This window comes from Bacillus sp. PSXD-155, assembly GCF_049310765.1.
Lineage (GTDB): Bacteria > Bacillota > Bacilli > Bacillales > Bacillaceae_G > Bacillus_A > Bacillus_A cereus.
The window spans coordinates 1-49,992 of the sequence record NZ_JBMOWC010000032.1 but is presented as its reverse complement, the minus strand read 5'-3'; the positions used below and the strand labels follow the sequence as shown (position 1 = coordinate 49,992).

Below are 49,992 nucleotides of genomic sequence, written 5' to 3'. Positions count from 1 at the left end.
AAACAAGTTGGAAAGGTCAACGTTTTTCATTTAATGGTATTAAAGTTACTATAGGGTGAGAAAATTCTTTTAGTGATCTTTAGACAATTTGAGACATTTATTGTAAGTGAATATTTATAGTATGTATTCAAAAATATGTTGTACTTATTACTTGATGTTCTTATTTTCTACGAACTCAGAGAAATTATGAAGAAACTTTAGGATAAATTGCAATTCATCTGCATCTTTTTGATGTAGTAGAGAAGTAATGATACTAAGAGATTCCTCTCTTCGAGGGTTATCGATTAAATTGATATTACCAAAATTTAACACTTTATCAGGTGAAACCTCTAGACCAATAGCAATTTTTTGCAGAGTAAGCATGGAAATGTTCCTTTCTCCACGTTCAACTCCACCGATATAAGCTTGTTGCAGATTGATTTGTTCAGCCAATTCTTCTTGTGTCAATCCTCTTTTTTTTCGTAAAAAGCGGATGTTTTCCCCAACTAATTTTAAGAAATCAGACAAGTGTATCACCTCTCTATCAGATTAGAGAAGTGTACAAATGAATGTAAGAATACTATAGTAATTAAAAAACGTTATATAGAACTTATAAGTACTATTTTTAAGTTGGATCATTTAGTTTATCCGAGGGATGAAAATATAAAATAAACTGTATTATATTCCATTATGTTTAGTTAGTAGAGAATCTGATTATTTTTGATGAGTGATTTATAATAAAGAATGGTTTATGTAATTATTAAATTACCATATCAAGCCATACCATACCAAACAACACCGAACCGAACCCAGCCGGGGGATACCATGCCAAGCCCAACCTGATTAAATGACCTATCTCTTCAGCAATAGGGAGGTCATCTCCTATTGAACAGCTTAAACTGTTTCGACACAATCATGATTTTTGGAGAATGCTTGTGTAATGTGAAATTTGCAGTAATTGTATCTAAATAATTGATTTATAAACAACAGAGTATCAATTAATTATTTGTTTGTTATTAAATATTAATTTAGTTTAAATCCGCATCAAATCGTACCATACATCTAGTCTTGCTTTATAAAATGCATCAATTTAATTATATTTGAATGTCTATATTGTTATTATTTCATTAAGAAATATAAAAAATTGTTCTATTTTTTCAATAGTGATTCTTCTTCCCAAACATATTGACGCCAATCTGCTGTTATAACTCCATCTTTTAAAGCTTTTGCAATCATACCACGATGAAAGTGATCTGCACGTAGAACATGACATCTTCTACAAAGGGTACGTAAATTTTGAAGTCTATTGTCTCCACGTATCCCACTGATGATATGATCTATATGACACTCGTTTAATAGAACTGTCTTTTTACACCGTATACATTTCTTATTATCTCTGTTCCATACAATAGGTCTTATGTTTATCCTCCAAGTTTCATAAGGGGTTCTTTTCTTAGGCATGTGCTTTTTGCTGGATGATGTTAAAATCAGTGACATGGAATCGACCAAATCCAACCTTTCTTGCATCTCCTAATCCGGCGTACGCACCAGCATCTTGGCAAATTGCTCTCATTTGTTCACGGCTAATTAAGGTTCCCTCCCATATTATACTGAACTCTGTTTCCCAGCCGGATGAAATAGCTAAGCGATAACGTATATTTTTTACACCTCTTCGTGAAACGGGGCGTACATCAATATATACATCGCTTTTATCATCCCTTGTAAGTTTATTAATGGGGGGAAGAAATCTATTAATAAAGATCTTATTATCTAGTACTTGGAGGGTTGATGCCACCTCTGGTTCTAAAGTTCCTCTTCCTTTAGATATAAATTTCCCCCCTGCACGTAAACAAGAGAAAATATAAATGGGATCCAAGTATAGTTGGCCTTGTTGCGTAGCTTGAAAGGTTTTTTTCCATTCTTCAGGATTGTTTCCCGGAACTCCACATTTTTCTTGTTTTGTAATAGGGATTGCATCTTCGGTAAACCTGTTGAATAAAAGTGGTCTAGTTCCTAAAATTTTCACATTAGCACAAATTATTGACATTTAAGTAACCTCCTAAAATAAAACTTATAAGTATTAATATCCTTTTTTTAGATGTTTTAAACATTAAAAACATGTATATTTAAAGTAGTTTTGAAAAAGTATGATTATTGTTTATGAAGTTATTATTAGAATCAAATCAAGATTTAAGCAGTAACATACAGAAAAAAGTCGTAATATAAGTTTAATTATTGTAGGAAAATCAGAAATAAAAGGGATATTGGATATTTTGTGGTGAAAATAAAGAGGAATCTACTAGAAATGAAAAAATATATACTATTATATACATAAAATTGTCTAATAATGAGATTGAATAATAAATTGTAAAGGAGAGAGATACATGGCGAAGCGTAAAAATGAGTGGACAGAAAAAAAGATAGAAAAATATATTAAGGAAGGAAGAGGGAGTGGTGAAGTAAGTAACTATAAGCCGTGGCTTACGATACAAAATGTTCCATCTCATGGGAATAATACCCGTTCTTTGGGGTGGAAAACAAATAGAAGGCATGAATTTCTTTCTAATTTAGAAAGAGATTATTTTTTTATTTTGGAATGGATGGACGATATCATTGATATCCGAGAACAATTTCCCTTAAATCGTGAACTTACATATAAGATTGCTGGTGAAAAAGGTATTAATCATCCTATTTGTAGGGAAACTGACACGTTAATCGTGATGACTACAGATTTTTTAATCACGATCCGTGAAGGAAAAGAAATTAAGACTATTGCTAGAACAGTAAAGCCAAGTGAGCAGTTAGAAGATAAGAGGATTATAGAAAAGTTTGAAATTGAGAGAGCGTATTGGGAGAGGAATGGAATAGATTGGGGCATTGTGACAGAGAAAGATATCCCTGTAGTAATGGCTAACAATATTTCATGGCTATATAAATTTTATTATTTAGATGATATTACAGATATAGATTTTATTGTCATTTTTTATAACTATTTATTGTGTGCATCAAGAAATAATAGTACTCTCATTGAACTTTTTAAGCAATTTGACAATCAGTATAATTTGGAAAGCGGGGAAGCTATAAATTATTTTAAGCATTTAGTATCAAGAAAATATATTACTGTAGATATGTCTACAAAGAAAATAAATTTAAAAAATTTAACTATTAAAGACATATCTTTTCAAAAGGGAGAGTATAAAAATTGTGATTATACTATCTGTTAATGAGCAAATTAAAGATATGGATAATTCGAAGGTGTACAGGGTGTTGTGGATTGATGAGGGTAGTGTAATTGTATATTTAATTGATATTTATGACGAAAAAGCATTGCCTTTTGCGGAGACAATAAAAACTATTTATGAAGGTTTATCTAGTGGGAAATATGCAGAAGTTAAGGAACCGTACTACCATTCGGTTACAAATTTTGGTGAGTTGAATAAAAAAGATATTTTGATTCGCGATAGAGCATGGGATTTGATTCGGGACTTAGTTATACAAGAGCCGGAAATCTATAAACCAAGAGAAAGGGGAAAGTTAATTCGAGAGTTATTAAAGAAAGAGGAAATTTCTAATAAAACCATTTATAAGTATTTAAAAAGATATTGGCAACGTGGAAAAGTGAAAAATGGATTGCTTCCTGATTATAAAAATTGTGGGAATAAAGGGAAATCAAAAAACTGGGGAGATAATAAGACCGGTAGGCGTAGAATAAATAATAGTACGGGAATTAATGTGACTGCCGAAATAAAAAGTGTGTTTGAAAAAGCTGTTAAAAAGTATTATTTTACAGATCCAAACAATACCTTAACTTATACTTATAAGATGATGATAAGACAATACTTTCAAGCAGATGTTCGTTATAAAGAAAATATTAAGTATATTGTAATTGAAGATGAAAATAGTATTCCTACGCTCCGTCAATTTAGGTATTGGTTTAATAAAAGGTATGGGACTGAAGAAATTATTTCCTCAAAACATGGAAAGAAAAAATTTGAAAGAGATCACAGGGCTATTTTAGGTTCTTCCACTTTTGAAGTATTTGGACCAGGTTCTAGATACCAAATCGATGCCACAAAAGCAAATGTATACATCATTTCTCGCTATAATTCGCAGTGGATTTTAGAAAGACCAACTGTTTATTATGTTGTTGATGTATATACCCACTTAATAGTAGGATTTTATGTTGGATTAGAATCTCCATCTTGGATGGGTATGATGATGGCACTTTTAAATGCAACTACAAATAAAGTAGAATTTTGTGAAAAATATGGAATGCACATTACAGAAGAGTGTTGGCCAGCAGCTCATTTACCAGAAGTTATTTTAGGGGATAGAGGAGAATTAGAAGGGTTTAATGTAAATCATTTAATTCAGGGTCTTAATGTTACTGTTGAAAACAATCCTGCTTATCGCCCTGATTGGAAAGGGATTGTTGAAAAATTATTTGATACATCCCAAGAAAAAATAAGACCTTTTCTACCAGGCTACGTATCCAAAGATTGGGGGAAAAGAGGAGCTAAAGATCCACGTTTACAAGCAAAATTAGATATAGAACAATATACAAAAATAATTATTAACTTTATTCTACATTACAATAAAAATTTTTACATGAAAGAATATATACGAGATTCAGATATGATAGAGGATAATGTAACGCCAACGCCAACTGAGTTATGGAAATGGGGAGTGATTAACCGCGCTGGAAAGCTACGGACAGTACATCCTGATATTATGAAATTTTATTTAATGCCTAGAGGAACTGCTACAGTAACCCCAAAAGGGATTAGGTTTCAAAAGCTGTTATATTGTTGTGAAACTGCAATACAAGATTCATGGTTTACTACTGCTAGAAGCAAAAAAAGTTGGAAGGTAGATATTTCTTATGATCCTCGTAATATGAATTATATTTATATTCATACCAAGGATGAGAGGATATTTGAGAGTTGTTATTTGTTAGAGCATCAAGAAAGGTACAAAGATAAAGTGTTGGAAGAAATTAAACAGTTACATCAGTTAGAAAGCAGAAATTTTAAAGATAGAGAGCATAATTTATTACAAAGTGAAATTAATTTTATTGATAGTATAGAGGCCATTGTGAAAGATGCGATTAAAGAAACCAATGAAAAACAAGTAGATAATGTTAGTAAAACTAGAAAAAGAGAAAAAATAAAAGAACATACTAAATTTGAGAAAGAAATGAGAAGGAAAGAAGAAGTATTTAATTTGGATAACATTGAAAATAAAGGTAAGGAGGATGTAATTTCTATAGAACAAAAAAATGATTTTAAGCGTCATTCGGTAAAAGATTTATTTAATAACAAAAGAGGGAGAAATAAATGAGTGAAAATTCAAACATAATTCAATTGGATAATGGCATAGAGGCTTTAATTGCTAGCTATAAAGAACAAGAATTAATTGAATATAAAGGTAATCCTTTAATAGAGGCTTTACCAAGTATACTATCGTCTGAAGAGGCTTTTGATCAGCTCAGCTTTTTTTCAGATTATCAAGAAAAAGAAAAAAACTTATCTGCACATCATAGGTATCATGCATTATTACGATTAACTCGTTTCTTTCAACCAATTGGTCAAACCCTAGATTTAGAAAGAAGGTTTTCTCGTTTTTTACGTTATGGTTATGTAAATCGTAATCCTTTACAAAAGCAACATATTCAAGTATTAAATGAGCTACATCAAAAATTGGTTAAAAAAGAAGAAATAGGTTTATCACCAGACATAAGGTCAACTGCATCTAGTTTTACATTAATGGGGTTCCCAGGTGTTGGGAAATCTACCGCTATAGAGAGAATTTTATCTTTATATCCACAATTAATTATTCATCAGTATCCAATTAACACAATTCAAATTGTATGGTTAAAGCTGAATTGTCCGCATGACGGGTCTTTAAAATCATTATGTCAAAACTTTTTTGAAAAGATAGATTCATTGATAGGGACAGATTATTTCAAGAGATATGGTAGATCCCCTAATTCAGTAAGTTCAATGGTAACAAGAATGGGACAAATTGCAAGATTACATTGTCTAGGCGTTTTAATCATTGATGAAATACAACATCTTTTATCTACAAAAGGTGATGCATCTGAGAAGATGATGAACTTTTTCGTGACACTTATTAATGAAATTGGAATACCTGTTATGATGATCGGGACAATGAGAGCAAGGGCACTTCTACAGAAGGATTTTAGACAGGCGCGTCGTGGAAGTGGCCAAGGAGATATGGTTTGGCAGCAAATTGATAATTCTGAAGATTGGGAGGTTTTGATTTCAAGTGTATGGGATTATCAGTGGACAAAAGAATATATCGAACTTAATCAAGATTTTATTAATTTAATATATGAAGAAAGTCAGGGGATTATAGATATAGCAATAAAAATATTTATATTAGCACAGGGGCGGGCTATTGAAACAGGCATAGAAAAAATTTCATTAGGCTTAATTAAACAAGTAGTTAAAGAAGATTTAAAGCTTGTTCAACCAATGTTGAATGCACTTAAATCTGGAATAGAATCGGAAATTGCAAAATATGAAGATATTATAGTTTTAGATTTACAAGAGTATATGTCAAATCAACATTCATTACTTGATATGAAAGCCAGAATTCAAGAGAAAAAGGAAAGAATATCCAAAGAGCGTCAAAGTAAAGAGTTAAATAAATTAGAAAAATTGATTTTAGCTCTGATGAACTTAGAAGTAAATGAAATAAATGCTGAAAAATTAGCTAAGAGCGTAATAAATAAATTTCCTAACCTTACGATTGCACAGTTAATGAAGGAAGCGCTTCAACAAATTAGTAACAATGAAACAAAAAAAGAGAAAAGTAAAAATGAATTGTTTAATGAAAATGTTTTACAAGCACTTATTAATAAGGGGAAAAAGAAAAAACAGTCAGCTTATGAGACATTATTTGAAAATGGTTATATAAAAAAACCTCTAAAATAAATTTCTTAAATGGAAGAGAGATAATATTGGTATTCTTATTTATTATACAGGTTTATAAATAATGCTATGGGGAGTTTTTTTATAGTCATAGGGAGGCGTTTATTTGTTACCGTATTTTCCAAGTTTATATGAAGATGAGCTTATTTATAGTGTTTTTGCACGTTATTATAACCATATAGGCAGTCCAAGTAGAAAGTTGAGTATAAGAAGAAAAGATTTGATTCCAGGTAAATCATGGACAATTAGTACAGATTTACCTACTTCTTTAAATAACATAATGAAACGATTAAATATATTTGCATATCCACCTGTAGATTCTTTAATAAAAAGAAATACTTTGTATTTCTACTATACAAATTTTTTTGGAAAAGAGATAAAAGAAAAAGTATGGGATGTTATGTGCAATGGTGGGAATGTTAATGTAATAAGTCTTATTGGAACAAGAGTATATACAACAATACAAAATCAGTACTTTAAGTATTGTCCGTGTTGTGTAGCTGACGATTATGAAAAGTTTGGAGAAACGTACTGGAGGTTACAACATCAGATACCTAGTGTATTTAGTTGTGAGAGACATGAAACATACTTGTTAGATAGTACTGTGGTATATAAATATAGCAATACTCAATATTTAGAGCCACCTACTATTGAAAACTGTCCAATAGTAAGAAAGGAAGTATCTTATTCTGATAGAACTAAAATGTATCTTAAATATATAACTAAAGAAAGCATTCTTCTAGCTAATAATAATTATAATTTCGAAGATGTGAATCAAATATATCGGACAATCTTAACCCAAAAAGGATACATAAATAAAAATGATTTACTTGATAGAAAAAAGTTACTTAAAGATTTTTTAGAGTTTTATGGAGAAGAATTATTAATTCTTATGAATTCAACAATCAGAGATAATGAGAACTGTTGGCTTATCAAGATAATTAGAACTCATTATACTTCTTTTCATCCTATCCGACATATATTACTTATTATTTTTTTAGGTAAATCTGTAAAAGGTTTAACTGAAAATAATGAGGGGAAAATTAATCCTTTTGGAGAAGGACCATATATTTGTTTAAACAAAGCAGCAGAACATTATAATACTCGAATTATAAAGACAGTCGAAATAAAAAAATTTAAAGATAAAATAAAAGGAATTTTCGAATGTAATTGTGGATTTAGTTATTCTAAATTGGTGCCGGATCATATTTCCGATGAAAAAATGTATTGGAAAATTGAAAAATACGGAAATATTTGGAAGGATAAGCTGTATGAGCTAAGATATGTGGAGAAACTATCATTAGCTCATATAGCGAGCATATTAGATACATCCAATACTACAGTATACTATCAGTTAAAAGATAAATTGTATCTAGAGGATAGACAAGAAGAATTAAAACATCAAAATCGAAGGAAATATTTAGAGTTAAAAGAAAAACATCCTGATTTTTTAATCACTCACCTAAAAAGAATTAATACGAATTTAATCGCCTGGTTATATAGAAATGATAAAAAATGGATAATGGAAAATAAGCCGAATGTTAAATATAGGCGTGATAACAATTCTAGAAGTTATAGAGAAGTGAATTGGCCAAAAAAAGATCAAGAATATTTATATAAATCAAGAGGCATTTTAGATAAATTATACCAGATTGAGCCTCCAATACATGTTACTAAAAATCGAGTAGCAAAAGAGTTAGGTATTAAGGGATTTACAGGGTATGAAAAGAAAACACCTAAAACTGTACAGTATTTACAGATGCATACGGAAGATAGAGAAGGTTATCAGTTGCGAAAAATTAAATATATTATCCCTATATTGATTAATAAAGGAGAAAAAATTAATAAAAATAACATACGAAGTTACGGATCCGTTAAATGTTTCGAGTTTAAAAACCCTGAAATGCAGAAAGAATTTATTGGACTAAGAGAGAAGTATAATTTTTAATATATGTATAGTGTACAACTATGTTGTTTTAATAAATGTCTTGATTAATTATGAAGGCAGTTAAGGGATAAACTCGTTGTAACTATCTGTAAATTGAAACTGAAAAATAGGGGGTTATGTACCTTATGATATATAATTATCTTGAAACAAAGCACTTGTTTCTATAACTTTTTTTGTTACTATTAATAATGAGCAAAAATAAAGTATTAGGGGAAATAAAATGAAAAAAGCAATTGATCATATCGGAATCGCAGTTCGTGATATAGATAGTACGATACGTTTTTATGAACAGGTTCTATCAGGGAAATTAATAGATCGTTACGTAAGTGAAGCACCAGGTGTGGAAAGTGAAGTCGCTATTATAGAAGTGGATGGAGATAGAATTGAACTACTGGCACCGACGAATAATACAACATCACCAATTGCCCGATTTATAAAACAAAAAGGGAAAGGTGTTCATCACGTTGCATATCGTGTCGATGATTTAGATGTAGCTTTAGAGGAATTGAAAGAACAAGGAATTCGAACGTTAGAGCATACACTTCGAATGAATAAACATGGTAGACGATTAATTTACCTTAACCCAGCGGATACAGAAGGAACGATTATTGAATATTGTGATTATCCGAAAGAGAAATAAAGGGATTTTATTATTGAAAAGGGTATTGCATAATAACGTAATACCCTTTTTATTTATGTATTTGCTATGTGCCTACAACAGAAAGATATCTTTTCAAAAGATATCTGTTTTCTTACTATTCAAGTGTGTATTACATATATGAAACACTCCAATGATGAGATACGTAAAGTTTGAATTTGCTTCTAATATATGTGTAGTGTACAACTATGTTGTTTTAATAATTACCTTGATTAATTAATTATGGATGCATATAAGGAACAACTTTGTTTTAACTATTTTAAAATTAAAGCTGAAAAATAGGGGTTTATATACCTTCTGATGTACAACTATCTTGAAACAAAACAAAAATGTGTTACTAGGAACTTTAATAGATCGTTACGTAAGTGAAGCTCCTGGTGTGGAAAGCGAAGTAGCCATTCTTGAAGTGGATGGAGATAGAATTGAATTACTTGCACCGACGAATAATACGACATCTCCAATTGCCCGTTTTATTAAACAAAAAGGTAAAGGTGTTCATCACGTTGCGTATCGTGTCGATGATTTAGATGTGGCTCTAGAAGAGTTAAAAGAACAAGGCATTCGAACGTTAGAGCATACACTTCGAATTAATAAACACGGCAGAAGATTAATTTATCTTAACCCAGCGGATACTGAAGGAACGATTATCGAGTATTGTGATTATCCGGAAGAGAAATAGAAGAGGGACATTTTTTAAAAGGTGTTACGTAATAACGTAATACCTTTTTATTTATGTATTTCACATTTTCTTCACAAATGATTCACGATAACTTTTCTTCTTTGATAACTTACATAAATATATTTTATGATATAATAACAATCGACTTTAAAAATGTAAGTTGTATCTATCGTTATAGTTACTATTATATTGAAAGTTTGGAGGTGGAAGAGAAATAAAGAGTTATACTTTATAGAAATTTATATTTAACCAGGTTAATATTTCTACGGAGAATCAAACTTTGGAAGTTAAAGTAATGAAAATAGAGCAATGAGGAAGAGAGAAGTGAAATGAGTGTGAAAGTAATGAGAAGATTAGGGATATGGCTATTACTTGTGTGTGTGCTTATCATATTGATACCGCAAAGTGCATTTGCTCATGCGTACGTTGTGAAATCAAACCCTACTGAAAATGAAACATTGAAGAAAGCACCATCTGTTGTAAAAATCGAATTCGATGAAGACATACAAGTTTCAAGTTTTAATACATTGTACGTGAGAGATACATCAGGTAAAAGAGTCGATTTAAAAGATGCTCATATTGATAAAAAAAATAAAAAGCTATTAGAAGCTGGATTAAAAGACAATCTCAAAAATGGTCTTTACTCCATTCAGTGGAAAGTGATTTCAGCTGATGGACATCCAATTCAAGGAGTTATCCCGTTTCGGATTGGATTAGCGGAAGCGGAAACAGACGATATACAAGTGGAAGAGATGGGGTATGTCCCGCAAATCGATATGATTATGGAACGTGGGATTCTATATACGAGTTTCTCGCTATTTTTAGGAGTTCTCCTCTTTAATCTTATTATGTATAAAGGGAATGCAACCTCGGTTCGATCAAGGAGTAAGAACATAATATGGATCTCCTTATTTGGGATATTTATTAGCTTGTTATTCAACCTACCATTGCAAGCGAAAATAAATGCCGATGTTTCGTGGCTAGAAGCATTCAACCCTTTACTATTAAAAGAAACATTACAGCTTTCTGTTTTTGGTTATATATGGATCACTCAAATGGTTCTCATTAGTACGCTTATAATTGTTACGTATTTTGCGGTGAAGCATGAGAAGTTTTCGTCGTTTAAAGTATGGAGTATTCCAATACTATTATTTATAGGGTTACTTGTTATGAAAGCATTTAATAGTCACGCATATGGTTTAAAGTTTAAAGACATTGCTGTCGTTATGGATTTTCTACATTTATTCGCAGCTTCATTATGGGCTGGTGGTTTATCATCTATTATTCTTCTTTTACGTAATGAGGATAACAAGTGGCATATGTATTGGGATATAATTAAGCGTTTTTCACCGTGGGCAACAGGTGCTGTCATCGTGATTTTAATAACAGGCCTTTTTAACAGTACATTTTTTATTCCAACAATCCACTCGTTATTTGATACGAAGTATGGATTGGCTTTATTAACAAAGATACTTTTATTCATTTTCATGGGGATATTGGGAATTATTCATTATATGAAAGGTAGAATGCGAGCGCAGCAAGGATTAGGAGCTACGGTGAAAGTAGAGTTTATCATTGGAATTATCATTTTCGTCATCGTAGCTTTTATGACAAACGTACAAACACCACCGATGCCTCCTACTGGACCTTTTACAGAGAGTAAGCAATTAGATAATGGATATGAACTTAAGCTAAATGTAAGTCCGAATAAGGTAGGACAAAATAAATTCCATATTACACTAAAGGATGAAAAGGGACAGCCTATTACTGATATGGAACAAATGATATTGACGACTCAATCATTAGATATGAACATGGGAAAAGGTTCATTTAAAGTTTCAGTAGTTTCACCGGGAGAATATGAAGCAGAAGGTATGTATATTAACATGACAGGAAACTGGAATATACATGTTCATGGATTAACAAAATCTCTTGATAGTTTCGATACAGATTTTAAATTTATTGTCGGTGGCAGATAAAAAGAAGCTATGTATGAAAAGGAGCTAATAGAAAATGAAACGTATAAAAAAATTAGGAACAACAATGATCGCAACAATTATTGCAATGGGAATTTTTTCGTTACCTGTTAGTGCGCACGTCACTGTAAAACCAGCAACTTCTGATATTGGTTCTTGGGAGACTTATACGATAAAAGTACCAGTTGAAAAAAATGAAGCAACGACGAAAGTTACACTGAAAATACCGTCTGGAGTAGAGTTCCAACAGTATGAACCAGTCCCAGGATGGAAAGTTGAGGAGCAAAAAGATACAGCCGGAAAAGTTAAAACTGTAGTATGGGAAGCGACAGGAGAAGGGATTTTAACCGGCCAGTTCCAGCGATTTACTTTCGTCGCTAAAAATCCGGATAAAGAGCAAAAAATAGCTTGGGACGCATATCAACAATATAAAGACGGAGAAATTGTTGAATGGACAGGTGATGAAAAAGCTGAAAAACCGCATTCACTTACTACAATTGCAAAAGGTACGTCATTAACAGGAGAACATGGTGAAGTGTCTAGTATTGAAAAAAATGAGAGTACAAGTAATATGACAACGATAGCAATTGTCTTATCTATTTTAGCGATTGTATCGTCGGTAAGTGCGTGTGTTCTTGTAGTACGTCGTAAAAAGTAAGACGTAAGAAAGAGCCTACAAACAGTAGGCTCTTTCTTACGTTTATTTCATTTCAACTTGCTGCCTTACAGCAAGTGTTTTCGGTTTCATATTTACAAAACAAATACTCACAACAATAAATAATAGTCCGATGAATAAGCTAATGGTAATAGCCTCATGTAAGAAAATTGAACTTACAATAATAGCTATTAGTGGAATGAGGAAGGTATAAGCCCCAACTTTACTTGCTTCACCAGCTCCAACAAGTGTGAAGTATGCAAGCCACCCCATTGCAATAACAAAGAATGAAATAAAGAGAAGTACGCTAACAAATGGCATACTCCAAGCGATACTAGACCAGCTTTCAAACTCTGAACCAAATCCAATTAAGCAAAGGCCACCAATAATAAGCTGAAGTGTTACCATCCAAATGGCATTAACACGGTGACCAGTCTTCTTAATGAATACTGTGCCAAGTGCCCAGCCAATAGCGCATCCTAACGCGAGAAGGATTCCAATAACAGAAATATGTCCTGTTAAACTGCTTGAGCTAATAACGCCTACACCAATAAATCCGAGAACAAGCCCGAAAATTTTCAAGCCGTACATTGATTCTTCAAGCCATATCCACGAGAAAATACCGAGTAAAACTGGTTGTAGAAATACAATGGCGGAAAATAACCCAGCAGGCATATATTGAAGGCCGACAGTTTGTAATCCGTAAAATATAATGATGTTAAGTAAAGAAGAAATAACGTATAAATGCCACGTTTCTTTTAAATGTAACTCTTTGTATTTCGGTAATGCGAACAGGAGTAAAATAAATCCTCCAATTAAAGTTCGAACGCCTGCGAATAAAACAGGTGGTGTATAATGCAGGGCAAACTTTGATAAAGGCCAATTGATTCCCCACATGAAAACGAGAAAGGTAAGGATTATGGCCGTCTTAGTTCGAGAAAGCTGTGTCACTGAAAGACCTCCTTGTTGTTATTCATTTCACTATGATATGATATCGACTGTAATAAATAAAATGAATCTTTTTTATGAGGAGTATAAGTGATTAGTTATGACCATTACACAACTGCAAGTATTAATAAAAACTGTTGAGTTAGGTAGTTTTACGAAAGCTGCCAGGGTATTAAATATGACGCAGCCAGCTGTTAGTCATGCGATTTCAAGTATTGAGTCAGAGTTAGGAGTTACTATTCTTATACGTGATAAACGAAAAGGCCTCCTCGTTACGGATGTAGGAAACAGGATTCTTGTACATATTAGAGAGATTTTGAACGGTGTAGAGAAGATTGAACAAGAAGTTGCGATGGAGAAAGGACACGAAGTTGGGACGATTCGAATTGGTAGTTTTCCGAGTGCTTCTGCACATTTCTTACCCAAAATGATAAACCTTTTTAAGGAGAAGTATCCGAACTTAGAAGTAGTTCTTTGTGAAGGAACGATTAAAGAAGTTGAAGATTGGTTAGTATCGAGGGTTATTGATATAGGAATTGTTATTTTGCCTAATAAAGATATGGAGATTGTTCCATTAACGAAGGGGAAAATGGTTGCTATCTTAAGAGAGGATCATTCTCTCTGTAAGAAGGACTCTATTACAATTAGTGATTTAGAGAATGAACCAATCATATTATGTAAGGGCGGATACGAACCACCTATTATTGATATGTTTAAACAAGCAAATGTACCACTTCGGGCTGAGTATGTAATTTCGACAGTTACTACAGCTTTAAATATGATTCAAGAAGGATTAGGCATTGCAATATTAGCTGAATTATCTTTAACGAATTTACCAAAAAATGTGCAAACGAGAGAATTGGAACCACAAGTATGGAGAGAAATTGCTTTAGCTGTTCCTTCATTAAAGGATTCTTCAATCGCTGTGCAGCTATTTATTGAAGAATTTCAATCGCTATTTGCAGAATAAAAAGAGGTGTCTCATATGTCATAATGGGACACTTTTTAATTTACTTATAAAAAATCTATGAAAAGGATTGACTTATTTTTTAGTTGTAACTATAATGATTACATCGAGGTGGTGATTACGATGAAAATTAGTAGCCGCTTTTCCATAGCTGTTCATATTTTATCTATTTTGAAAAACAATCCATCTTCACTTTGTACTTCAGACTATATGGCTGAGAGTGTCAATACAAATCCAGTAGTCATTCGTAAAATCATGTCGTACTTGAAACAAGCTGGCTTTGTTTACGTAAATCGTGGACCGGGTGGCGCGGGATTACTAAAGGATTTACATCAAATCACATTGTTAGATGTGTATCATGCAGTGAACGTAGTCGAAGAAGACAAGCTATTTCATATTCACGAGCAACCGAATCCAGATTGTCCAATTGGGGCGAATATTCAAGCGGTGTTAGAAATTATTTTAATTCAAGCACAATCCGCGATGGAAGAAGTTTTGAGAAATATTACGATGGGGCAGTTGTTTGAAACTTTGCAAGAAAAAATGAATGCTTAAATAATATTTATATTTTTTTATCATTAATGTAACTAATTTGATTACAACGATAAGGTAAGGTGTAAAAGTTATGACTGTAAAAATGAAAGTATACTCAGATTTTATATGTCCGTTTTGTTTTTTAGCAAAAGGTCCATTAGATGAGGTAGCGAAAGAGAAAGATGTAGAGATTGAATGGATGCCATTTGAATTACGTCCAAGTCCATATTCAAAAATAGATCCATGGAATGAACCAGAAAAATTAGGTTCATGGGATGCTTTCATTCTTCCGACAGCGAAGAAGTTAGGAATTGATATGCGCTTGCCACGTGTTTCACCACATCCATATACACATTTAGCTTTCGAAGGATGTCAATTTGCGAAAGAACGTGGACTAGGTAATGAGTATCATCACCGCGTATTCACAGCATTTTTCCAAGAAGAGCAAAACATTGAAGATATTGATGTGTTAACAAAATTAGCGGTAGAAGTAGGACTTCCTGAGGCGGAATTTAAAGATGCTTTAGTAACTCGTAAATATAAAGAAAAGCATCAAGAAGCAATTCAACACGCATATGATGAAGCGAATATTATGGCTGTTCCAACTGTCATGATTGGAGATGAAGTCATTCAAGGGCTTGCTAGTAAAGAAACACTAGAAAGGGTCATTGATAAAGAAATTGAAAAGGATAAAACAAATTCATTTGAAGGTATGCAATGTAATACCGATGGATATTGCTAATTCGCTTGTTATGAAATAACAAAATAAATTATAAAACAAACATTTGGAGGAATTAAAATGTCAGCAACTACAACAAACTTAAAAGAAGCAATCGTGAACCGCCGTTCAATTCGTAAAGTAACAAAAAACGATGCAATTACGAAAGAAAGAATTGAAGAAGTGTTAAAAACAGCTTTACACGCACCAACATCTTTCAATATGCAAAGTGGTCGTATGGTTGTATTAATGGATGGAGAGCATGAAAAGTTTTGGGATATCGTTAAAGAAACACTAAGAGCCCGTGTACCAGCAGAAAACTTTGAAGCGACTGTAGAAAGACTAAAAGGTTTTCATGCAGGTGTAGGAACAGTTCTATTCTTTGAAGATCAAGCAACTGTAGAAAAAATGCAAGAAAATGCACCATTATATAAAGATCAGTTCCCATTCTGGTCTCATCAAGGAAATGCGATGTTACAACATACTGTGTGGATGCTATTATCTGCTGAAGGAATTGGGGCGTCATTACAACATTACAACCCAATCGTAGATGCTGAAGTGAAAGAAACTTGGAACATTCCGGCAGAGTGGAGCTTAGTAGGTCAAATGCCATTTGGTGAACCAAACGAACAACCAGCAGAAAGAACGTTCTTGCCTACTGAAGATGTAGTGAAATTTTATTAAGAAATACAATATGTAACGAGAAGGAAGCTGTGTTTAAAAACAGCTTCCTTTTTTGTAGTGGTGTTAATTTATGCGCATTTAGGGAAGAAATATAAGAAATAATACGGTGAGAAGGGAATTAGAAAAATGAATGATGAGAAAAAATATACAGTGGTAGGTACTGATGTTGAGGAAGTAAAGCGTTTAAATAAAAATTCAGGATTAACGTATAATCAAGTGAAAGAAATGTTAGCAAAGCAAATGCAAAAAAAGAAGTAATTAGATTGAAATCTTTCATTTTTTTATTTAGCATTTTGATTGGAGAGAGTTAAGTAAAAGGTAACTCTCTTTTTTGTATAGCTAAGCATCTTATAGAGTGGAGGAAGAAACATGAAGAAATGGGTAAAGGTAACGCTGTCTATCACTGGAGGCATTGTCTTATTAGCGTGTGCCGGCGGATATTACGTGTATAAAAATTATTTTCCAAAGGAACCTGAGCGTATTGTATATGATAAAGAAAGAGTGCTACAACCGATACATAATCAGCTTAAAGGAATCAATATAGAAAATGTAAAGATAAAAGAAAAAGAAGTCGTAAATGCGACTGTAGATGAGCTTCAAAAAATGATTGATGATGGAAAGTTGTCATATGAAGAATTAACGAGCATTTATCTCTTTAGAATACAAGAACATGATCAAAATGGAATAACATTAAATTCTATTACAGAGATAAATCCTAATGCGATGGAAGAAGCAAGAAAGTTAGATCAAGAGCGGGGTAGAAACAAAAATTCGAATTTATATGGTATTCCTGTCGTTGTAAAAGATAATGTACAGACGGAAAAAGTGATGCCGACTAGTGCAGGAACTTATGTATTAAAAGATTGGATTGCAGATCAAGACGCAACAATTGTGAAGCAGTTGAAAGAAGAAGGAGCATTTGTTTTAGGAAAAGCGAATATGTCTGAGTGGGCGAACTATTTATCTTTTACAATGCCAAGCGGGTATAGCGGGAAGAAAGGACAAAATTTAAACCCGTACGGTCCGATTACATTCGATACTTCAGGATCAAGTTCAGGATCTGCTACAGTAGTTGCGGCAGATTTTGCGCCGCTTGCAATTGGAACAGAAACGACGGGATCGATTGTTGCACCAGCGGCGCAGCAATCAGTAGTTGGGTTACGTCCATCTTTAGGTATGGTAAGTAGAACAGGAATTATTCCATTAGCTGAAACTCTTGATACAGCAGGACCTATGGCAAGAACAGTAAAAGATGCAGCAACGTTATTTAATGCAATGATAGGTTATGACGAAAAAGATGTTATGACAGAAAAAATGAAAGATAAAGAAAGAATTGATTATACAAAGGATTTATCAATAGATGGATTAAAAGGGAAAAAGATAGGGCTTCTTTTTTCTGTAGACCAACAAGATGAAAATAGAAAAACAGTAGCAGAAAAAATTAGAAAAGACCTTCAAGAGGCAGGTGCGATATTAGCTGATAATATCCAGTTAAGTGCTGAGGGTGTAGATAATTTGCAAACATTAGAATATGAGTTCAAGCATAATGTAAACGACTATTTTTCGCAGCAAAAAAATATACCGGTAAAATCGTTAGAAGAGATTATAGCGTTTAATAAAAAGGATAGTAAAAGACGAATAAAATACGGACAAACATTAATTGAGGGGTCTGAAAAATCTGCTATAACGAAAGAAGAGTTCGAAAACGTAGTACAAACGAGTCAAGCAAATGCAAAAAAAGAGCTAGATAGGTATTTAGTAGAAAAAGGTTTGGATGCTCTAGTTATGATTAATAACGATGAAGTTCTTCTATCAGCTGTAGCTGGTTATCCGGAATTAGCGGTTCCTGCTGGATATGATAAAAATGGAGAACCAATCGGTGTAGTGTTTGTAGGGAAACAGTTTGGTGAAAGAGAGCTTTTCAATATGGGATATGCGTATGAACAGCAGTCTAAAAATAGAAAATCACCTAGTATATAAAAAGATTATATGAAAAATAACTGGAGTCCACCGAAATATGTTGGTGGATTCCAGTTAAACGAATCTAACAATATGAAAAGAAAAAAAGGATTCTTCTCAATTAGTAAGAAAGATTGTCTATAGAAGTTCATAAAATGTAATATATTCAATTTCCATCCATTGAAGGGGGAGGTTAATTCTTAATGAATGAAGTAAAGAGTTTTTTTCGAAGTAGAGGGTTTCAACGGTTTCTCGTTTTAATAATAGTAGCGCTTGTATTATATGCATTAAAAAGTATGATCAATTTAATATTAATTACGTTTATACTGACGTTTTTAATGGATCGATTTCAACGTTTTATTTCAAGAAAATTGAAAGTAAACCGGAAAATTGTTATTGCATGTTTGTATATAATACTAGTTTCCTTTATAGGCACAACGTTATATAAATATTTACCTGTGCTGACGATACAAATTTCACAATTAATTTATCAATTTAAACTATTTTTTCAAAATCCACCTGATAATGAAATCGTTAAATATGTACTTTCGACAATTAATGGGATGGAAGTATCAAAATATATAGAACAAGGTGTAGATGTTATATATCAATCAATAGCAAATATAGGGAAGGTAAGTTTACAAATATTATTATCTCTAATTTTAAGCTTATTTTTCTTATTAGAAAAAGAGCGTATTATTACATTCACATCTAAGTTTAAAGATAGTAAGTTAAAAATCTTTTATGAGGAAATTGCATATTTTGGTGAAAGATTTGCAAGATCGTTCGGAAAAGTAATTGAAGCTCAGTTTTTAATTGCCGTTGTAAATTGTATTCTTACTGTCATTGCATTAATTGTTTTAGGATTTCCACAGCTACTTGTATTAGCTGTTATGGTTTTCTTACTAGGGTTGATTCCTGTTGCTGGTGTGATTATTTCTTTGTTTCCACTTTGTATCATTGCTTACAACGTAGGCGGAGTTATGTACGTAGTATACATACTCGTGTTCATAACAGTAATCCATGCTCTTGAAAGTTATTTTTTAAATCCGAAGTTTATGTCTGCAAAAACAAATTTACCAATCTTTTATACATTTATGATTCTCATCTTCTCAGAGCATTTCCTCGGAATATGGGGGCTTATTATCGGGATACCAATCTTTATCTTTTTATTAGATGTACTTGATATAAATAATGAGGATGCGACTAAAAAATAAGAAATGATAGAAAATCATTAAAAGGTCATAGGGGATAATTAAGATAAAAAAGCAATCCAAAATAAATTGGATTGCTTTTTATCTTAATTAAAGAACCGGAGCCATTGTTTCTTTTAATACTTGAACAGAGTGATCGAATTTTAATTCTTCTTCTTCACTTAATTCAACCTCTAAAATTTCACGAACACCGCCGCGATTTAAAACAGCAGGCACCCCGATATAAACATCTTTTTGACCATATTGACCTTCTAAGTAAGCTGATACAGTTAATACACTATTTTCGTCGTTTAAAATTGCTTTTGTAACACGTAGAAGTGACATACCGATACCATAATAAGTTGCGCCTTTACGCTCAATAATATGGTAAGCTGCATCACGGACGTTTATGAAAATTTTGTCTAAATCTTCTTGATTATACGTGTTGTCTTTTTCAAGCAGTGTTTGTAGTTTTTGGATACCAACGGAAACATGACTCCAAACAGGAAGTTCAGTATCGCCGTGTTCTCCGATAATATAAGCGTGAATGTTGTGTGGACCAATATCGAAGTACTCACCTAACATATAGCGGAAACGAGCAGAATCAAGCGTTGTACCAGAACCGATTACACGTTCTTTCGGTAAACCAGATTCTTTCCAAGTTACGTAAGTTAAAATATCTACAGGGTTTGTTGCGATTAAGAAGATGCCATCAAATCCGCTATCCATAATACTGCGAACGATTTGTTTAAAGATTTTAGCGTTTTTCTCAACTAAATCTAAACGTGTTTCGCCTGGCTTTTGTGGTAATCCAGCTGTAATAACTACAAGGTCAGCATCTTTACAATCTTCGTAGCTGCCTTTCCATACTCTAGTTGGAGCTGGTGCGAATGGAACAGCATGACTTAAATCCATTGCTTCCCCTTCAGCTTTTGCCTCATTTACATCGACTAAAACAAATTCTTCAGCTACGGCTTGGTTAATCATGCAGTAAGCATAACTACATCCAACTGCTCCTGTTCCTACTAATACAACACGGTTAATACCTTTTTTCATTTCAAAATTCCTCGCAATTTCATTGATTTTATTATGTAAGATAATACGTCTTACTTCTATAGAGTCATATCTAGTTTATTACATTTTATAAAAGATATTCAAGTATTTGAAAATGTATCCGTGCAAATCCGCGAACAAAACATAGGAATTCAGTGAACCGAATATAATTCAGTAAAATCCTTTGTAAAAGGGGAAATGGCATGGGGAACCCATTAGCAATGGAAGAAATGCTTCATATTATTCATGCAGGGCTTGTTAAAAAGAATAACCCAAAACGGATTACGATTGCAGGTGCAGGGATTTCTGGATTAGTTGCAGGTTCTTTATTAAAAGAGGCTGGGCACGAAGTAACGATTATAGAAGCAAATAACAGAATAGGTGGCAGGGTGTATACGATTCGGGAACCATTTAGTGTGGGTTTATATTTTAATGCGGGACCGATGAGAATCCCTGACACCCATAAGTTAACCTTAGCGTATATTCATAAATTTAAACTACCTTTAAACCTTTTTATAAATAAAACTTTTGCAGATATCATTTATACGAATAACATTCAAACGAGATTGAATGTGTTTGAAAATGATCCAAGTGTACTTGAATATCCGGTTTTGGATAAAGAAAGAGGAAAAACGGCAGAAGAGCTAATGATTGAGGTATTAGAACCAATACTAAATTATATTAAGAAGGATCCTGATAAAAACTGGCTTATTGTTGAAAAAAAGTATAAAACGTATTCACTTGGTTCATTTTTAATGGAGTATTATTCAGATGGTGCAATAGATATGATTGGGGTACTTCTTGATATGGAAGCTTATATGGGAATGTCCTTAATTGAAGTATTACGTGAAATGATTTTCTTTACTTCAACAACGAAATATTATGAAGTAACTGGTGGAATGGATAAGTTATCGAATGCATTCTTACCACAATTAAGAGAACATATTTTAATGCCGTATAAGGTTGATAAAATCATACAAGAAGATAATAAAGTAATGTTACAAGGAAATCATGAACAAACGTTAGAGCAATTTACAATAACAAGTGATTTTGCTATTATTACAATTCCATTTTCAGCGTTAAGATTTGTAGAAGTTCAGCCATACTATTTATTCTCTTATTTTAAAAAAAGAGCAATTCGTGAATTAAATTATATTGCTGCAACTAAAATTGCAATAGAGTTTAAAAGTAGATTTTGGGAGAAAGCGGGACAGTGTGGCGGTAAATCTATTACTGATTTACCGATACGGTTTACATACTATCCGAGTTATGGCATTCATACTCCAGGACCAGCTATCGTAATAGCAAGTTATACGTGGGCAGATGAGGCGTTAACATGGGATAGTCTCCCGCAAAGAGATCGTATTCGTTACGCATTAAAAAATTTAGCGGAAATATACGGTGACATCGTCTATAGTGAGTTTGTCACTGGAACATCTTTTAGCTGGAGTAAAAATCCGTATTCTTGCGGTGCATTTACAGCTTTCGAACCAGGCCAAGAGCTCGAGTTATTTCCGTATATTACACCACCATCTGGAAAAGTACATTTTGCAGGAGAGCATACGACATTAACACATGGATGGATGCAAGGGGCAATTGAGTCTGGAGTAAGAGTTGCATATGAAGTAAATGAACAGTGAATCTCTTATATTTACAAATGGTCATTCTTTTAATAAAATGATAAATATAAATCGTAATTATTACGCTTTGAATACATTTGAAGTAAAGAAATGGATGGTCGGTTGAATGAATAAAGTGGAGATTCATATATTAGGTGGTTTTTTAGGTAGTGGAAAATCAACATTATTACAAAATTTATTGTTAGCAGAGAAAAAGAAGAATAGAAAAGTTGCAGTATTAATGAATGAAATTGGTGAATACTCGGTAGATACAGATATTATTGGAAAAGAGAATGTTTTAAGAGAACTTCTTAAAGGATGTATTTGTTGTACATTAAAAGAAGAGCTTGAAATACAATTACATTCGTTATACCAACAAGAAAGACCAGATGTAATTTATATAGAAACGACAGGTGTTGCGCATCCAATTGAAGTGTTAGACGCGTGTGTCTCGCCAATTTTAGCTCCTTTTCTGGAAGTAAAATCAATTGTAGTCGTTTTAGATGCAGTAAGGTGGTTAAACCGAAGTATATTAAGTGCAAATGTACAACAGCTATTGCATGAGCAACTGAAATTTGGTAGTCACATTCTTGTTAATAAAGCAGATTTACTAACAGATGAAGATAAGAACACAGTATTTGAAGAAGTAGAGGCAATAAATGATCATGCGAAAATGTATGAGACAAAGTATTGCAATATATCTTTAAAAGATATAGAGGAAGCAGAATTTCCAAATGATGAGGAACATGAGACACTACATGTCAAACAGCATTTACATATACAAACGATGACGTATCAATTTACGAAACCGATTGAACAAGACAAATTATATGAATGGCTTTCGAATTTACCAGATAGTATTTATCGAGTGAAAGGTTTTGTGAAATTCCATGGAGATAAATACCCTCACCTATTCCAATATTCGTTCGGAGTACCAACTTTATTAGAACAAGACTTCGGTTTCCCGACAAACTTAGTAGTAATAGGAGAAGGACTAGATAAGAAACAATTGGCTGAAGGGTTAGAGAAAGTAGAACTTAACTCTAATTAAGGGGAAAAGACTAACTTAAAAATAAGTTAGTCTTTTTGTATGGTCATTACTGAAATGAAACAGTATTTTCAATTGGATTGCAGAATATATATTGATTGTATGTCCGTTTCCATTACATAGGAAGGTGATTATATATTTGTGCCGAATGTAGAGGGTACTACAAGAGTTTTCCATTATCTATCGAATTAGTTAGTCATGATTACGGACAGGGGATTTTGGCGTGTTTGATTCTATCAGAAAGTAAAGTATGGGGAGGATCACAATGTCGATGAAAAAACGTAAGTGGCTAAAGACAATGTTTACTGGTTGTGTTTTAGGTTCGTTATTAATAACGGCAGCTTGTTCAGGAAAGAAAACAAGTACAGAGGATGAAAAAACGATTAAGGTAGGAGTCCTTGCTTCTTTAACAGGACCGCTAGAATCGTATGGAAAACAAACAGTGAACGGATTTGAATTAGGGTTAGATTATGCAACTGGTGGAACTGGGAAAGTAGATGGGAAAAAGATTAAGTTTGTTGTAGAAGATACAGAAACGAAAGCGGATGTAGCAGTTAAAAAAGCTACGAAGTTATTAGAAGAAGAGAAAGTTGATTTTTTAGTTGGATCGTCTAGTTCAAGTGATACGTTAGCGGTTTTACCACTGGCCGGGGAATATGAAAAGATTATGGTTGTAGAACCGGCAGTTGCGGATAGTATTACCGGAAAGAACTGGAATAAATATATTTTTAGAACTGGAAGAAGTTCCTCACAAGATGCGATTGCAGGAGCAGCAGCAATTGCGAAAAAAGATGTAAAGATTGCGACATTTGCCCCAGATAACGCTTTTGGTCGTGAAGGGATTGCTGCATTTAAAGCGGGTGCGAAAAAATTAGGTGCGAACATTGTGAATGAGCAATACGCGGATACAAATTCAACAGATTTTACAGCGAATATTCAAAATATCATTAGTTCAAAACCAGATTATTTATTTATCGTTTGGGCAGGGGCAAATTCACCTTGGAAACAGTTGAAAGATATGAATGTGGAAGCGCAAGGTATTAAAATTTCTACAGGTGCGCCAGATATACCAGCATTAAAAACAATGGATGCATTAGTAGGTATGCAAGGTTTTTCTGTATATTATCACACACTTCCAAAAAATAAAGTGAATGATTGGCTAGTTGAAGAGCATAAAAAACGTTTTAATGGTGCAGTGCCAGATTTGTTTACAGCGGGAGGAATGTCAGCAGCAATTTCTATTGTAGAAGCCTTAAAGAAAACAAAAGGTGATACAGATGTAGATACCTTGATTAAGAAAATGGAAGGAATGGAATTTGATACACCGAAAGGAAAGATGAAGTTTAGAGAGAAGGACCACCAAGCGATGCAGACACTGTATTCTATCACATTGAAAAAGCAAGACGGTGTTGATTATCCGGTGCCAGTGTTAGAGCGAGAATTAACGATGAAAGAAACAGAACCACCAGTTCAAAATAAATAGACTGAATTTTCTGTTGTTTTTGTATAAAGAGGGGGACCCTCTTTATACATATTTCTTTCATACTCACGGCTTTAAAGGGAGGGATTTCGTGACACATTTGCTAGAGACGAAAAATCTTAGCGTATCTTTTGGTGAACATCATGTTATTAAAGATGTAAATTTAACTGTCCAAAAAGGAAAGCTCATTTCTATTATCGGGCCAAATGGTGCGGGGAAGACAACATTATTTAATTTACTAAGTGGACAGATTTCACCCACAACAGGTGAAGTGTATTTTAAAGGGCAAGATATTACAAAACTATCGATTTCAGATCGAACACGCTTAGGAATCGGTCGCTCTTTTCAGCTTACAAACATATTCCCAGAATTAACGGTACTTGAAAATGTCCGTTTAAGTGTTCAATCATTCGTACAAGATTACTATAGTTTTTTCCCGAGTTCAGCAAAATTAAAGCAACAAGTTGGAGAGGCGAGACGTTTCTTAAAAACAGTATTACTTCACGAGAAAGAGAACGTATTAGCGAAAGATTTGGCACATGGAGAGAAAAGAAAGCTAGAACTTGCGATGTTATTAGCTTTAAAAACGGATGTGTTATTACTTGATGAGCCGACGGCAGGTATTTCGGTTGAAGAGGTCCCTGCTATATTACAAGTGATTGAAAATATTAAGAAACATCCAGAGAGCACAATTGTACTTATCGAACACAAAATGGATATGATACTAGGTTTGTCAGATCATCTTATCGTTTTATTTCATGGAGAGTTATTGGCTGAAGGATTGCCAGAAGAAATTATGAAAGATGAGCGTGTACAAAGTGCTTATTTAGGGGGATTATATAGTGGCACTATTACAAGTGAATAATATAGAAACGTATTTAGATCAGTTTCATATTTTGCAAGGAGTATCTCTTGCTGTTGAGAAAGGGACGATTACTGTACTGTTTGGTAGAAATGGGGCAGGGAAAACAACGACATTACGTTCAGTGATGGGGTTTCACCGCATTGCAGATGGTGAAATTTATTATGATAGTGCAAAAGTAAGTGGATTACCTACACATTTAATTTCAAGGAAAGGAATAGGGTATGTACCAGAAAATCAAGGTATTTTTCATGATTTGACAGTAGAAGAAACATTCGCTCTTGCTAGGGGAAAAGGTGAGGAAGTAGAAGGGAAAATAGAGTGGATGCTGGAACTATTTCCGGATTTAAAGCAGTTTTGGAATAAGAAAAGTGGGCTCTTGAGCGGAGGGCAAAAGCAAATGTTGGCTATTTCAAGAGCGTTTATTAATAGTGATGGATTATTACTTATTGATGAACCGAGCAAAGGGCTATCCCCGATAATGGTGGAGAAATTAATGGTAGCTATTTTGAAGATGAAAGAGAAAACAACAGTTTTACTTGTTGAGCAAAATTTTATGATGGCTAGTCAAATTGGCGATTATTTTTACATTATGGATAACGGACGAATTGTTCATAACGGTTTTATGAATGAATTAAAAAAGGATAAGGAAATGTGTCATAAATATTTAGGAATCTCTTAACATGAATCCGAGGTGAAAAGGATGGATGTGTTAATCAATTTATTTGTAAATGGGATTTCAACAGGGATGCTCATTTTTTTGTTAGCATCAGGTCTTTCACTTATTTTCGGTCTAATGAGCGTTTTAAACTTTGCACACGGTGGTTTATTTGCATGGGGAGCATTTACAGGTGTTTGGTTATTTAATATGACAGGAAGTTATATATTAGCTTTAGTTGGAGCAGTAGCCATGGGAATGTTCCTAGGATTTATTTTAGAAAGGTTTCTTATTAGACCGGTATATGGAAATCATGTTCGACAGCTGCTCGTTACGCTTGGAGGAATGCTCGTTCTTAGTGAGTGTATTAAAATATTTTGGGGGCCAAACCCTATTAGTGCAAAATTACCGTTATGGTTACAAGGAAGTTTTACATTCGGAGGTATTATATTAATTAAATATCGTCTATTTGTTATTTTGATTGGGATAATTATTTACATTGCACTACTACTATTACTCAAAAAGACGAAGATAGGTCTTATGATCCGTGCAGGTGTAATGGATAAAGAAATGGTTCAAGCGCTTGGTATTAATGTAAAAGCGATATTTTCTTTCGTCTTTTTATTAGGAGCAGGGATGGCAGCTTTGGGAGGATTCTTATTAGCACCGTATTCGGGCGTTATTTTCGCCGAGATGGGCATGCAGTATGCAATTTTAGCTTTTATAGTAGTAATTATCGGTGGATTAGGAAGCGTACAAGGTTCAGCTATTGCTTCTTTAATTGTTGGATTAGCTGGTGCTTTTACAGCGTATTTTATACCAGATTTATCACTTGCAATTAATATGTTAATGTTACTATTTTTCTTAATAGTGAAGCCAACTGGACTTGTTGGTGAAAAGGGGTGAAATGGTGAACAACACATCGGACCGAATTAAAGTATACTTCGGAGTATGTATGCTCATTTGTTTAAGTGTATTTCCGTTCGTAAATGATTCACGGAGCCTGTTAATTTTGTTCACTCAAATCTTCATCTTTGCTATTTTTGCAATGAGTTTTGATGTATTGCTTGGGTATACAGGAATTGTATCGTTCGGTCATTGTATGTTCTTTGGGATAGGAGCATATGGGGTAGCGCTTTTATTTGATCGACAAGGCGTATCAATAACGAACTTTTTAATTGGAATAGTAGCTGCAATTATCATTTCAGCAATCGTTAGTTATATAATTGGTTTACTTTCTTTACGGCTGAAAAGTCATTTTTATGCGATGTTAACACTTGCTATTTCACAGTTGTTTTTCGTCCTTGCTGAAAAATGGCGTGGGCTCACTCACGGAGGAGATGGTTTTACATTTGGTGTACCAGACGTATTCCGTGATCGTTTTACGTTTTATTATGTAACACTTATATGTTTACTTATCATTTTTGTTCTCTTACGTCTTTTCACCAAATCTTCTATTGGAAAAGTATTAAAAGCAATTTCACAAAATGAGCAACGTGTTGAAGCACTAGGATATAAAGTGCTTCATTATAAAATTATTGCTAGCATTGTTGCAGGAGTAGTAGCTGCGATTAGCGGTGGTTTATTTGTTATTACATTACGCTTTGTCAATACGACTGTATTTTCAATTGAAATGACACTAAATGCACTCTTAATGACAATGATTGGAGGAGTCGGAACATTAATTGGAGCTATTGCTGGGTCTGGGATTATTGAATCACTAAAATATTATTTATCAGAACTAGCGACGGAATATCCGATTTTTGAAAGATGGACGATTATTCTAGGTTTATTGTATATTATCGTGCTACTCGTTTTTCCGAAAGGATTGGTTGGGACGGTTAAGAAATTGAAGAGTTTTAAAAGGAATAAGAAGGAGAAAAGTACAGAAGTGGAGCAAAACGTGTGAAAAATCAATTGTATACAAAATAAAAATCCCTCTTTTATATTCGTTAAAGAGGGATTTTTATTTTGAAAAAAGTATGTAATCAAAGTCATTTTATTAACCAAATAGTTCATCAGGGATTTGTTTAAAAGAGTTTTGATTTGTAAAAAAATGAACAGCTAATTTCTCAATTGGAACATCTTCAATTGGTACCAATTTATCATTTTTAATCGGTAAAAAAGCTATTCCTTTTCCATCATCAATAAACGCTTCCATAAGCGAATAAGAATCCAACTGTTGAAGTTGTTGCTGAGATAGATTATTTTCTTTTAGAAATTGTATTGTCTTATTCCTAAAAGGGCACTTTTTGTCATTGCTAACGAAGAAAATTTCTTTTGAATAATCAATGGTACATTTTTCTTTCGCTTTTAATAAGCCTACAGAAATTGAGGTTGTGAACACTTTTTTAAACGATGCGTCAGGATAATCCTCATAAGTTATGACCATATCAACTTTTTGTTGCTGCAGTAATTTTTGCAAATGACTACTACTTTCTACATATATTTGATAATTTCTGAAATTTACTTTAATACGCTTACTTAAATAATTTGTCAAAATAGATTGTGACGTCGCTATTATATAAGAAGAACCACTCGTTTTAATTTCATCTTTTACTTCTTCTAATAGAGTTAATATTTTATTCGTGTAATCTAATAAAATGTCACCAGCAGGTAACAAGGAAACACCTTTGTTATCTCTATGTAGTAAAGGTGTTTCTAACTCTTGTTCTAATTTTTTAATTCGCTCAGTTACGTTCGGTTGAACATATCCTAACTCTTTAGCAGCTTTACTAATAGAACCCTCACTGGCTACAGTTTTGAATATAATAAGATCATTTATTTCCAAGTATCTCAGCCCCTTATGCACTATCATTATAAATGATACCAAACATAATTTATACCTATTTTACGTTAGCCACTTATCGATTTATCATAATGTATATAAGATTGAAAGTGAGTGATAAACATGATTGGAATGCAATATAAGGTCATTCTTCCAAAGGATTATGACATGGAGATTATTAAGAAAAGGGTAAAGGATAATGGCTATAAAACTGATGGTTTCCAAGAACTAAATTTTAAAGCTTATTTAATTACGGAAACGGAGAAAAACGGGAATTTTTATAACTGCTATGCACCTTTATATATTTGGAATGGTCATGAAGGGATGAATAAATTTATCTTTGAAGGGTATTACGATAACATTTTACAATCTTTTGGATGGCAACAAATACATATAGGTGTTCCATTAGTGGTTAATCTAAGTGATGGATTTAAGAAAAGTAGATATGTTGTTGAATATGCAGGAAGTATTTCTCAAAGTAAAACGTTGATTGGGACTCAATTAAACATGATGAATGAAGATGTACAAAACAACGAAAAGTGTTTAGGGAATGTAATCGTTTATAATCCGGATAAATGGGGATATAGTAGGTTTGAGTTTTATGAAGAGAAGCCTGATATTGTAGTAAATAAGGGTGTTACAGTATATGAGATTTTACACATTTCACGATGAAATTTTGTTGTATATTAAAAATAAGAAAAGGAATGAAAGTCTATGCCTTTTGTGAAGATTTATTATTCTGAAAACACATTAAATGAAGAAGAGTTGGAAAAAATGGGTGAATGTATCCATCTTTCATTAATTGAACATTTTAACATCCCTGAAAATGATTATTTTCAAATGTTCTTACCTTACCAACAAAACAAATTTTTATATAATCCATATTATTTGTTGGAAAGAGGAGAAAAGAGAACAGAGAATATGATTTATGTTTCTATTACATGTGGACCGGGAAGAACGGTGCAACAGAAAAAAGATTTGTATCAATCGGTATCCTTAAAAATCACGGAATATTCCGACGTTAAAACTTCGGATATTTTTATTACACTAAATGAGACAGCTGCTGAAAACTGGTCATTTGGTCAAGGGATAGCACAAATGGTGAAAATAAAGGGAGAAAAAAATGAAAAATGAACTTATTGAAGTACATATTAAAAAGAAAATGAGAGAAATGTCACCTGCATTTGCTCATTATAGTGAAAAGATATTATTTGAGGAAGTGTGGCGGGATGCCACTTTAACATTAAGAGAAAGAAGTTTGTGTACTGTGTCAGCACTAATCAGTCTCGGTAATACAGAACAATTACAATTTCATCTGAAGCTAGCTAAACAAAATGGGGTTATGGAGAATGAATTGGTTGCATTAATAACACATATGGCTTTTTACGTTGGTTGGCCAAAAGCTATGGCAGCTTTAAATATAGTAATGAATGAAATGAAAAGTTAAGAATAATGATAAGTAAGAATTCATGTTTATATGAATTCTTACTTATCATTATTTATGCAATACTCTATCGCTATATTTATTACATTTTATCTTGCTTTTTTATCACTTGCGTAGTAAAGTGATAGTAAGATGAACGCTAGGAAGTGATGAAACATGCGTGATAATACGATAGGATCATTAATATGGTTACGTTTAATACGATTTACGAACCAAAGTAATCAAATGTCAAATGAGTTTTTAAAACGTTTTGATTTAACGACAGCTCAATTTGATGTGCTTTTGCAAATACGTACGTATCAACCACTCACACAAATGGAGTTAGCTGAAAAGGTAACTGTTACACAAGGTGGCATTTCTCGAATGTTAACTCGTCTTGAAAAAGAAGGATATATTGTACGAAAACAAGATTGGAAAACGAAAACAATTAGTCTTACAGAGCAAGGAGAAGCTGCTTTAGAGAGAGCATTGCCAGAGCAACTTGCATTTCAATCTTCGTTTTTTGATGATGTATTAAATGAAGAAGAGCAGAAAATATTATACGAGCTGATGACGAAAGTTCATAAGCATAGCGAAAAAAAAGAATTACCGCAAGAGTAATTTTTTTTACCTCATCAATTGACTAATCAAGTGATGAGGTAGGTAATACGGAGATATACTTGACTTACCAACGTTTTTAGAAGAAAAACTAATACTACATTATTAAAGGGGAGAGTAACTATGGAAAAATACCGTATAGATACAAGAAAAGGAATTGAGTTTGGGTTATATTCAATTGGCGATCATGTTTTAAATCCACATAATGGGGAGAAAATTACGCCAGAAAAAAGAATTCACGAACTAATTGAAACAGCTAAGTTAGCAGATGAGGCAGGGCTTGATGTGTTTGCTGTAGGCGAAAGTCATCAAACGCATTTTACAACGCAAGCTCATACAGTTATTTTAGGTGCGGTCGCGCAAGCTACGAAAAATATAAAAATTGCAAGTTCCGCAACGATATTAAGTACATCTGACCCAGTTCGAGTATATGAGGATTTCGCTACCATTGACTTGATTTCTAATGGTCGTGCTGAAATCGTAGCTGGTCGTGGATCTCGTATTGGAGGATATAGTTTACTTGGTTATGATGTGAATGATTATGAAGAGTTATTTGAAGAGAAGATGGATCTTTTATTAAAAATTAATAAAGAGGAACATGTAACATGGAATGGGCAGTTCAGAGCACCACTTGAGCATGCTTCAGTTATCCCTAGAGCTAAAAATAATAACCTGCCAATTTGGCGTGCGGTTGGTGGACCGCCAGCTAGTGCAATTAAAGCAGGACGTGCAGGTGTGCCAATGATGATAACAACACTTGGTGGTCCAGCAATTAACTTTAAAGTGTCAGTAGATGCTTACCGCGAGGCTGCTCAGCAAAGTGGATTTGATCCAGCTAGTTTACCAGTTGCGACAACGAGTTTATTTTATACGGCAAAAAATTCACAAGATGCACTTAGTGAATATTACCCTCACATTAATGCTGGTATGCTTACACTGCGCGGTGGTGGGTATCCGAAACAGCAATTTACAAATGCAATAGATTACCGCGATGCTTTAATGATTGGTAGCCCACAACAAATCATTGAGAAAATGCTTTACCAATATGAATTGTTTGGCCAACAACGCTTTATGGCACAAATTGATTTTGGCGGTGTACCATTTGATAAAATTGAGAAAAATATTGAATTAATTGCTACTGAAATATTACCAGCCGTTAGAAAACATACAGCAAAATAAATAAAAAAACTGGGAGTCTAATTGACTCTCAGTTTTTTTATTTGTTATGGAAAAATGACAAAAAAATGAACTTTTAGTCGAGGGAGAGGGAAGTTATTTTCTATTTTTGAATAACATTATTTCGAGTTTGAATTTTGAAAATACATTTTTCTCTTGACAAAAAATAAGCATTTATCGAGGGTAGTTTCGAGGACATTTTTTCGGTTGAAAGTCAAGTGTATGAAGAAAAAACGATTGTTTTATAGATATAAAAGTAAGCCGTATATTGAAAAAACACATTTTGCTAATGAAAAAAATCTGATTCAAAAAAATGACAAAAGACATATTTCAGACAAAATGATGTCAATAATACGTCAAAAATAACCTGAATTTACTATGCAGGTATATTATACAATTCGATTAACGAATAAAACACTACAGAAATAGTGAAAAGGTAAAAAATAGCATTACAATAGTTTGAAAAACTGAAACTTCATATTTTTCGACAATACATACAAAATGTTTTTGTCTTTTCGTATTTCTTAATAATTGAGTTTGATAAGATTGCTCAATTAACTTTTATTATAAAAACTATGAAGGAAGTGATTTTAGTATGGAAACGCTCGAATTGGCACGAATACAGTTCGCATCAACAACGATTTTCCATTACTTTTTTGTTCCGCTGTCAATTGGTTTAGCTTTTATTATTGCGATCATGCAAACGTTGTATGTGGTAAAAGGGCAAGAAGTATATAAGAAGATGGCAAAGTTTTGGACGCAATTATTCCTTATTAACTTTGCAGTAGGTGTAGTAACAGGTATTTTACAAGAATTTCAGTTTGGTATGAACTGGTCAACGTATTCACGTTTTGTAGGTGATGTATTTGGTCCCTCGCTTGCAATTGAAGGATTACTGGCATTTTTCATTGAGTCTACATTCCTAGGTTTATGGGTATTCGGTGAGGATAAATTACCGAAGCGAATTCACTTAATGTGTATTTGGCTCCTTTCAATTGGAACGATGTTATCAGCATTCTGGATTTTAACTGCAAGTGCATTTATGCAGTCACCTGTCGGGTATGAAATGGCAGCTGATGGTCGTGCACAAATGAATGATTTCTTAGCCATTATTCAAAACCCACAACTATGGGTACAATTCCCGCATACAATTACAGCAGCAATTGCAACAGGTGCATTCTTTATTGCGGGTGTAAGTGCATGGAAAATTACAAAAGGACAAGAAACTGTAGTATTTAAAAAATCTTTCCGCATTTCTATCATTGTTGGAACAATTACAACGGCGCTTGTATTATTCTTCGGTCATGCACAAGCGCAACAATTAATTAAGACACATCCAATGAAGATGGCGGCAGCTGAAGCGCTATGGAATACAAGTGAGGATCCAGCGCCATTTACAGTATTTTCGAAAATTGATACAGAGAAGAAAGAAAATTCGTTTGAAATTCAAATCCCTTATATGCTAAGTCTATTATCGTATGATAAGTTTAGCGGTCAAGTTGAAGGGATGAATCAAATTCAAAAACAATATGAAGAAAAATATGGACCTGGAGATTATATTCCTCCAGTGCATACAATGTTTTGGAGTTTTAGAGCGATGGTAATGAGTGGAACATTCATGCTTCTTCTAGGAGCTTACGGATGGTTCTTATCAAGAAAAGATCGTTTAGCTGAAAAAACGTGGTATTTAAAATTAATGGTGTATGCAATTTCTCTTCCATTCATCGGTAATACAGTAGGGTGGATTATGACTGAAATGGGTCGTCAACCTTGGGTTGTATTTGGTGTAATGAAAACAGAAGATGCTGTATCACCAAATGTAACATTCGGTGAAGTATTATTCTCACTTATTTCATTCACATCAATGTATTTAATTATGGGTGGAATTTGTGTGTACTTATTTGTTCGTACCATTAAGGGCCACAAGAATAAGAAAACGAAAAAGGATTATCAAAGCCATGATCCATTTGATAAGGAGGAAGAGTATGTTATCTCTTAATGAGTTATGGTTTTTAGTTATTGCAATCTTATTTGTTGGATTCTTCGTACTGGAAGGTTTCGACTTTGGGGTAGGAATGGTTTCGAGGTTTTTAGGAAACAATGATTTTGAAAAACGAGTTTACTTAAATACAATAGGACCGTTCTGGCACGCGAATGAAGTATGGCTTGTTTGTGCTGGTGGAGCCATGTTTGCGGCATTTCCGCACTGGTATGCAACTTTATTTAGTGGTTTTTATATTCCGTTTGTATTTATGCTTCTTGCTTTAATTTTAAGAGGTGTTTCCTTTAAATTTCGTGCGAAAATAGATAATCATAAATGGAAGAGTGCGTGGGATTGGGGGATGTTTATTGGAAGTATGTTACCTCCTATCCTTTGGGGAGTTGCGATTGCAAACTTTATGGTAGGTGTACCTATTGATGAGAGTAAAAATGTTGTAGGTGGATTCCTGCAATTACTTCATCCATTTGCGTTACTTGGGGGAGTAATGTTTCTCCTACTATGTATTGTTCACGGATTACAATTTCTTACGATACGTACAACTGGTAAATTGAGAGAACGTGCACGAAATGCTGCAATAAAAATTGCACCATTTTCATTAATTACACTTCTTGTTTTTGCTGGTGTGGGGTTATGGAAAACCGACATTTTCACTGCTCATGGAACAGAATGGATTATGGTACCAATCGGAGCTTTTGTAGCACTATTAGTGTCCACGTTATTAAATAAAAGAAGAAGAGATGGTTGGGCTTTCTTTATGACGAGTTTAACAATCATTTTACTAAGTGCGAGTGTATTTATCGGTATGTTCCCACGTGTTATGATTAGCTCTTTAGGAGCAATGAATGATTTGACAATTTACAACGCAGCATCAGGAGCTTATGCATTAAAACTTATGACTTACTTTGCGATTGCTATTTTGCCTTTCGTTATCGGAAGTCAAATATGGAGTTATTATGTATTTAGACAACCTGTTAAGTCAGACAACGATTTGGAGTACTAATGAAAAGAAAAAGAGGACTTCCGTCTTATCCCGGTAGCCGTATTTTATATGTAGCGTTAACGATTATTAGTATTTTAGAAGCTTTTAGTATTATTGCGCAAACAATCTTTTTAGCACGAGCTATTACGTTTTTATTTCATGGAGAGACAGTACAAACAATATTAAGTGAAATTGTTTATTTTGGTATCGCGTTTGCAGCGCGTAACATAGTAGTTCGAACATCACAAATATTAGTGGAACGTTTTGCCGAAAAAACAGGGTCGTTACTAAGAAAACAATTGATAGAGGCATATTTCACATTAGGTCCAAGGTATGTTCAAACTGTTGGAACGGGTCATCTGGTTACCTTATCAATTGAGGGGATTGAGAAATTTAAAACATATATTGAATTAACGATTCCTAAAATGATTAGAAGTAGTATCGTTCCAGGTCTAATTGTACTATATGTTTTTACGCTAGATATTGAGTCTGGAATCATTTTAGTTGTAACGATTCCTATCGTGATTATATTTATGATTCTTCTCGGATTAGCAGCGCAAAAAATGGCAGATAGTCAGTATGAGATATATCGTGTACTTTCGAACCATTTTGTAGATACGTTAAAAGGTTTAGAAACATTAAAGTATTTAGGGAAAAGTGAACAGCACGAAGGAAAGATTGAAAAAGTAAGTAAAAGATATAGAAAAGCAACGATGCGTACTTTGCGAGTTGCTTTTCTTTCTTCTTTTGCATTAGATTTCTTTACGAGTTTATCAATCGCGTTTGTGGCAGTTGGATTAGGGATACGTTTAATAGATGAAACGATTATACTATTACCAGCCCTTACAATTTTGATTTTAGCTCCGGAATATTTTCTGCCGATTAAACAAGTGGGAGCAAATTATCATGCGACATTAGATGGACAAATTGCGATGGAGCAAATAGAAGAGATTTTGCAACAACAAAAAGGAATACAAAAGAAAGATTTAAATGAAGATATAGTATGGAATGCCTCTAGTAGCTTGAAATTACAAGATATCAAAGTTAATAATGCTGAATCTGAAAAGGCTATATTAGAAGGGATTAATTTTACTTGGGAAGGTAACGGTGCTATTGGTGTTATTGGTGAAAGTGGTGCAGGGAAATCGACGTTAATCGACGTATTAGCAGGTTTTTTATCTCCTTCGAGTGGAAAGATGTTAGTAAATGGTGTAGAAGTTGATGGATCTACTCGTGAAGATTGGCAAAAAAATATTGCTTATATTCCGCAGCAACCCTATATATTTCCGCTTTCATTAAAGGATAATATTCGTTTTTATGAAACAAATGCAACAGATGAAGAAGTTGAAAGAGTTATTAATGAAGTCGGCCTTCGTTCACTCGTTACATCACTTCCAAATGGGATGCACGAAAGAATTGGAGAAGGTGGACGTATGCTAAGTGGCGGACAAGAACAGCGTGTTGCTATGGCGCGTGCGCTTTTAAGTAAAAAACCAATCATTTTATTAGATGAGCCTACGGCACATCTTGATATTGAAACCGAATTTGAAATAAAGCAAGCGATGTTACGTCTATTTAATGGAAAGTTAGTATTTTTAGCAACTCACCGTCTACATTGGATGAAACAAATGGACCATATCCTTATTTTAAATAAAGGGGAAATGAAAGAAAGTGGGACGTATGAAGAACTTTTAGAGAATGAGACATTACATTTTCATAGGGAAGAGAGGGGAGAGAAATGAGTAACTGGGTTAAACCTTATATAAAACAAAATAAAGGTAGAATGACTTTAACTATTTTCCTTGGTCTTCTTGGAGTTAGTTCAGGAGCGATGTTACTTTTTATTTCAGGTTATTTAATCTCAAAATCTGCCCTTAGACCAGAAAATGTAATGGCTGTATATGTTCCTATTGTTGCAACAAGAGCGTTTAGTATAGGGCAAGCTGTGTTTCATTATATAGAGCGCTTAGTCGGACATGATGTCGTACTACGTATATTAGAAAAAATGAGAACGAAGCTATATAGAATAGTAGAACCACAGGCGTTATTTTTCCGTTCTCGATTTCAAACGGGTGATATGTTAGGAGTGTTATCCGAAGATATAGAGCATTTGCAAAACCTATATTTACGTACAATATTTCCTAGTATATTAGCGCTAGTTGTTTATAGTATCTTCGTACTTGTTATCGGTGCATTTGACCTTGTGTTTGCACTTATTGTAGGTTGTATGTTAGCTATTATCGTGTTTCTTCTTCCATTTGTATCATTACTTTTGATGAAGAAACACCATGTTACTTTAAAGCAAGGCAGAAGCCGTTTGTATCAACAACTGACAGATGCTGTTTTTGGATTATCTGATTGGCAAGCAAGTGGTCGTAAAGATGAATTTATTAATGAGTATGTAAAACAAAATGATCAGTTGTTAAAAATCGAAAAGAGAGTGAAACGCTGGTATCATATTCGGGACAGTATCATTCAATTAGTAGTAGGTATTGTAGTTATTTCGATGATCATATGGACTGGGAATGGAGCGGCAAGTGAACAAATTGCTCCTACAGTTATCGCAGCTTTCGTATTAATGACTTTATCTGTAACGAACGCGCTTATTCCTATTGCAGATGCCATCGATCGAATACCGTCGTACGTAGAATCTACCCATCGTCTTAATGGCGTAGAAAGTGATAGTGTTTTACATGATGAAACGGATTTGCATGGAGAGAAAGATTATATTGAACCAAAACATGTAGATATTGAACTGAATCACGTATCGTATAGTTATCCAGATAGTAATGAGATTGTATTAAAAGATGTATCATTACAAATAAAAGCAGGGAAGAAAATTGCTATTTTAGGGAGAAGTGGGACAGGGAAATCTACTTTACTAAAATTGTTAACAGGGGCGTTAAGCCCAGTAAATGGCCAAGTTGTATTGAATGGTGAACGAGCTCATACGAATCTTTTATCTAAATATATTTCTGTATTAAATCAAAAGCCGCATTTGTTTGATACGACAATTGGAAATAATGTACGAATTGGCAAACCAGAGGCGACGGATGAAGAGATATGGAAAGCTTTAGAGAAAGCACAACTAGCTTCACATGTTACTTCTCTTCCAGACGGATTACAAACAAAAATGCATGAAATGGGAAAGCGGTTTTCTGGTGGGGAAAGACAAAGAGTTGCTTTTGCTAGAACTCTTATGCAAGAAACACCAATTATTGTACTTGATGAACCGACTATCGGTTTAGATCCAAAAACAGAATTGTCTTTAATTGAAACTATGTTTTCTGCAACGGAAGAAAAGACGGTTATTTGGATTACGCACCATCTTGTAGGAATAGAACATGTAGACGAAGTTATATTCCTTGATCGTGGCCAAATTGTCATGCAAGGTAGTCATAAACAACTTCTGAAAGAAAATGAAAAGTATCGTAAACTTTATGAGTTAGATAAAGGAATATAATTTGAATAAGCAATAATTGTAAAAATAGCTACGCCTAATGGTGAAGCTATTTTTTTGTTAGATTGCAGGTGTATATGATTGTTACGAATTAAAAATGAATTTCATATTATACATATAATGGAGGGATGTGCATGAAGGAGCAATATAAAATCATTGTTTTAAGTGATGAATTATCAGGGGATAGGATTCGAAATACATTAGACAAAAATAAATGTAAAACAATAGTTCATGTTATAGACGTTTCAGATGTTGTTCGAATAGAAAATTCTTTTCAATATATAGTCATTTGGAGAGTGGACGCAGAAAAACTTACAAATGACTTGATAAATAGGGGCGTGCAAAGTTCAAAAATTATTAATTTAACAAAATACATGTATGAATGGAAGGATAAATTAATTTCTATCTATCAAATAAATCCGGATCTTATGTCTTTATACATTTCTATAAAAAAAGCAAAGAGTGATCCGACGTATGAATTGTTTGCTACCGGTTTGTCTTATCCACATTGTGGCATAAGTACGGAGCTCCTCTCAAAAAAGTCAATAAAATTAACACTTCCATCTCAAGATCTATACTATGATTATTTAATAGCGTCACAAATTCTATCAAACACTCATTCATTTCAATATTGTTTAATAGGAATAGCCTATTTCTCGTTTTACTTTGACATGTCGTTATCCTCTGAAGCATATAGAATTCACAAAGTATATTATCCATTGTTTCAAGATGGTCATCATACTGTAGTTCATTCTCCTCTACCCACTGATGGATTCTTACATCTAAATACTCCGAAACCACTTCTTTCTATTTTTAATTTGCATTTTGAATATATTTTATTAGACGAACTAAAAGATGAATCATTGATACTGCCTTGGATAAACGCTGAATGGAATATCATTCCACTTCACATTCCTTTTGAAGAACACGGGAAAATAAGAGCAGCTTCACATGCTAAATTGGTGTATCCTCATACTTTAGTTGAAAATAAAATGATTTTTAAGAAATATTTAGAATTACTGTTGAAAAACGATATAAAGCCATTAATTGTTGTGTTCCCCGTTACTTCACATTATTTCAATTGTAGTAGTAAGAAATTAAAAGAAGATTTTTATAAAGTTATAAATGAGTTTCAAACTCAATATTCTTTTCAAATCATAGATCTATTTGATTCGCCATTATTTTGTGAGGATGATTTTTATGATAGTGATCATATGAATAAAAAAGGTGCAAATAAAATGTCCGCGTTATTAAATATGTTTATTCAGGAACGAAAAGTATGATATTTTGTTTCGTGTTTGCATAAAAGTATATAGGCTCCATACAGTTAAAGTAATGTGATTTTTGTGTCGCGTATATAAATAGTATGCGAAGAGGTGAGAGAGTTAAAATGAGAACTCGTATTGAAAGAACTGAAGAGGTGGTAGAGCAACTTCCATTGGTAAGTGTATTAATTCCTACGTATAATCGTCCTCACTACTTTGAAAAGGCTTTATGTAGTGTGTTAGAACAAACGTACCCTAATATAGAAATTATAGTTGGAGATGACAGCACGAATGACGAAACAGAAAAGATGTTACAAAAATATTTATGTAATCATTCAAATATTATTTATATAAAAAACAGATCAACTCTCGGACAGTTTGAAAATGCGTTAATGTTATTTCATGAAGCGAATGGTGAGTATATAAATTTTTTAATGGATGATGATATATTTCATGTGAATAAAATTGAAAAGATGATGAAGTACTTTTTCAATGATCTAGATAATGAAATTAAGCTAGTAACATCTCATCGTCAAGTAATTGATGATAAAGGGAAAGAACTACGACATATTTATTCAACTGTCCGTTTATTTGAAGAGGATACGATTATAGAGGGGACAGAATTAGGAAATAAGGTAATTGTGGATCAAAAAAATTATATTGGAGAACCGACAACAGTTTTATTTCGTAAAAATGATTTGCAAGAACCGTATGGGATTTTTGATAAGAGGCGGTATTTATGTAACGTAGATATAGCTTCATGGTTATCTTTATTAAGTAAAGGAAAAGCAGTATATATAGCAGAAACACTTAGTTACTTTCGATTACATCCAGATCAACAGTTAAATGAATCTAATAAAATGATGGATGGGTTAGAAGATTTTTCACACAGTATTATAGCAGGAGAACAATATGGTTTCTTATCCACCGAAAAAGAGTTAGACAAAGCGGTAACTAATTTTCTAGATTATGCAAGAAGGATAGTTCCATCATCCATATTATATACATTAGACTATTACCAAAAAATTAGAGCGAAGAAAATAAACATAGAAAAGAAAAAACAACATATAAATAATAATTCTTCTTTACCGAAAGTAAGTATACTTATTCCTGCGTACAATAGACCTTATTACTTGGAATTAGCGCTCAACAGTGCTCTGAATCAAACATATGAAAATATAGAAATTATTATTTCTGACGACAGTACAAATAATGAAGTCAATGCTATGATTCAACCGTACTTACGTGAATATGAGTGTATTACATATGTTAAAAATGAAACGCCGTTAGTTGCCGAAAACTTTAATAAGTGTGTAGAACTTGCGGATGGGAACTATATAAACTTTTTATTAGATGATGATTTATTTCATCATGAAAAGATCGAGAGAATGATGCAATACTTTTTGACGTTAGAAAATATTTCATTTGTGACGTCATATCGTGAACTGATTGATGAGAATGGAGAGATATTACCACCTTCAACATTAAATATGAAAATCGCGAAAGAAACTACACTTTTTGAAGGAAAAGAATTAGGGAATTATATGTTAAAAAACTTGAAAAATGTAGTTGGTGAGCCGACAACTGTTTTGTTTAATCGGAATTTGTTTGACGGGAAGTTTGGATATTTTAAAGGAAAGGCTTATTCTGCTATTAATGACATTGCAACTTGGCTAGATATGATGAGGAAAGGAAAAGTAGTTTATATACAAGAACCTCTTAGTTATTTTAGACAACATAGTGGACAAAATCAAAAACAAATGCATTTTATTTTAATGACAATTGAAGAGTGGGTTGAATTAATTATAGATGCATATAATAGTGGATTTTTAAGTTCCGAAAGTGAGTATAAAGAGAGTTTATCTTATTGTTTAGAAAATGCAGGATTTATAGTTAAGGATGCAGTAAGAAATGGCGAACTAGATCAAATTTATAATGAAAAGATAAAAAAAGGATTAAACAAGTTAGTTGCTCATATGTTCGAGAAAGAATCTTGTTATTGTCAATATTGCAATCAACAATTTGAAAAATTTTCACCTTGGCCAGCACATTATGATTTTCCGAAATATAAATTTGAGATGTGGAATAAAGATACAGGGATATGTCCAGTTTGTAATTCGATGGATCGTGAAAGATTGTATCGTGCGTACATTGAAACGGAAACGGACTTGTTAAATAGAAACTATACAATGCTTCATATTGCACCTGAAGCGAAGTTAAGAGATTGGTTTAACGAGTATAAAAATATTACGTATGTATGTGGTGACTTAGAACCAAAGGATCCATTAATGAAGGAAATTGATGTTACAAGGATTACATATGATAGTAATACTTTTGATGTAATATTATGTAGTCATGTGTTAGAACACGTTCCTGATGATGACAAAGCAATGCGAGAGTTATATAGAGTGTTAAAGCCAAATGGATGGGGAATTATTCAAGTACCAATCGTAATGAATGTAGATTTTATTGTAGAGAATGAATTAATTGTAACACCACAATTGAGGAAACTAGCTTTTGGTCAAGAAGATCATGTGAGAATTTATAATCAATCGGGATTTATTCAACGATTAATGAATGCAGGATTTAAGGTAGAATTATATAACATAGCGGAAAAACAAGGAATGAAAAGTGCTAGGAAATTTGGATTATCTGAAACAGATATGCTCTATATTGTCCGAAAATGATAGGAAGGAATAGATAGATATGGAGAATATTCCTTTTTTACGTGCTTCAACTGTACCTGTAAGTGAGTATTTGGACGAATTGAAGGAAATTGATACATCTCACATATATACGAATTATGGACCTATAAATCAACGTTTTGAGGAAACAATTATGTCAGCGTTTTTTCAAAACAGGGGAGCTGTTACAACAGTAGCAAACGCAACGTTAGGGTTAATGGCGGCTATTCAACTAAAGAAAAGAAGAAAGGGAAAGTATGCTCTCATGCCTAGCTTTACATTCCCTGCGACTGCCTTAGCCGCTATTTGGTGTGGATTGGAACCTTACTTTATTGATATTTCAATAGATGATTGGTATATGGATAAAACGGTACTTTTGGATAAGATAGAAGAATTAAAAGAAGAGGTTGCGATTGTTGTCCCGTACGCCACCTTTGGATCATGGATGAACTTAGAAGAATATGAAGAATTAGAGAAGAAGGGGATTCCGGTTGTCGTAGATGCGGCGCCGGGATTTGGATTAATGAATGGAGGGATGCATTACGGTCAAGATTTTAGTGGAATGATCGTATATAGCTTTCATGCAACAAAGCCGTTCGGAATTGGTGAAGGAGGGCTCATATATAGTAAAAACGAAGAAGATATACAACGTATTAAAAGAATGGGGAATTTCGGATTTGATAAAAATCGTGAATGCACGATGATGGGGTTTAATTGTAAAATGTCTGAATACGCAGCAGCTATTGGGATTGCGACTATAAAAAAGTGGGATCAAAAATTAAAAGAACGCACCCGTATTTCTGAATGGTATAAACAGTTGTTACAAAATACTGGGTTAATGAAAAAAGGGTGGAAAGTCCAAAAGACAGAAGCAGTTATTCACCAATTTATGCCTATCATTTGTCCAGAAGAAGTTCGCAACATACAAGTAATAGAAGAACTGAAAAAACAGAAAATAGAAGCTAGATTATACTTTTCACCATCTTGCCACCAACAAGTTCTTTTTAAAAACTATAAGTCTACAGATTTAACAAAAACGAATAAAATAGCAAAACGAATCGTAAGTTTACCTTTATGGGAAGGAATGACGAAAGAACTAGTAGAGCAAATTGTAATCTGTTTAGAGCAGAAGGTGGTGTCGGTAGATGAATAGTTTTTATAGTCAAGAAGAACTAAAGAAAATTGGATTTTTATCTGTTGGGAAAAATGTATTGGTTAGTAAAAAAGCAAGTATATATAATCCGAGTGCTATATCAGTTGGCAATCATGTAAGAATTGATGATTTTTGCATTTTAAGTGGTAAAATCACAATTGGAAGTTATTCGCACATCTCGGCGTATACAGCGTTATATGGAGGGGAAATTGGGATTGAAATGCATGACTTTGCAAACATTTCAGCTAAAACAATCGTATATGCAGTACTTGATGATTTCAGTGGAAATACATTAATGGGGCCAACCGTCCCGAATCAATATAGGAATGTGAAAGTAGGAAAAGTTATTTTTAAAAAACATGTGATTATTGGTGCTAATTCTATTATTTTTCCAAATGTAACTGTAGGAGAAGGTACGGCAGTCGGCGCGATGAGTATGGTAAAAGAGAGTTTAGATGATTGGTATATTTACGCTGGAGTTCCCGTAAGGAAAGTAAAACCTCGTCAAAAAAAGATGCTAGAGTTGGAAATTGATTTTTTAAAAAGCATTCATTCTTAATAAAAAAGAATGAATGCTTTTTATTTTTATCTCGCTATTTGCCGGGCAGTAAGACTTCACCTCAAAATTCAGCGAAAGCAAAGAAATTAGGTGGGAGCTGATTAAAGTTTCACTTTATGATAGAGCAGAGTGTATCTTAACTTATTATGTTTTAAATTTTGCTGACCAAGGCAATACTGAGCCATAGTGAATGTAAAGTTGGAGGGCGAGCGTATATGTTTGATGAGGATGGGATTGTTTTAATTATGGAACCAGCTGATGAAAGAAACTTGAGGAGATTTATTTTTTCAGTGCCACAGTCAGTGTATGAAAAGAAGGGGATTACATTACACTATGGAGCAGCTATAGGACAAGGATATATGGATATAATTGAAGATATTATAAGCGTACATATAGAAATAGATGTTGTAACAATAATAGGGCATGTAAGAGTATAAATAGCTATTTGAAAAAGGTTGTAAGCAATTTAGCTAGAAGTTATGATAGAGAAAATTATAGACAATTATAAAGACGAAGGGAGTCTGAAATGAAAATAAAATCAATTTTATTAGTATTTATAGTTTCAATTGGTTTAATGGGATGTTCAATAGTGGAGGAAGGAAAGAACTCCATAGATTATGCTCAAAAGGCGACAGACTATGTAAATGAAATAAGCGCATTTGCAAATGAAGCACCGGCATTAGCAGAGAAAGCTATTAACGATGGGACAGCTCGAAAAGAATTAGAAACGAAGCTGAATGAAATTAAACAAGATATACCAGCTTTCAATGAATTAACGCCACCAGATGTAGCGAAGGATCTTCATCAACAAATCGTTGGATATAATGAAAAGCTAAATTCGTTAATTGATACGTCTATGAAAAAGATAGAGGAAGGAAAAATGGACGTAGAGCAATTTAAAAACTCAGAGCTCATGCAGACGATAGATCAAGTTCGTGATTTGAAAGATAAGGTGCAAAATTTAGGTCAATAACAAAAAGCTCCGTTTGTAACAAACGGAGCTTTTTGTTATTGGATACAATAAACGATTACACCAACGATAATAATCATGTTGCCGATGAGTTTACGTTTCGTTATTTTTTCCCCTAGGAAATACCAACCGAAAATTAATATGATGATATAACTTAAGGATTCTAATGCTGATGCTTGTTTTAATTCCATGCCCTTCATGGCGATTACATTTAATCCAGCATTAAGTACAAATAAAGAGTAACCGATAATAACATAAGGATTCACATATTCTTTTATTCTAGAATCGTATTGTTGTAAAGTAGCTTTTTTTAATAATATTTGTGAGTAATTTGCTAAAATTATCCCGAAAATAAACAATAGCATATAACTATTCATCTTTTGTCACCACCACAATTCCGACGATAATAATAGCTGCACCAAGTAAATGATTCCACTGAATTGTATCTCCAAATAGAAATACTGACCAAAGCATTGACCATAGTATAATAATCCCTCGATGTGAATATGCTTTTGAAATTTCGAAATGTTTAATTACTTGTTGCCATAAAATTGCATATCCGAATAAAAGTATAACTAGTCCGAAATAAGCAACAAAAAATGAGATTGAAGCAATTGGAAATTGAGCTGCCCATTTCATGTAAACCATAATGATAGAATATATCAAAAAAGCTACATGTAAAAATACATAATTTTTAATAGTTGGTTTCATTTATTCACTCTCTTTTACATATAAATATCTATTTATATCTGTTTTTTTAATGATAGATATAGAAATATATTTTGTTTAATCTTTCACATTCCAAATTATATAGTATCATGGCTTTTATTGTAAAACAATAGAAGCCATGCATTCATTTTTTCCAAGATTCTACAATATGTATCGTTTTATTTGTTGCATCCAACTCTACTTGAACACCGAAAGGTATAGTAATCATTGGATGTGTATGACAACAATCGAAGTCAGCTAGAAAAGGAATTTTTTGATTTTGAAGTACTTCCAACAGTATTTCAAAAGGTTTTCGATTTGTACCACAATCATCAAATTGCTCATGTTTTCCAAGAATGATACCTGAAATTTTATCAAATACACCGTTAATTTTAAGGAATGAAAAGCTTCTTTCGATAGTAGCTGCATCTTTTGAACTGTCCTCAATAAAGAGAATATCGCCTTCTTGAATATGTGGCATATAGGGGCTAGCCCAAATTCCTTGTATCGTGTTTAAATTCCCGCCAATAATACGCCCAGTAGCTTTTCCTTCAATTACTGAAATCCAATTGTTTGGTCGAAGTTCTTTCTCCTTCGTCTTTTCTTCCCAATTAATAAATTCATCTGACCAAAATAATGGTTGTTTTATATGATAAGGAAGAGATTGATCATGTAGTAAAGTTTCTGCAAAATATTTGTATGTGCAGTTAACAAAAGGTTCAAATTCGCCAAAGGAAGGGACGAGAGCGGGCCCATAAAATGTAGGGATTCCTGTTTTAGCATAAATTCCTAGTAATAAAGCAGTTGCATCTGAATATCCAATCATTATTTTAGGGTTATTTAGAAAAGCGTCATAATCAATATAAGGTAATATTGAATTTGAATTCATCCCACCAATTGTTGACATAATACAAGAAATATTAGGGTTTCTTATCAAGGCATTTAGTTCATCAGCACGCTCTTGTATACTACCAGAACGATAAAAATCATATCGACCTGTTAATGAACCTTCTAATATACGAAACCCTTTCTGTTGAAAGTAAGATTTTGCTCGTTCAAATCTTTTTGGAGAAGTGTAGGTTACTGGTGAAGAAGGGGAGTAGATCCCAATTGTGTCTCCATATTTTAATGATTTTGGAAGTAGCATTTGTATGAATCCCTTCTATTAAATAGTTTATTTACAAGATTTTATTGTTGAATATTCTTATATTTCAGTATTATAAGTGTAACATAAACAAATTAAAATAATAATTCCTGTATATGAATAAATATACTTTTTACCTTGACTGTATAAAGGAATTGTTGTTAAGGTTAAATGTGAGTGTATAAAAGGTTTGCTAAAGGAGTTTTGAAATGAATCGGTTAAAATGGGGAAGGATGACAGTCCTATTAGTCATTATTTTAGGGATATGTTGGTTCTTATTCCAAGGAAATCAAAAGAGCGTAGCGAATGTAGAAGGACAACCTTTGCAAGTGGCAGAACTACCTAAAGCAGGATTTACTGAAAAAGTAGTCCCGCCAAAGTACATCCCACCAGAAATTAACGCAAAAGCGGCTATGATTATCGATGCGAGTGATGGAGATATTATTTATCAATATAATGAAAATGAAGCTTTTGCACCGGCTAGTATGTCTAAGATGATGACAGCGTATCTCCTACTAGAGAGTATACATAACGGGAAAGTTCGCTGGGAAGATCCAGTTAAAATGAGTGCGAAGGCGGCACAAACAGAGGGAGCGAGAATCCCAGTACAAGTTAATGACACATTAACTGTTAAAGATTTATATCATGCATTAATGATTGAGTCAGCTAATAATTCAGCTGTGGCTTTAGCAGAACATATGGCAAAATCGGAGAAAGATTTCGTTCAGCTTATGGATGCAAAAGCGAAACAGTTAAAAATGTCGGAACATGCTAAATTTGCAAATGCTTCTGGATTACAAGAGCCAGATGGAAGTGAAACAAAAATGACGGCTGCTGATGTAGCACAATTGGCGTATCATCTTATAAAAGATTATCCGGAAATATTAGAAGTGACTCACTTGCGTCAAAGTCAGCTAGCATTTAATAATATTAATGTTATAAGCACAAACGACATGTTAAACAAAAATAATAAAAGTTTATATATAGAAGGAATGGACGGACTAAAAACAGGATTTACAGATAGTGCAGGATATTGTTTTACTGGGACTGCCAAGCAAGGTGATAACAGAATTATTACAGTAGTCATGGGGACATCAAGTAAAACAAAACGTTTTACAGAGACAAATAAGTTAATGTCGTATGCATTTGGATTAGTTAATTAAGTAAGTAAAATACGAATCTAGATCGCTACATAAGTAAGACTGTTTGTTGTTACTAATTTTAGATAACAACAAACGGTCTTTTTATTTTAACTTTAAAAAGGAAAAAGATTCTAAATACAAGTGTTATCATTTGAGTTTATTTGTTGCTGTGATATTATAAAGTTATAAGCTTATTAATAATAAGTTTGAGGGGCGTAATATGACATATACATATGAAATAGCCTCAATTGAAAATTGGAGGGAATTATGATGGCAAAAGATTTTTACTCAGCAATTGAAGACAGAAGATCTATTTATGCAATTAGTAAAGAGCAAGTAGTTTCTGATGAAAAAATTCAAGAAGTGATTTATCATGCTGTAAAACATACACCTTCAGCTTTTAATTCTCAAAGTGCTCGCGTTGTTGTTTTATTAGGAGAACAACATGATAAATTATGGGATATTACGAAAGAAACATTAAGAAAAATTGTACCTGAAAATAACTTTGCACCTACTGAAGAAAAAATGAATGCATTTAAAAGTGGTTATGGAACGGTTTTATATTTTGAAGACAGTGAAGTTGTGGAAGGCCTTCAAGCAAACTTTGCATTATATAAAGATAATTTCCCAACTTGGTCTCAGCAATCATCAGGAATGTTACAATTTGCAATTTGGACAGCTTTAGAAATTGAAGGGTTTGGTGCTACGTTGCAGCATTACAATCCGCTAATTGATGAAGAAGTGAGAAAAGAGTGGGATGTTCCAGCAAATTGGAAGCTCACTGCGCAAATGCCATTTGGTAAACCGGTAGTACATGCTGGTGAAAAAGAATTCCAACCGTTAGAAAACCGTGTGAAAATTTATAAATAAAATAATTTGATAAAAGGTGAACAGGAATATAACCTGTTCACCTTTTTTATACGTAATAAGGGTTTTTTTGTCCAGCATTTTTCATCTGATTTTTTAATTCATTTTTACGTATTTCAATAGCTGATACTTTTTGTAATGTTATCATTGAAACGAATTGAATAAAAGCATAGTATGGCTCTATATTTTTTTGTATTGGATCATCTATTATATTTCTCACAAATATGCCTCCTCTTTTTATTCCAATAAAATTCCGCATTAATGGGTAGCCCGAGTAGTGAGGGTTAATAATTAGCGGGGGGATAAAACCTTTACTAATTAAAGTTTTATTATGATATATAATACTATGATTATCCTATAAATTTCATTATCGGAAAAGAAAACAGTTGGTATAGTGTGTGTTTTCTTTAAAGGAGAAATGGTTTTTATGAAATAAATCTTACAATTCGTCAAATTATTTCAAAATTGTAGATAGTATAG

At 33.2% G+C, this 49,992-nt stretch carries 49 protein-coding genes; 39 read left to right on the top strand and 10 right to left on the bottom strand.

All coding sequences use genetic code 11. The annotated features are described in order from the left end of the window. Positions 1 to 147: 147 nt before the first annotated feature. The 3 genes from ACO6VI_RS24785 to ACO6VI_RS24775 form a co-directional block, all read right to left on the bottom strand. Entirely contained in the window at positions 148 to 507 is a 360-nt protein-coding gene (locus tag ACO6VI_RS24785; protein ID WP_065223501.1) for a helix-turn-helix domain-containing protein, read from the bottom strand. A 621-nt stretch (positions 508 to 1,128) separates the two neighbouring features. Next, complete coding sequence (locus tag ACO6VI_RS24780; protein WP_065223749.1) at positions 1,129 to 1,440, bottom strand: HNH endonuclease; 312 nt, start codon at positions 1,438 to 1,440, stop codon at positions 1,129 to 1,131. After that, complete coding sequence (locus tag ACO6VI_RS24775; RefSeq protein WP_065223502.1) at positions 1,433 to 2,026, bottom strand: hypothetical protein; 594 nt, start codon at positions 2,024 to 2,026, stop codon at positions 1,433 to 1,435. Before ACO6VI_RS24775 ends, ACO6VI_RS24780 begins: the two co-directional genes overlap by 8 nt. Before the next feature lie 337 nt (positions 2,027 to 2,363). Here ACO6VI_RS24775 and ACO6VI_RS24770 point away from each other — a divergent pair, with 337 nt between their 5' ends. From ACO6VI_RS24770 to ACO6VI_RS24735, 8 genes are all read left to right on the top strand, one after another. Further along, positions 2,364 to 3,203 (top strand): heteromeric transposase endonuclease subunit TnsA, encoded by an 840-nt coding sequence (locus tag ACO6VI_RS24770; protein ID WP_065223503.1) that lies wholly within the window; start codon positions 2,364 to 2,366, stop codon positions 3,201 to 3,203. Next, the gene (locus tag ACO6VI_RS24765; protein ID WP_065223504.1) at positions 3,184 to 5,319 is read left to right on the top strand and encodes a Mu transposase C-terminal domain-containing protein; all 2,136 of its coding nucleotides are present in this window, start codon (positions 3,184 to 3,186) and stop codon (positions 5,317 to 5,319) included. Before ACO6VI_RS24770 ends, ACO6VI_RS24765 begins: the two co-directional genes overlap by 20 nt. Continuing rightward, positions 5,316 to 6,938 carry an ATP-binding protein gene (locus ACO6VI_RS24760; RefSeq protein WP_065223505.1) on the top strand — a complete coding sequence of 541 codons (1,623 nt, stop codon included), beginning with the start codon at positions 5,316 to 5,318 and terminating at the stop codon, positions 6,936 to 6,938. Before ACO6VI_RS24765 ends, ACO6VI_RS24760 begins: the two co-directional genes overlap by 4 nt. A gap of 103 nt (positions 6,939 to 7,041) precedes the next feature. Further along, a complete protein-coding gene (locus ACO6VI_RS24755; protein WP_422424319.1) occupies positions 7,042 to 8,883 on the top strand; it encodes a TnsD family Tn7-like transposition protein in 1,842 nt (613 codons plus the stop codon). Positions 8,884 to 9,103: 220 nt separating this feature from the next. Next, positions 9,104 to 9,523: a VOC family protein gene (locus ACO6VI_RS24750; RefSeq protein WP_098393586.1), complete on the top strand. Its 420-nt coding sequence runs from the start codon at positions 9,104 to 9,106 to the stop codon at positions 9,521 to 9,523. Between the two features lie 331 nt (positions 9,524 to 9,854). Beyond that, positions 9,855 to 10,220 carry a VOC family protein gene (locus tag ACO6VI_RS24745; RefSeq protein ID WP_340137476.1) on the top strand — a complete coding sequence of 122 codons (366 nt, stop codon included), beginning with the start codon at positions 9,855 to 9,857 and terminating at the stop codon, positions 10,218 to 10,220. Positions 10,221 to 10,549: 329 nt separating this feature from the next. Further along, entirely contained in the window at positions 10,550 to 12,199 is a 1,650-nt protein-coding gene (locus ACO6VI_RS24740) for a copper resistance CopC/CopD family protein (protein ID WP_422424317.1), read from the top strand. A gap of 34 nt (positions 12,200 to 12,233) precedes the next feature. After that, positions 12,234 to 12,854 (top strand): YcnI family protein, encoded by a 621-nt coding sequence (locus tag ACO6VI_RS24735; protein WP_000821382.1) that lies wholly within the window; start codon positions 12,234 to 12,236, stop codon positions 12,852 to 12,854. Between the two features lie 42 nt (positions 12,855 to 12,896). Here ACO6VI_RS24735 and ACO6VI_RS24730 read toward each other — a convergent pair whose 3' ends face one another. Further along, the gene (locus ACO6VI_RS24730; protein ID WP_023521703.1) at positions 12,897 to 13,802 is read right to left on the bottom strand and encodes a DMT family transporter; all 906 of its coding nucleotides are present in this window, start codon (positions 13,800 to 13,802) and stop codon (positions 12,897 to 12,899) included. Positions 13,803 to 13,899: 97 nt separating this feature from the next. On the opposite strand from ACO6VI_RS24730, the gene ACO6VI_RS24725 reads away from it, so the two are divergent. From ACO6VI_RS24725 to ACO6VI_RS24695, 7 genes are all read left to right on the top strand, one after another. Then, positions 13,900 to 14,769 (top strand): LysR family transcriptional regulator, encoded by an 870-nt coding sequence (locus tag ACO6VI_RS24725; RefSeq protein WP_000156774.1) that lies wholly within the window; start codon positions 13,900 to 13,902, stop codon positions 14,767 to 14,769. Positions 14,770 to 14,889: 120 nt separating this feature from the next. After that, complete coding sequence (locus ACO6VI_RS24720) at positions 14,890 to 15,321, top strand: Rrf2 family transcriptional regulator (RefSeq protein ID WP_065483208.1); 432 nt, start codon at positions 14,890 to 14,892, stop codon at positions 15,319 to 15,321. A gap of 70 nt (positions 15,322 to 15,391) precedes the next feature. Next, complete coding sequence (locus ACO6VI_RS24715; RefSeq protein WP_000216673.1) at positions 15,392 to 16,042, top strand: DsbA family oxidoreductase; 651 nt, start codon at positions 15,392 to 15,394, stop codon at positions 16,040 to 16,042. A gap of 57 nt (positions 16,043 to 16,099) precedes the next feature. Next, positions 16,100 to 16,702 (top strand): nitroreductase family protein, encoded by a 603-nt coding sequence (locus ACO6VI_RS24710; RefSeq protein ID WP_001277021.1) that lies wholly within the window; start codon positions 16,100 to 16,102, stop codon positions 16,700 to 16,702. 126 nt (positions 16,703 to 16,828) lie between these two features. After that, positions 16,829 to 16,960, top strand: coding sequence for a hypothetical protein (locus ACO6VI_RS24705; protein WP_000997344.1), 132 nt, complete (start codon positions 16,829 to 16,831; stop codon positions 16,958 to 16,960). 111 nt (positions 16,961 to 17,071) lie between these two features. After that, positions 17,072 to 18,682: an amidase family protein gene (locus ACO6VI_RS24700; protein ID WP_088020854.1), complete on the top strand. Its 1,611-nt coding sequence runs from the start codon at positions 17,072 to 17,074 to the stop codon at positions 18,680 to 18,682. Between the two features lie 182 nt (positions 18,683 to 18,864). Next, positions 18,865 to 19,878, top strand: coding sequence for an AI-2E family transporter (locus tag ACO6VI_RS24695; protein ID WP_001006602.1), 1,014 nt, complete (start codon positions 18,865 to 18,867; stop codon positions 19,876 to 19,878). An 87-nt stretch (positions 19,879 to 19,965) separates the two neighbouring features. On the opposite strand, the gene ACO6VI_RS24690 is transcribed toward ACO6VI_RS24695, so the two are convergent. Next, positions 19,966 to 20,910, bottom strand: coding sequence for an L-lactate dehydrogenase (locus ACO6VI_RS24690; protein ID WP_000715322.1), 945 nt, complete (start codon positions 20,908 to 20,910; stop codon positions 19,966 to 19,968). 200 nt (positions 20,911 to 21,110) lie between these two features. Here ACO6VI_RS24690 and ACO6VI_RS24685 point away from each other — a divergent pair, with 200 nt between their 5' ends. From ACO6VI_RS24685 to ACO6VI_RS24655, 7 genes are all read left to right on the top strand, one after another. After that, positions 21,111 to 22,547, top strand: coding sequence for a flavin monoamine oxidase family protein (locus tag ACO6VI_RS24685; RefSeq protein ID WP_000528004.1), 1,437 nt, complete (start codon positions 21,111 to 21,113; stop codon positions 22,545 to 22,547). A gap of 106 nt (positions 22,548 to 22,653) precedes the next feature. Next, positions 22,654 to 23,577 (top strand): CobW family GTP-binding protein, encoded by a 924-nt coding sequence (locus ACO6VI_RS24680; protein ID WP_001044937.1) that lies wholly within the window; start codon positions 22,654 to 22,656, stop codon positions 23,575 to 23,577. A 262-nt stretch (positions 23,578 to 23,839) separates the two neighbouring features. Beyond that, complete coding sequence (locus ACO6VI_RS24675; RefSeq protein WP_000062000.1) at positions 23,840 to 25,057, top strand: substrate-binding domain-containing protein; 1,218 nt, start codon at positions 23,840 to 23,842, stop codon at positions 25,055 to 25,057. A gap of 88 nt (positions 25,058 to 25,145) precedes the next feature. Beyond that, positions 25,146 to 25,919, top strand: coding sequence for an ABC transporter ATP-binding protein (locus ACO6VI_RS24670; protein WP_000149328.1), 774 nt, complete (start codon positions 25,146 to 25,148; stop codon positions 25,917 to 25,919). Next, positions 25,897 to 26,598 (top strand): ABC transporter ATP-binding protein, encoded by a 702-nt coding sequence (locus tag ACO6VI_RS24665; protein ID WP_001196696.1) that lies wholly within the window; start codon positions 25,897 to 25,899, stop codon positions 26,596 to 26,598. The genes ACO6VI_RS24670 and ACO6VI_RS24665 overlap by 23 nt, the downstream gene beginning before the upstream one ends. Positions 26,599 to 26,619: 21 nt before the next feature. Continuing rightward, the gene (locus ACO6VI_RS24660; protein ID WP_000382787.1) at positions 26,620 to 27,480 is read left to right on the top strand and encodes a branched-chain amino acid ABC transporter permease; all 861 of its coding nucleotides are present in this window, start codon (positions 26,620 to 26,622) and stop codon (positions 27,478 to 27,480) included. 49 nt (positions 27,481 to 27,529) lie between these two features. Beyond that, positions 27,530 to 28,483: a branched-chain amino acid ABC transporter permease gene (locus ACO6VI_RS24655; RefSeq protein WP_003274156.1), complete on the top strand. Its 954-nt coding sequence runs from the start codon at positions 27,530 to 27,532 to the stop codon at positions 28,481 to 28,483. A gap of 93 nt (positions 28,484 to 28,576) precedes the next feature. On the opposite strand, the gene ACO6VI_RS24650 is transcribed toward ACO6VI_RS24655, so the two are convergent. Beyond that, entirely contained in the window at positions 28,577 to 29,365 is a 789-nt protein-coding gene (locus ACO6VI_RS24650; RefSeq protein ID WP_063547076.1) for a LysR family transcriptional regulator, read from the bottom strand. A 120-nt stretch (positions 29,366 to 29,485) separates the two neighbouring features. Here ACO6VI_RS24650 and ACO6VI_RS24645 point away from each other — a divergent pair, with 120 nt between their 5' ends. The 15 genes from ACO6VI_RS24645 (at position 29,486) to ACO6VI_RS24575 (ending at position 45,654) form a co-directional block, all read left to right on the top strand. Further along, entirely contained in the window at positions 29,486 to 30,034 is a 549-nt protein-coding gene (locus tag ACO6VI_RS24645; protein WP_063547077.1) for a DUF4865 family protein, read from the top strand. A 42-nt stretch (positions 30,035 to 30,076) separates the two neighbouring features. Further along, positions 30,077 to 30,496 carry a tautomerase family protein gene (locus ACO6VI_RS24640; RefSeq protein WP_001117237.1) on the top strand — a complete coding sequence of 140 codons (420 nt, stop codon included), beginning with the start codon at positions 30,077 to 30,079 and terminating at the stop codon, positions 30,494 to 30,496. Continuing rightward, a complete protein-coding gene (locus ACO6VI_RS24635) occupies positions 30,486 to 30,809 on the top strand; it encodes a carboxymuconolactone decarboxylase family protein (RefSeq protein WP_000787201.1) in 324 nt (107 codons plus the stop codon). The genes ACO6VI_RS24640 and ACO6VI_RS24635 overlap by 11 nt, the downstream gene beginning before the upstream one ends. Positions 30,810 to 30,962: 153 nt before the next feature. Then, positions 30,963 to 31,406, top strand: coding sequence for a MarR family winged helix-turn-helix transcriptional regulator (locus ACO6VI_RS24630; RefSeq protein WP_001205523.1), 444 nt, complete (start codon positions 30,963 to 30,965; stop codon positions 31,404 to 31,406). A 120-nt stretch (positions 31,407 to 31,526) separates the two neighbouring features. Then, positions 31,527 to 32,582 (top strand): LLM class flavin-dependent oxidoreductase, encoded by a 1,056-nt coding sequence (locus tag ACO6VI_RS24625; protein ID WP_000417549.1) that lies wholly within the window; start codon positions 31,527 to 31,529, stop codon positions 32,580 to 32,582. Between the two features lie 592 nt (positions 32,583 to 33,174). Further along, positions 33,175 to 34,578, top strand: coding sequence for a cytochrome ubiquinol oxidase subunit I (gene cydA / locus ACO6VI_RS24620; protein WP_000448869.1), 1,404 nt, complete (start codon positions 33,175 to 33,177; stop codon positions 34,576 to 34,578). Next, on the top strand, positions 34,565 to 35,581 hold the full coding sequence (gene cydB, locus ACO6VI_RS24615; protein WP_422424309.1) for a cytochrome d ubiquinol oxidase subunit II: 1,017 nt from the start codon (positions 34,565 to 34,567) through the stop codon (positions 35,579 to 35,581). Before cydA ends, cydB begins: the two co-directional genes overlap by 14 nt. Further along, the gene (gene cydD, locus ACO6VI_RS24610) at positions 35,581 to 37,302 is read left to right on the top strand and encodes a thiol reductant ABC exporter subunit CydD (RefSeq protein WP_063547079.1); all 1,722 of its coding nucleotides are present in this window, start codon (positions 35,581 to 35,583) and stop codon (positions 37,300 to 37,302) included. Before cydB ends, cydD begins: the two co-directional genes overlap by 1 nt. Continuing rightward, complete coding sequence (gene cydC / locus ACO6VI_RS24605) at positions 37,299 to 39,023, top strand: thiol reductant ABC exporter subunit CydC (protein WP_000073638.1); 1,725 nt, start codon at positions 37,299 to 37,301, stop codon at positions 39,021 to 39,023. Before cydD ends, cydC begins: the two co-directional genes overlap by 4 nt. 131 nt (positions 39,024 to 39,154) lie before the next feature. Next, positions 39,155 to 40,303 (top strand): hypothetical protein, encoded by a 1,149-nt coding sequence (locus ACO6VI_RS24600; RefSeq protein WP_063547080.1) that lies wholly within the window; start codon positions 39,155 to 39,157, stop codon positions 40,301 to 40,303. 107 nt (positions 40,304 to 40,410) lie between these two features. Beyond that, positions 40,411 to 42,972 (top strand): glycosyltransferase, encoded by a 2,562-nt coding sequence (locus ACO6VI_RS24595; RefSeq protein ID WP_063547081.1) that lies wholly within the window; start codon positions 40,411 to 40,413, stop codon positions 42,970 to 42,972. A 19-nt stretch (positions 42,973 to 42,991) separates the two neighbouring features. After that, positions 42,992 to 44,122 carry a DegT/DnrJ/EryC1/StrS family aminotransferase gene (locus tag ACO6VI_RS24590; RefSeq protein WP_000427961.1) on the top strand — a complete coding sequence of 377 codons (1,131 nt, stop codon included), beginning with the start codon at positions 42,992 to 42,994 and terminating at the stop codon, positions 44,120 to 44,122. Beyond that, the gene (locus ACO6VI_RS24585; RefSeq protein WP_001084183.1) at positions 44,115 to 44,681 is read left to right on the top strand and encodes an acyltransferase; all 567 of its coding nucleotides are present in this window, start codon (positions 44,115 to 44,117) and stop codon (positions 44,679 to 44,681) included. The genes ACO6VI_RS24590 and ACO6VI_RS24585 overlap by 8 nt, the downstream gene beginning before the upstream one ends. A gap of 215 nt (positions 44,682 to 44,896) precedes the next feature. Then, a complete protein-coding gene (locus ACO6VI_RS24580; RefSeq protein WP_000459105.1) occupies positions 44,897 to 45,118 on the top strand; it encodes a hypothetical protein in 222 nt (73 codons plus the stop codon). A gap of 89 nt (positions 45,119 to 45,207) precedes the next feature. After that, positions 45,208 to 45,654, top strand: a complete 447-nt coding sequence (locus ACO6VI_RS24575) for a DUF6376 family protein (RefSeq protein ID WP_000695205.1) — start codon at positions 45,208 to 45,210, stop codon at positions 45,652 to 45,654. 35 nt (positions 45,655 to 45,689) lie between these two features. Here ACO6VI_RS24575 and ACO6VI_RS24570 read toward each other — a convergent pair whose 3' ends face one another. The 3 genes from ACO6VI_RS24570 to ACO6VI_RS24560 form a co-directional block, all read right to left on the bottom strand. Next, positions 45,690 to 46,028 (bottom strand): EamA family transporter, encoded by a 339-nt coding sequence (locus ACO6VI_RS24570; protein WP_001089874.1) that lies wholly within the window; start codon positions 46,026 to 46,028, stop codon positions 45,690 to 45,692. Continuing rightward, the gene (locus tag ACO6VI_RS24565) at positions 46,021 to 46,362 is read right to left on the bottom strand and encodes an EamA family transporter (RefSeq protein WP_000805130.1); all 342 of its coding nucleotides are present in this window, start codon (positions 46,360 to 46,362) and stop codon (positions 46,021 to 46,023) included. Before ACO6VI_RS24565 ends, ACO6VI_RS24570 begins: the two co-directional genes overlap by 8 nt. 142 nt (positions 46,363 to 46,504) lie before the next feature. Then, complete coding sequence (locus ACO6VI_RS24560; protein ID WP_063547082.1) at positions 46,505 to 47,506, bottom strand: S66 family peptidase; 1,002 nt, start codon at positions 47,504 to 47,506, stop codon at positions 46,505 to 46,507. Positions 47,507 to 47,712: 206 nt separating this feature from the next. On the opposite strand from ACO6VI_RS24560, the gene ACO6VI_RS24555 reads away from it, so the two are divergent. Beyond that, positions 47,713 to 48,666 carry a D-alanyl-D-alanine carboxypeptidase family protein gene (locus tag ACO6VI_RS24555; protein WP_001080878.1) on the top strand — a complete coding sequence of 318 codons (954 nt, stop codon included), beginning with the start codon at positions 47,713 to 47,715 and terminating at the stop codon, positions 48,664 to 48,666. 246 nt (positions 48,667 to 48,912) lie between these two features. Continuing rightward, a complete protein-coding gene (locus ACO6VI_RS24550) occupies positions 48,913 to 49,515 on the top strand; it encodes a nitroreductase family protein (RefSeq protein WP_002093949.1) in 603 nt (200 codons plus the stop codon). Between the two features lie 46 nt (positions 49,516 to 49,561). Here the strand turns inward: ACO6VI_RS24550 and ACO6VI_RS24545 are convergent, their stop codons facing one another. After that, positions 49,562 to 49,732, bottom strand: coding sequence for a hypothetical protein (locus ACO6VI_RS24545; protein ID WP_001244281.1), 171 nt, complete (start codon positions 49,730 to 49,732; stop codon positions 49,562 to 49,564). Between the last annotated feature and the right edge of the window lie 260 nt (positions 49,733 to 49,992).

Bases quoted from the DNA above. Each gene is read 5' to 3' on its own strand.
- ACO6VI_RS24780 (WP_065223749.1), bottom strand. From the start codon at position 1,440: ATGCCTAAGAAAAGAACCCCTTATGAAACTTGGAGGATAAACATAAGA.
- ACO6VI_RS24775 (WP_065223502.1), bottom strand. From the start codon at position 2,026: ATGTCAATAATTTGTGCTAATGTGAAAATTTTAGGAACTAGACCACTT.
- ACO6VI_RS24770 (WP_065223503.1), top strand. From the start codon at position 2,364: ATGGCGAAGCGTAAAAATGAGTGGACAGAAAAAAAGATAGAAAAATAT.
- ACO6VI_RS24760 (WP_065223505.1), top strand. From the start codon at position 5,316: ATGAGTGAAAATTCAAACATAATTCAATTGGATAATGGCATAGAGGCT.
- ACO6VI_RS24750 (WP_098393586.1), top strand. From the start codon at position 9,104: ATGAAAAAAGCAATTGATCATATCGGAATCGCAGTTCGTGATATAGAT.
- ACO6VI_RS24740 (WP_422424317.1), top strand. From the start codon at position 10,550: ATGAGTGTGAAAGTAATGAGAAGATTAGGGATATGGCTATTACTTGTG.
- ACO6VI_RS24735 (WP_000821382.1), top strand. From the start codon at position 12,234: ATGAAACGTATAAAAAAATTAGGAACAACAATGATCGCAACAATTATT.
- ACO6VI_RS24725 (WP_000156774.1), top strand. From the start codon at position 13,900: ATGACCATTACACAACTGCAAGTATTAATAAAAACTGTTGAGTTAGGT.
- ACO6VI_RS24720 (WP_065483208.1), top strand. From the start codon at position 14,890: ATGAAAATTAGTAGCCGCTTTTCCATAGCTGTTCATATTTTATCTATT.
- ACO6VI_RS24715 (WP_000216673.1), top strand. From the start codon at position 15,392: ATGACTGTAAAAATGAAAGTATACTCAGATTTTATATGTCCGTTTTGT.
- ACO6VI_RS24710 (WP_001277021.1), top strand. From the start codon at position 16,100: ATGTCAGCAACTACAACAAACTTAAAAGAAGCAATCGTGAACCGCCGT.
- ACO6VI_RS24705 (WP_000997344.1), top strand. From the start codon at position 16,829: ATGAATGATGAGAAAAAATATACAGTGGTAGGTACTGATGTTGAGGAA.
- ACO6VI_RS24700 (WP_088020854.1), top strand. From the start codon at position 17,072: ATGAAGAAATGGGTAAAGGTAACGCTGTCTATCACTGGAGGCATTGTC.
- ACO6VI_RS24695 (WP_001006602.1), top strand. From the start codon at position 18,865: ATGAATGAAGTAAAGAGTTTTTTTCGAAGTAGAGGGTTTCAACGGTTT.
- ACO6VI_RS24690 (WP_000715322.1), bottom strand. From the start codon at position 20,910: ATGAAAAAAGGTATTAACCGTGTTGTATTAGTAGGAACAGGAGCAGTT.
- ACO6VI_RS24685 (WP_000528004.1), top strand. From the start codon at position 21,111: ATGGGGAACCCATTAGCAATGGAAGAAATGCTTCATATTATTCATGCA.
- ACO6VI_RS24680 (WP_001044937.1), top strand. From the start codon at position 22,654: ATGAATAAAGTGGAGATTCATATATTAGGTGGTTTTTTAGGTAGTGGA.
- ACO6VI_RS24675 (WP_000062000.1), top strand. From the start codon at position 23,840: ATGTCGATGAAAAAACGTAAGTGGCTAAAGACAATGTTTACTGGTTGT.
- ACO6VI_RS24660 (WP_000382787.1), top strand. From the start codon at position 26,620: ATGGATGTGTTAATCAATTTATTTGTAAATGGGATTTCAACAGGGATG.
- ACO6VI_RS24655 (WP_003274156.1), top strand. From the start codon at position 27,530: ATGCTCATTTGTTTAAGTGTATTTCCGTTCGTAAATGATTCACGGAGC.
- ACO6VI_RS24645 (WP_063547077.1), top strand. From the start codon at position 29,486: ATGATTGGAATGCAATATAAGGTCATTCTTCCAAAGGATTATGACATG.
- ACO6VI_RS24640 (WP_001117237.1), top strand. From the start codon at position 30,077: ATGCCTTTTGTGAAGATTTATTATTCTGAAAACACATTAAATGAAGAA.
- ACO6VI_RS24635 (WP_000787201.1), top strand. From the start codon at position 30,486: ATGAAAAATGAACTTATTGAAGTACATATTAAAAAGAAAATGAGAGAA.
- ACO6VI_RS24630 (WP_001205523.1), top strand. From the start codon at position 30,963: ATGCGTGATAATACGATAGGATCATTAATATGGTTACGTTTAATACGA.
- ACO6VI_RS24625 (WP_000417549.1), top strand. From the start codon at position 31,527: ATGGAAAAATACCGTATAGATACAAGAAAAGGAATTGAGTTTGGGTTA.
- cydA (WP_000448869.1), top strand. From the start codon at position 33,175: ATGGAAACGCTCGAATTGGCACGAATACAGTTCGCATCAACAACGATT.
- cydB (WP_422424309.1), top strand. From the start codon at position 34,565: ATGTTATCTCTTAATGAGTTATGGTTTTTAGTTATTGCAATCTTATTT.
- cydD (WP_063547079.1), top strand. From the start codon at position 35,581: ATGAAAAGAAAAAGAGGACTTCCGTCTTATCCCGGTAGCCGTATTTTA.
- cydC (WP_000073638.1), top strand. From the start codon at position 37,299: ATGAGTAACTGGGTTAAACCTTATATAAAACAAAATAAAGGTAGAATG.
- ACO6VI_RS24600 (WP_063547080.1), top strand. From the start codon at position 39,155: ATGAAGGAGCAATATAAAATCATTGTTTTAAGTGATGAATTATCAGGG.
- ACO6VI_RS24595 (WP_063547081.1), top strand. From the start codon at position 40,411: ATGAGAACTCGTATTGAAAGAACTGAAGAGGTGGTAGAGCAACTTCCA.
- ACO6VI_RS24590 (WP_000427961.1), top strand. From the start codon at position 42,992: ATGGAGAATATTCCTTTTTTACGTGCTTCAACTGTACCTGTAAGTGAG.
- ACO6VI_RS24585 (WP_001084183.1), top strand. From the start codon at position 44,115: ATGAATAGTTTTTATAGTCAAGAAGAACTAAAGAAAATTGGATTTTTA.
- ACO6VI_RS24580 (WP_000459105.1), top strand. From the start codon at position 44,897: ATGTTTGATGAGGATGGGATTGTTTTAATTATGGAACCAGCTGATGAA.
- ACO6VI_RS24575 (WP_000695205.1), top strand. From the start codon at position 45,208: ATGAAAATAAAATCAATTTTATTAGTATTTATAGTTTCAATTGGTTTA.
- ACO6VI_RS24570 (WP_001089874.1), bottom strand. From the start codon at position 46,028: ATGAATAGTTATATGCTATTGTTTATTTTCGGGATAATTTTAGCAAAT.
- ACO6VI_RS24565 (WP_000805130.1), bottom strand. From the start codon at position 46,362: ATGAAACCAACTATTAAAAATTATGTATTTTTACATGTAGCTTTTTTG.
- ACO6VI_RS24560 (WP_063547082.1), bottom strand. From the start codon at position 47,506: ATGCTACTTCCAAAATCATTAAAATATGGAGACACAATTGGGATCTAC.
- ACO6VI_RS24555 (WP_001080878.1), top strand. From the start codon at position 47,713: ATGAATCGGTTAAAATGGGGAAGGATGACAGTCCTATTAGTCATTATT.
- ACO6VI_RS24550 (WP_002093949.1), top strand. From the start codon at position 48,913: ATGATGGCAAAAGATTTTTACTCAGCAATTGAAGACAGAAGATCTATT.